45 protein-coding genes (2 of these 45 cut by a window edge) are annotated in these 57,671 nt (G+C 33.9%); 27 read left to right on the plus strand and 18 right to left on the minus strand.

The features are described from left to right. The 3 genes from DFQ02_RS06030 to DFQ02_RS06040 form a co-directional block, all read right to left on the minus strand. Positions 1-2,423, minus strand: partial view of a PD-(D/E)XK nuclease family protein gene (locus DFQ02_RS06030; protein ID WP_116040105.1) — the 5' portion only. 328 nt of this gene lie to the left of the window's left edge; the window shows 2,423 of its 2,751 coding nt (coding positions 1-2,423); the start codon lies at positions 2,421-2,423; its stop codon lies beyond the left edge, outside the window. Between the two features lie 80 nt (positions 2,424-2,503). Further along, entirely contained in the window at positions 2,504-3,880 is a 1,377-nt protein-coding gene (locus DFQ02_RS06035; RefSeq protein ID WP_116040106.1) for an OmpA family protein, read from the minus strand. A 192-nt stretch (positions 3,881-4,072) separates the two neighbouring features. After that, positions 4,073-7,207, minus strand: coding sequence for a UvrD-helicase domain-containing protein (locus tag DFQ02_RS06040; RefSeq protein WP_116040107.1), 3,135 nt, complete (start codon positions 7,205-7,207; stop codon positions 4,073-4,075). Positions 7,208-7,329: 122 nt separating this feature from the next. Between DFQ02_RS06040 and DFQ02_RS06045 the strand changes: the two genes are divergently transcribed. Continuing rightward, complete coding sequence (locus tag DFQ02_RS06045; RefSeq protein ID WP_116040108.1) at positions 7,330-7,938, plus strand: superoxide dismutase; 609 nt, start codon at positions 7,330-7,332, stop codon at positions 7,936-7,938. Positions 7,939-8,674: 736 nt separating this feature from the next. On the opposite strand, the gene DFQ02_RS06050 is transcribed toward DFQ02_RS06045, so the two are convergent. The 4 genes from DFQ02_RS06050 to purN form a co-directional block, all read right to left on the minus strand. After that, entirely contained in the window at positions 8,675-10,573 is a 1,899-nt protein-coding gene (locus tag DFQ02_RS06050; RefSeq protein ID WP_116040109.1) for an amidophosphoribosyltransferase, read from the minus strand. Positions 10,574-10,788: 215 nt separating this feature from the next. Continuing rightward, positions 10,789-11,715 carry a PfkB family carbohydrate kinase gene (locus tag DFQ02_RS06055; RefSeq protein WP_116040110.1) on the minus strand — a complete coding sequence of 309 codons (927 nt, stop codon included), beginning with the start codon at positions 11,713-11,715 and terminating at the stop codon, positions 10,789-10,791. A gap of 202 nt (positions 11,716-11,917) precedes the next feature. Then, entirely contained in the window at positions 11,918-12,559 is a 642-nt protein-coding gene (locus DFQ02_RS06060) for a ribonuclease H1 domain-containing protein (RefSeq protein ID WP_116523812.1), read from the minus strand. A 63-nt stretch (positions 12,560-12,622) separates the two neighbouring features. After that, positions 12,623-13,189 carry a phosphoribosylglycinamide formyltransferase gene (gene purN, locus DFQ02_RS06065; protein WP_116040111.1) on the minus strand — a complete coding sequence of 189 codons (567 nt, stop codon included), beginning with the start codon at positions 13,187-13,189 and terminating at the stop codon, positions 12,623-12,625. A 275-nt stretch (positions 13,190-13,464) separates the two neighbouring features. Between purN and DFQ02_RS06070 the strand changes: the two genes are divergently transcribed. The 5 genes from DFQ02_RS06070 (at position 13,465) to pyk (ending at position 17,850) form a co-directional block, all read left to right on the plus strand. Continuing rightward, entirely contained in the window at positions 13,465-13,698 is a 234-nt protein-coding gene (locus tag DFQ02_RS06070) for an acyl carrier protein (RefSeq protein WP_076698750.1), read from the plus strand. Between the two features lie 12 nt (positions 13,699-13,710). Beyond that, the gene (gene fabF / locus DFQ02_RS06075; RefSeq protein WP_116040112.1) at positions 13,711-14,958 is read left to right on the plus strand and encodes a beta-ketoacyl-ACP synthase II; all 1,248 of its coding nucleotides are present in this window, start codon (positions 13,711-13,713) and stop codon (positions 14,956-14,958) included. 108 nt (positions 14,959-15,066) lie between these two features. Beyond that, positions 15,067-15,807: a ribonuclease III gene (gene rnc / locus DFQ02_RS06080; protein ID WP_116040113.1), complete on the plus strand. Its 741-nt coding sequence runs from the start codon at positions 15,067-15,069 to the stop codon at positions 15,805-15,807. 118 nt (positions 15,808-15,925) lie between these two features. After that, complete coding sequence (locus tag DFQ02_RS06085; protein WP_116040114.1) at positions 15,926-16,408, plus strand: IPExxxVDY family protein; 483 nt, start codon at positions 15,926-15,928, stop codon at positions 16,406-16,408. Further along, positions 16,408-17,850, plus strand: a complete 1,443-nt coding sequence (pyk, locus tag DFQ02_RS06090) for a pyruvate kinase (protein WP_116040115.1) — start codon at positions 16,408-16,410, stop codon at positions 17,848-17,850. Before DFQ02_RS06085 ends, pyk begins: the two co-directional genes overlap by 1 nt. Positions 17,851-18,019: 169 nt before the next feature. Here the strand turns inward: pyk and DFQ02_RS06095 are convergent, their stop codons facing one another. The 3 genes from DFQ02_RS06095 to dinB all read right to left on the minus strand — a co-directional run bounded on the left by DFQ02_RS06095 (position 18,020) and on the right by dinB (position 21,468). Next, positions 18,020-19,312 (minus strand): alginate lyase family protein, encoded by a 1,293-nt coding sequence (locus DFQ02_RS06095; protein ID WP_116040116.1) that lies wholly within the window; start codon positions 19,310-19,312, stop codon positions 18,020-18,022. Then, on the minus strand, positions 19,309-20,196 hold the full coding sequence (locus DFQ02_RS06100; protein ID WP_116040117.1) for a VOC family protein: 888 nt from the start codon (positions 20,194-20,196) through the stop codon (positions 19,309-19,311). The genes DFQ02_RS06095 and DFQ02_RS06100 overlap by 4 nt, the downstream gene beginning before the upstream one ends. Positions 20,197-20,358: 162 nt before the next feature. Continuing rightward, positions 20,359-21,468 carry a DNA polymerase IV gene (dinB, locus tag DFQ02_RS06105; protein WP_116040118.1) on the minus strand — a complete coding sequence of 370 codons (1,110 nt, stop codon included), beginning with the start codon at positions 21,466-21,468 and terminating at the stop codon, positions 20,359-20,361. 112 nt (positions 21,469-21,580) lie between these two features. On the opposite strand from dinB, the gene DFQ02_RS06110 reads away from it, so the two are divergent. Both DFQ02_RS06110 and DFQ02_RS06115 read left to right on the plus strand, forming a co-directional pair. Beyond that, positions 21,581-22,060, plus strand: a complete 480-nt coding sequence (locus DFQ02_RS06110; RefSeq protein ID WP_116040119.1) for a CYTH domain-containing protein — start codon at positions 21,581-21,583, stop codon at positions 22,058-22,060. 1 nt (position 22,061) lies between these two features. Further along, positions 22,062-22,598 carry a YciI family protein gene (locus DFQ02_RS06115; RefSeq protein WP_116040120.1) on the plus strand — a complete coding sequence of 179 codons (537 nt, stop codon included), beginning with the start codon at positions 22,062-22,064 and terminating at the stop codon, positions 22,596-22,598. 9 nt (positions 22,599-22,607) lie between these two features. Here the strand turns inward: DFQ02_RS06115 and DFQ02_RS06120 are convergent, their stop codons facing one another. The 4 genes from DFQ02_RS06120 to pbpC all read right to left on the minus strand — a co-directional run bounded on the left by DFQ02_RS06120 (position 22,608) and on the right by pbpC (position 26,756). Beyond that, positions 22,608-23,126, minus strand: a complete 519-nt coding sequence (locus tag DFQ02_RS06120) for a hypothetical protein (RefSeq protein WP_116040121.1) — start codon at positions 23,124-23,126, stop codon at positions 22,608-22,610. Positions 23,127-23,130: 4 nt separating this feature from the next. Beyond that, a complete protein-coding gene (locus DFQ02_RS06125; protein WP_116040122.1) occupies positions 23,131-23,721 on the minus strand; it encodes an RNA polymerase sigma factor in 591 nt (196 codons plus the stop codon). A 16-nt stretch (positions 23,722-23,737) separates the two neighbouring features. Beyond that, positions 23,738-24,334, minus strand: a complete 597-nt coding sequence (locus DFQ02_RS06130) for a hypothetical protein (RefSeq protein WP_147297737.1) — start codon at positions 24,332-24,334, stop codon at positions 23,738-23,740. A 70-nt stretch (positions 24,335-24,404) separates the two neighbouring features. Continuing rightward, positions 24,405-26,756, minus strand: coding sequence for a penicillin-binding protein 1C (gene pbpC, locus DFQ02_RS06135; protein WP_116040124.1), 2,352 nt, complete (start codon positions 26,754-26,756; stop codon positions 24,405-24,407). A 117-nt stretch (positions 26,757-26,873) separates the two neighbouring features. Here pbpC and DFQ02_RS06140 point away from each other — a divergent pair, with 117 nt between their 5' ends. Together DFQ02_RS06140 and DFQ02_RS06145 are read left to right on the plus strand one after the other, a co-directional pair. Further along, on the plus strand, positions 26,874-28,265 hold the full coding sequence (locus DFQ02_RS06140; protein ID WP_147297738.1) for a hypothetical protein: 1,392 nt from the start codon (positions 26,874-26,876) through the stop codon (positions 28,263-28,265). A gap of 317 nt (positions 28,266-28,582) precedes the next feature. Next, positions 28,583-29,899, plus strand: coding sequence for a hypothetical protein (locus DFQ02_RS06145; RefSeq protein WP_116040126.1), 1,317 nt, complete (start codon positions 28,583-28,585; stop codon positions 29,897-29,899). A gap of 60 nt (positions 29,900-29,959) precedes the next feature. Here the strand turns inward: DFQ02_RS06145 and DFQ02_RS06150 are convergent, their stop codons facing one another. Next, positions 29,960-30,829 carry an SH3 domain-containing protein gene (locus tag DFQ02_RS06150; protein WP_116040127.1) on the minus strand — a complete coding sequence of 290 codons (870 nt, stop codon included), beginning with the start codon at positions 30,827-30,829 and terminating at the stop codon, positions 29,960-29,962. A gap of 141 nt (positions 30,830-30,970) precedes the next feature. Continuing rightward, on the minus strand, positions 30,971-36,547 hold the full coding sequence (locus tag DFQ02_RS06155) for an alpha-2-macroglobulin family protein (RefSeq protein WP_116040128.1): 5,577 nt from the start codon (positions 36,545-36,547) through the stop codon (positions 30,971-30,973). A gap of 278 nt (positions 36,548-36,825) precedes the next feature. On the opposite strand from DFQ02_RS06155, the gene amaB reads away from it, so the two are divergent. From amaB to DFQ02_RS06170, 3 genes are all read left to right on the plus strand, one after another. After that, positions 36,826-38,394 carry an L-piperidine-6-carboxylate dehydrogenase gene (gene amaB / locus DFQ02_RS06160; protein WP_116040129.1) on the plus strand — a complete coding sequence of 523 codons (1,569 nt, stop codon included), beginning with the start codon at positions 36,826-36,828 and terminating at the stop codon, positions 38,392-38,394. 101 nt (positions 38,395-38,495) lie between these two features. After that, positions 38,496-39,875, plus strand: a complete 1,380-nt coding sequence (locus DFQ02_RS06165) for a DUF1800 domain-containing protein (RefSeq protein ID WP_116040130.1) — start codon at positions 38,496-38,498, stop codon at positions 39,873-39,875. Positions 39,876-39,877: 2 nt separating this feature from the next. Further along, positions 39,878-41,068, plus strand: coding sequence for a DUF1501 domain-containing protein (locus tag DFQ02_RS06170; RefSeq protein ID WP_116040131.1), 1,191 nt, complete (start codon positions 39,878-39,880; stop codon positions 41,066-41,068). 124 nt (positions 41,069-41,192) lie between these two features. Here DFQ02_RS06170 and DFQ02_RS06175 read toward each other — a convergent pair whose 3' ends face one another. Together DFQ02_RS06175 and DFQ02_RS06180 are read right to left on the minus strand one after the other, a co-directional pair. Continuing rightward, positions 41,193-42,326: an ATP-binding protein gene (locus tag DFQ02_RS06175; RefSeq protein WP_116040132.1), complete on the minus strand. Its 1,134-nt coding sequence runs from the start codon at positions 42,324-42,326 to the stop codon at positions 41,193-41,195. A gap of 21 nt (positions 42,327-42,347) precedes the next feature. Beyond that, complete coding sequence (locus tag DFQ02_RS06180) at positions 42,348-43,103, minus strand: SDR family NAD(P)-dependent oxidoreductase (RefSeq protein WP_116040133.1); 756 nt, start codon at positions 43,101-43,103, stop codon at positions 42,348-42,350. Positions 43,104-43,345: 242 nt separating this feature from the next. Between DFQ02_RS06180 and DFQ02_RS06185 the strand changes: the two genes are divergently transcribed. The 14 genes from DFQ02_RS06185 to DFQ02_RS06250 all read left to right on the plus strand — a co-directional run. Further along, positions 43,346-44,503: a DUF4382 domain-containing protein gene (locus DFQ02_RS06185; protein ID WP_116040134.1), complete on the plus strand. Its 1,158-nt coding sequence runs from the start codon at positions 43,346-43,348 to the stop codon at positions 44,501-44,503. 187 nt (positions 44,504-44,690) lie between these two features. Further along, on the plus strand, positions 44,691-45,692 hold the full coding sequence (locus tag DFQ02_RS06190; RefSeq protein WP_116040135.1) for an AAA family ATPase: 1,002 nt from the start codon (positions 44,691-44,693) through the stop codon (positions 45,690-45,692). Between the two features lie 77 nt (positions 45,693-45,769). Further along, the gene (locus DFQ02_RS06195) at positions 45,770-46,636 is read left to right on the plus strand and encodes a DUF58 domain-containing protein (RefSeq protein ID WP_116040136.1); all 867 of its coding nucleotides are present in this window, start codon (positions 45,770-45,772) and stop codon (positions 46,634-46,636) included. Between the two features lie 19 nt (positions 46,637-46,655). Next, positions 46,656-48,308, plus strand: a complete 1,653-nt coding sequence (locus DFQ02_RS06200) for a BatD family protein (protein WP_245940213.1) — start codon at positions 46,656-46,658, stop codon at positions 48,306-48,308. Next, positions 48,308-49,312 carry a vWA domain-containing protein gene (locus DFQ02_RS06205; protein ID WP_116040137.1) on the plus strand — a complete coding sequence of 335 codons (1,005 nt, stop codon included), beginning with the start codon at positions 48,308-48,310 and terminating at the stop codon, positions 49,310-49,312. Before DFQ02_RS06200 ends, DFQ02_RS06205 begins: the two co-directional genes overlap by 1 nt. Positions 49,313-49,350: 38 nt before the next feature. Continuing rightward, positions 49,351-50,388, plus strand: a complete 1,038-nt coding sequence (locus tag DFQ02_RS06210) for a vWA domain-containing protein (RefSeq protein WP_116040138.1) — start codon at positions 49,351-49,353, stop codon at positions 50,386-50,388. 55 nt (positions 50,389-50,443) lie between these two features. Beyond that, positions 50,444-51,307, plus strand: a complete 864-nt coding sequence (locus tag DFQ02_RS06215; protein ID WP_116040139.1) for a tetratricopeptide repeat protein — start codon at positions 50,444-50,446, stop codon at positions 51,305-51,307. A gap of 28 nt (positions 51,308-51,335) precedes the next feature. Continuing rightward, positions 51,336-53,108: a BatD family protein gene (locus tag DFQ02_RS06220; protein WP_116040140.1), complete on the plus strand. Its 1,773-nt coding sequence runs from the start codon at positions 51,336-51,338 to the stop codon at positions 53,106-53,108. A 1-nt stretch (position 53,109) separates the two neighbouring features. Further along, the gene (locus DFQ02_RS06225; protein WP_116040141.1) at positions 53,110-53,868 is read left to right on the plus strand and encodes a tetratricopeptide repeat protein; all 759 of its coding nucleotides are present in this window, start codon (positions 53,110-53,112) and stop codon (positions 53,866-53,868) included. 110 nt (positions 53,869-53,978) lie between these two features. Beyond that, the gene (locus DFQ02_RS06230; protein ID WP_245940214.1) at positions 53,979-54,224 is read left to right on the plus strand and encodes a hypothetical protein; all 246 of its coding nucleotides are present in this window, start codon (positions 53,979-53,981) and stop codon (positions 54,222-54,224) included. 90 nt (positions 54,225-54,314) lie between these two features. Then, entirely contained in the window at positions 54,315-55,907 is a 1,593-nt protein-coding gene (locus tag DFQ02_RS06235) for a SulP family inorganic anion transporter (protein ID WP_116040143.1), read from the plus strand. Positions 55,908-55,913: 6 nt separating this feature from the next. Continuing rightward, entirely contained in the window at positions 55,914-56,705 is a 792-nt protein-coding gene (locus tag DFQ02_RS06240; protein ID WP_116040144.1) for a universal stress protein, read from the plus strand. Positions 56,706-56,747: 42 nt separating this feature from the next. After that, the gene (locus DFQ02_RS06245; protein ID WP_116040145.1) at positions 56,748-57,467 is read left to right on the plus strand and encodes a DUF2490 domain-containing protein; all 720 of its coding nucleotides are present in this window, start codon (positions 56,748-56,750) and stop codon (positions 57,465-57,467) included. Between the two features lie 70 nt (positions 57,468-57,537). Beyond that, positions 57,538-57,671, plus strand: the 5' portion of a protein-coding gene (locus DFQ02_RS06250) for a SulP family inorganic anion transporter (RefSeq protein ID WP_116040146.1). 1,729 nt of this gene lie beyond the right edge of the window; 134 of the gene's 1,863 nt are visible here — the first part of the coding sequence; it begins with the start codon at positions 57,538-57,540; the stop codon falls past the right edge of the window.

Below are 57,671 nucleotides of genomic sequence, written 5' to 3' on the forward strand. Positions count from 1 at the left end.
TTTCCTGTTTTGTAATCAATGATTCTTATTAGGCCGTTGCGTTCATCAATCCTATCAACCATTCCTGTGAGTCTAACCGGAAAGTCAAGTTGGTCAATATCAACTTGCACTGTACTTTTCTTTTCAATAGCCATTATTTTAATTTGGTTACCAGCCCTTAAATCTTGAATTTCTAAATCTAAAAAATTAGACACATATCGTTTGGCAATTTCAAAAATAATGAGATTTTTCCCTGTTTTAATGTCTCCTTCTTTGTAAACATCTGCAAAATGGAGCATCACTGTTTCAGAAATTAACTTTTTTAAATTTTGAATACTATTTATAGTTAAAAAAGAGCCCACCAATGGTTTGTAAAAATCTTCAAGTGTATTGTGTACAACCGTCCCCAAAGTATTGGCGGCCACGGTTTCTTCAACTTCATCAAACTCTCTTATTTTTAAAACCTTCTGATAATAAAAATCAATAGGGTTTCTTATATAATTTGTTAATGATGAGGGTGAAAAACCTTTCTCCGCAACGTCTTTTAATATTTCAAGAACGCTATCGTTTTTCTCTACTATATTTAGTTTTGCTTCAATGACTGGTACTTGTGGAGCCACAATAGCGTGCTTTATTTGATGTGTTGGATCTAATTCCAATTGAGTGATAAAACGACTTTTTTCACCACCATTTAATACATCGGCTTCAGTATTATAAATTATATAAATATTTTTGGCTCGTTGTAAAAGGCGATAAAAATGGTAGGTATAAACCGCATCTTTTTCTTTGTATGTAGGGAGGGTATTCTCTATTTTAACATCAAAAGGAATAAAGGAATTATTATTTTTTCCTGACGGAAGAATACCTTCATTCACGCCAGAAATAATAACTGTTTCAAAATCTAAAACACGCGACTCTAACATCCCCATAACTTGTAGACCTTGTAGGGGTTCTCCTTGAAAATCTAGTGTCTCTGAAGTTAATAGTTCCTTGTATATACTATGCAAAGTAGTAATGTCTTTAATGTGATTATACTTTGAATTTAGTCTAACCAGCTCATTAAACAACTCATTGAAACGGAATAAATATTCTAGAGATAGAAGGTTAGATGTTTTATCTCTATCTAAATAAGTTTTTATGTAAAGAATCAATTGCAAACAATTCTCTAGAACCCTATCAACACCATTCCAATTTAAAAACAATAAGTTTATAATCTCTGAAGCCTCTGGAGCCATATCCCTTAAGCGATTAGGAGATAAATAAATAAGGTTATTATTATCAATAGTTTCTATAATTTTTGAAGCATTATCCTGGAATAGAACACTTATAAATTGGTGTGATACTATATTGATAACATCTCTGTAGTATAACAATGTTGAATACGTTTTGTGAACATGAAATAACGATTCAAATAAAGAAGCAAGTGGGATGGATTTTAATGGGAATCCCATGGTAATATTTAAAGCTTCAATATCATTAGGCAAAGAATTTAATGTAGGAATTAAAAGGTTTTCATCACCTAAAATAACTGCTGTATTTTGTAAAGATGGATTTTTATCTTTTAAGCTATTTAAAAGAGAGCCAATGTATTTTGCTTGTCCTATGTTTTTTGGAATACCAAATACAGAAATATTTTTATGATTTGAATAGTTATTGGTAATCCAATTAAAAGGGTGCTTTTTAAAGTATAACCAATTGGCTTTGTGCTGTCTGGCAAATAAGCCTGCATCATGCTTAGGATTGTCAAAAAATACCTGGTCTATATCCCAGTATATTTTGGCCATATCGTTTTGAAGTAACTCTTGAATAATAGTTTCTTCTGCAGTATTAAGAGCGTTAAAGCCCAAGAAAATATGTTGTTTATCTGTATTGCTTTGAATATAGGATTCTATATTTTCAACAGCTTCTCTGTAAATTAACCCTTGATAACCTATTTTTTTGCTTAAGAGAATGTCTGTAAAACGAGAATAATAACTACCTAATTTATTCCAAAATGCTAAGTATTTTTTTATTAAACCAGATTGTTCTTCCTCTACAGACCAGTGCTTATATTCAATTTCTTTAATAGCACTTAAATAATTGAAAATATTGTCCTGATGAATAAGATATCGGTCTATTTCATTAAAGTCTTGAATAAGAACTTGTGCCCATTTTGAAAAAACTTCAAAAGTATCTTTTTCACTTTCTTTTGTTAGTTGAATATAGGTATTATAAAATTCAAAAAGAAGTTCTGTATTACTGATTTTTCTAAGCTCTGAAAGATCTTCAACAAAGGCTTCAATACTAATAATAGAGGGCGAAAAAATCGTTTCATTAGCAACTTGAGATAATTGATGCTTTAAGAATAAACCAGCACGCTTACTGGGCATAACAAAAGTAAGATTTGAAAAATTACAGTTGCTTTTTTGTAAATCTTTTAAAACATCAAAAATAAAAGTTGTCATTGTATAAAAATAAAAAACGCTTCGGGAATCCCGAAGCGTTTTTTTAAAAGTTATTTTGAGGAATTAACTTTACTTAATTATTATTTAGCTAAGTTAATTTCAACACGTCTGTTATTAGCTCTACCAGCTCTAGTCTTGTTAGTGTCAATTGGTTTAGACTCTCCATATCCAAGTGCAGATAATCTAAATTCATCTATACCATTATCTACTAAATATTCTTTAACAGAAAGTGCTCTTTTTTCTGAAAGCCCTTGGTTTAATTTTTCGCTACCAGTGCTATCGGTGTGCCCTTCAACTGTAAATTTAGCAGTTGGGTACTCATTAAGGATACCAATAATATCTTTTAACACTTCTTCAGATTGAGATTTGATTGTGGACTTACCAAGATCAAATAAGATGGTTTTAGCATACTCATTTAAAGTTTTTTGAACTTCCTCAGTAACTTCAGGACATCCGTTGTTAGCTACAGTTCCTTTTACGTCTGGACATTTATCATCTTTATCTAATACACCGTCACCATCAGTATCTGGCCAAGGACATCCGTTGTTAGCAGCAGGACCAGCTTCATTAGGGCATTTATCTTCACCATCAGTAACGCCATCGCCATCAGCATCTGGACAACCGCCTAAAGCTTTTAATCCAGCTACAGTTGGACATTTATCGTCTTTGTCAGCAATACCATCACCATCAGTATCAGGACATCCATTTAACTCAGCTAAACCAGCTTCGTTAGGACAATCGTCTTTACTATCTTGAATACCATCACCATCAGTATCAGGACAGCCTTGGAAAGCTTCTAAACCAGCAACGTCTGGACAAGCATCGTCTTTGTCATAAATACCGTCACCATCTGTATCTGTTCCTCCAAATTTGATAGAAATACCTGCAGAGTGTTGAAAATGAGTTTGCAAATAATCTTCAAACGCATGTTTATATGATGTTTGAAGTGTAAAACCGATATTTTCGCTGAACCAAATGTTTAAACCAGCAGTACCATTTAAAGTACCAGCACCAATTTCATCAATCCAAGTGTAACCACCACCTACACCTAAGTAAGGATCAATAGTTGTTCCTTGTAAAAAGTTGTATTTGATAGTACCATCAATTCCGTAGTATGATAAATCATCTACTTCGTTTGTGGTATCAGGGTTTCTACTAATGTCACCCCATTTATCAATTTTGTTTAATGATCCTGCAGCGCCAAACGAGAACCCGTCTCCAAGGTATTTAGATACCGAGATTGTAGACAATGAAGGTAAAATGTTGTAATGGTCTGTTACGTTTACAAATTCATCAAAGATAGTTTCGCTAAATAAACCACCATCTCCAGATGGGTAAGCATCAACGGCATTAGCTCCAATGGTAATTTGCCATGGATTGTTTTTGTCTTGAGCATCAGCGTAATTATAACCAAGTACAAGAACGAATGCCAACAATAATCTGCTAAGATTTTTCATATTCAAAAAGTTTAATTTTTAAGTGTTAATTGTAAACAAAAGTAAGTTGTTAAATGTTATTAACAAAAACAAATATATAAAAAAATCGTACAAATGAGCGCTTCATCTATAGTTCAGAACCATTTTAGATAATATATATGTTCTCTTCATTAAATACAGACACAGTTAACCTTATAAAGTCACATTAAAAAGCTACTTTACTAATTTTACAAATATGTTATCGTTAGTGTAAACAAGTAATTTCTTTTTAACGGTATATTGCATCTTTTCTAATATGTTCTGATAGACTTCTAACTGTTGTATGTGCTTTTTATCTTCTTTACCAGTTTTGTAATCAATAATAACAGCTTCATTATTAGAATTGATATTTATCCTGTCAGGCCTATGTATCTCACCATCTACGGTTATAATATCTCGTTCATTAAATACGGTTTGATTTGAGTTATAATATTCTTTTAAAAGTGGATGGTTTACAATTTGTAAAACAGTGTCTTTTAAATTATCCAACTGACTTTGGTTTATCAAAGATTCATCAAAAAACTTATTAATAACAAAATCTATATCGTCTTTACTTTTTACTAGTGCCATAATATTATGCACAAGATTACCTTTTTCAATAGCTTTTTGTTGTTTAGTATCCCATAGAAAAGCAGATTTTGTAACAACTTTTATGTTGTGACTTTCTTTTGGGGTTGATATAAAATCGTTATTTATATGCATTTGATCTTCCATCATTTCTTCTTCTGATGTTTTTTCAAGACTACCAAAACTATATAAGTTTTTAGAAGCCTCCCATTTACCAATGTGCTTTAAGTAATTAATAAATAATCCTGAATACTTTTTGCTATTGACTTCTCCTTTGGATGAAACATCAATTTTTGAAATGACAAACAATTGCTCTATGGCTCTGGTAAGTACAACATAAAGCAAATTAATATTGTCTAGTTCGAGTTCAGATTGATGCTTTTTAAAAATATCACTACCTATTTCACCGTAATATTCAAAGTCTTTATTATAGTTTAATAAAGTGTGTGAAAAGCCTTGATATTGTTCTTCATTTAATTGGTACCACGCTTTGGGCTCCTGTTCTTTATAAATATCTAAATCGGCATAAGGGAAAATAACAACAGGAAATTCTAAGCCTTTTGATTTGTGAATGGTCATGATTTGAACAGCATTCAGGCTTTTAGGACTTACAATACTTAGATTATCTTTTTTCTTTTCGAAATGTTTCAGAAATGCTGAAATATCAGAACCTTTTTTTTGTGAAAATTCCAGAACAAAATCTAAGAAAAATTGAATGTAAGCATTAGATGTTTCAATCAAATTAAAACTTCTTACAATAGTTTCAACTAAATCATAAAGGGGAATTTGAACAATGTTTTCACTTATGTATATATTGTATATCTGAAAACTTTTAAAAAGTTGAGCTAATGACAAATTTAGATGTTCTATAAAAAAATTGTGTTTGTCGTTAACCTTAAATAAGGAGGCTAAAAAGTTTAAAACGGAAACCTTTATTTCATTATTTTCAGGTTGAATAAGCAGCTTTAAAAAATCAGTTAAAAAATTAACTTCTGAAGAACTGCTTATTAGTAACGTTTCAGAGGAAACAATAGGTATTTGGTGTTCACTTAAATAATGAGCTACAGCAACTCCTTCTTTCTTCTTTCTTACCAGAACACAAAGGTCTTTTAAACTAAAACCAGCTTCTAGACAGGTGTTAATTTTATTTAATACAGCTTTACAATACTGTTCGTTAATGTCATTGGTTTTTTCAATATCTAAAAAAGATATTTCAACATAGCCAGAATCTTCTAAAAATGAATTTTGCCCCCCTTTTTCATAAAGTTCCTCATAAGCTTTGTTACTAAACACTTGGTGTGATAAATACTTAAAAAAACTATTATTAAAGTTTATAATTTCTTTAAAACTACGGTAGTTCGTAGGAAGGTTTTCAAGAGTTTTCTCAATATTAAACGGATTGTCTTTATTGAACAAACCTATAAATTGTTCTGCTTTTCCACCACGCCAACGGTAAATAGCCTGTTTAGCGTCACCCACTATCATAGCGCTTCCATGTTCTGAAGACAAAGAGTTGTCTATAAGCGGAATTAAATTTTCCCATTGCTTTTCAGAGGTGTCTTGAAATTCATCAATGAAATAATGCCTAAACTTTTCACCAATGCGTTCATAAATAAACGGAGTTGGTTGGTCTTTAATTTCATTACTAATAATAATATTAAACTCCGAAATGAGCATTTTGTTCTGTTCTTGTTTAATAAGTGACAACTCTTTATTGATGGCACTTAACACAGAAAGAGGTGTGATATTTTTGTGAAAATTTTTTAAAAATTTATAATGATAAACCAATGATTTTACCTGTTTGTAAGTGACCTCTATTTCTGGTAAAATTTCTTCAATAGTATTAGCTAAGGCAGTATCTAGCTTTTTAGGATAAATCTTTTTTCTTTCTGTAATATTTTCTTCGAGATTATTTTCATAAAGTTTGTCTAAATCTAATTTAGCTATTTTTTTAAAATGATTTGGCAACGTACCATATGAGAAATCTTTATGTTCCAATCCAGCTTCTTCAATTAGAGTCAATACACTTTTACCATGTTTTTTTATAGCATTTTCTGTACCAATAATGTCTTTCTTTAATTGTGCTTTAAGTGCTTTAAAGTCGTCAAGTGTTTTGTCTGCTAAAGCTTGAATATAAGGAACGTCATTTTCGCTTACCAGCAGTTTTGCAATCTTATTAAAATCTAAAGCAATGTCCCAACTTTTATCATCATCAGCTTTTTCAATAGCAAAATCAACTAGAGTGTTTGTGAGTGAATCATCAGTTCCCGCTCTAGCAATAAGGCTATCTACAGCTTCATTTAAGAGTGTTTCTTGCTCCAATTCAACTTCAAAATTCATAGGTAACTTTAAGTCATGGGCAAAGGTTCGTATTATTTTGTGAGTAAACCCATCAATAGTAGAAACATCAAAGGCAGCATAGTTAAAAACAATAGTGTCCAGAATATTTTTAGATTTACCATGAATTTCGCTTGGCGCCATTTGTAATTCATCGCAAATAACGTTGAACATACTATTTGGATGCGTTAATATTTGCTTATTAGAAAATTGTTTTAGCGTTTCAATGATGCGCGCTTTCATTTCGGCCACCGCCTTATTTGTGAAAGTTATAGCAAGAATATGTTTAAATTTTAAAGGGTTGTCAGATTTTAATAAAATCTTTAAATACTCTTTTACTAGTGTAAATGTTTTTCCGCTTCCAGCAGAGGCATTGTAAATGGTAAAAGCATTGTTTTTAAGCATGTATGATAATTTGTTACAAGATAAAAACTATCAATGGTTTCATAACAATTTATTATTTTTAATTGATGTCTTTTATGCGTAAATTTGAAGTGAATTAATTAACAATAACAAAATAAGAAATTATGGCTTTTGAATTACCAGAATTAGGGTATGCTTATGATGCTCTAGAACCACATATTGACGCACGCACTATGGAGATACACCATACTAAACACCATGCGGGCTATACAAACAACTTAAATAATGCTATTGCTGGAACAGATTTAGAAGGACAATCTATAGAGGATATCCTTTCTAATTTAGACATGAATAACGGTGCTGTTAGAAACAACGGCGGTGGATTTTACAACCACTCTTTATTCTGGACCGTTATGAATCCAGAGGATAGAGGTTACTTATCTGGAGAACTAAAAGATGCTATTGAAACTGCTTACGGTTCAAAAGATGCTTTCATAGAAGCATTCAGTAAAGCTGCAGCAACGCGCTTTGGATCTGGTTGGGCTTGGTTGTGTGTACATAAAGGAGGTAAAGTAGAAATCTGCTCTACTCCAAATCAAGACAACCCGTTAATGCCAGGAGTTAGTTGCGGTGGCACACCAATTTTAGGACTCGATGTATGGGAACATGCTTATTACTTAAACTACCAAAACAGACGTCCAGATTATATCAACGCTTTCTTTAAAGTAATTAACTGGAATGAAGTTGAAAGACGTTACGCAGAAGCTAAATAGCTCTATATTAAGATAAATATTACAAAAATTAAGAATCGCCTAGAAATGCTCTAGGCGATTTTTTATGTTATGATATTCCTATCGTATTGAGCTTTCAGAAACATAACTCCATGCAACTCTAAATACACACACCTTTTCAAAATGAAAAAGGTGAACAAGAATGTTCACCTTTTTGCCCCAAATCTACCATGAACTTAACCTACTTATGTTATGGTACTTCAAAAATATTGAAGAGTAGAAACCTTAAAAAAAATATTGGTTCAATTGCTTATAAATTAGCTCAAACGGAATTTCAACACTAATAATTTAACACCAATTAAAAAAGCAGAAACATAAAAAAAGGTGAACGAGAATGTTCACCTTTTTGCCCCAAATCTACCATGAACTTAACCTACTTATGTTATGGTGGTATAAATATATTGAAGAATAAATTCTCTGAAAGAAAAATTTAGCTCAACTACCCATTTTTTAGCTTAAACGAATGCTTAAAAAAAATAGATGATACACTTTTTTAGAAAAAAAAGAGATACCCAGGCAATTGAAACGCATAAAAAAAGGCGAACAAGCGTTCACCTTTTTTTGCCCCAAATCTACCATGAACTTAACCTACTTATGTTATGGTGGTACCAATTTATGTGTATTTTAGATAACAGGATTATTTATTAGATGAAAGACATATATATTGGATGAAATACATTATTTACGGATTAACCGTAAGTTATTGAGAAATTATCAATTAATAGGCCCGTTCTTTATTGCCTTCGTAAAAATTAATGAATGCTTTATTAACTACTCTATTACCTCCAACCGTTGGATAATTTCCGGTAAAATACCAATCACCTAAATTCTTAGGGCATGCTTTATGCAAGTTCTCAACAGGTTGGAAAATTATTCGCACTTCAGCCTTGATTGTCTCGTCACTCAGTAATTCAGCAATCTTATCAGAAATTTGCTCATCAGTAAACGGATCATAAATCTCTTTTACAAAATTCTTTACCTCTTTGTCATCTAAATCTTCTTGATCTTTACACTTACTGTATACCTCCTCAATGATACTGTAGGTATTATAATCTTTATGGAGTGCTAACGCGGCCTGAAAAGCGACTAAACTTTCAAGGTTTGCCATGTCAATTCCATAGCAATCAGGATAGCGAATTTGTGGAGCAGATGATACCACAATAATTTTTTTAGGACTTAGTCTGTCCAGCATTTTCAAGATACTCTTTTTTAGTGTGGTACCTCTAACAATACTATCATCTATAATCACCAAGTTGTCGTTTGGTTTTACCACACCATAAGTAATATCGTATACATGAGCCACCAAGTCATCTCTACTGCTATCCTCAGTGATAAATGTTCTAAGTTTCACATCCTTTATAGCAATTTTTTCAACTCTTATTCTTTCTGATAATATCTCGGTGACTTTGTCTGCAGAAATGTTACGTTTTCCTGTTAAAATGGTTTTAGTTTTAGCCTTATTAAGTTCATTTTCGGCAGTTTCAACCATGCCATAAAACGAGGTTTCTGCGGTATTTGGAATATAGCTAAAAACAGTATTTTTAGTATCATTATTAATAGCCTCCATAACCTTTGGCATTAACAATCTACCTAACATTTTTCGCTCTTGATAAATTTCGGCATCACTTCCTCTAGAAAAATAAATACGTTCAAAAGAACAGGCTTTACGCTCTAAAGGCTCTAAGATTTTCTTTATACTTACATCACCAGACTTTTTAGTAATGATGGCATGTCCAGGGTCAAGCTCTTTAACTTTGTCAAAAGTAACATTAAATACCGTTTGAATCACAGGACGTTCTGAGGCAATAACTACTACCTCATCATCTTTATAGTAGTAAGCAGGACGAATACCTGCTGGATCTCTTAAAACAAATGAGTCTCCATGTCCAATAAGACCAGCCATAGCATAACCACCATCCCAATTTTTGGCAGCTCGTTTTAAAATTTTAGATACTTTAAGTCTTTCTGCAATTAATGGTGAGGCTTCTCGTTTATTATAACCTTCTCGCTTTAGATCTTTATATATTTTACTAACGGCATCATCTAGAAAATGACCTATTTTTTCCATTACTGTAATGGTATCGGTGTATTCTTTAGGGTGCTGCCCCAACTCAATTAAATTGCGGAAAAGCTCTTTAACATTAGTCATGTTAAAGTTTCCAGCCATTATTAGATTACGGTGCATCCAATTGTTTTGTCTTAAAAACGGATGAACACTTTCTACACTATTTTTTCCAAAAGTACCATAACGCACATGGCCTAATAATAATTCTCCTATGTAAGGAATATTCTTTTTTTGTAAAGCTACATCTTCAAGATATTCTGGGTGCGCTTTAAATTCATTATTAATGCGATCATTTATCTGACCAAAAATATCTTGTATGGGTTGTTGAGCGATAGAGCGAATACGGCTAATGTATCTTTGACCTGGTTTTGTATCTAATTTAATGCTTGCAAAACCAGCACCATCTTGACCACGATTGTGCTGTTTCTCCATCATAAGGTACATTTTATTTACGCCATAAAATGCACTGCCGTATTTTTCTTTGTAATACTCTAAGGGTTTTAATAATCTAATAACCGCTATGCCACATTCGTGTTTTAAGATATCACTCATATTTAACTTTTTTTCGCCTCTAACAGTCTTTAGTTAGACGTACGGAAATAATAAAATAATTTATCCAGAAATGACTTCTAGTATTTGGTTTAGATTCCTGACTTACCACACAAATTGCAGGCTAGCCTAGAAATGATATTTAGTTTATTCCAAAATGACGTCTTTTTGGAATGCACTTTTTAATTAAAAACGCGCTCTATTTTGAGCGCGCTGGTTTATCCTAATTCTATTTCAAACTGAGTTAATTGCTTAAACTCCAGTAATCGTTTATGTACTTCATCACCTGATAAATTCACCATGCGCTCTGTTCCAAATTTTTCAACACAGAATGATGCTAATGTTGAACCATAAATGATGGCGTTCTTCATATTTTCAAATGAGGAGTCATTAGTCCCTGCTATGTAACCAGCAAATCCACCAGCAAACGTATCGCCAGCACCTGTGGGGTCAAACACTTCCTCTAAAGGTAAAGCTGGTGCATAAAACACATTGTCATCATTGAATAGCAATGCGCCATGTTCTCCTTTTTTAATTACCACATATTTTGGTCCCATTTCTTGAATTTTTCTGGCGGCAACTACCAAAGAATATTCTCCAGTAAGTTGTCTTGCTTCTTCATCATTGATGGTAATTACATCAACACGTTTTATAACCTTATGCAAATCTTCTAAAGCGGTATCCATCCAAAAATTCATAGTATCTAAAATAACCAAATCTGGTTTCTTAGTCATTTGGTCTAATACACTTGATTGGACGATTGGGTGAAGATTTCCTAACATAACAACACTAGCATCACGATAATCTTCTGACACAACTGGATTAAAATCTGCTAAGGTATTAAGTTCTGTTACCAAAGTATCTCTGGAGTTCATGTCATTGTGATAGCGTCCACTCCAAAAAAATGTTTTACCATCCTTTACTATTTTAACACCATCAAGATTGATATTTCTTTTAGATAAAAGGTCTAAATATTCCTGAGGAAAATCGCCACCAACAACAGATACTGCGGCTGTATCAACTTTAAAATGTGAGGCGGCTAACCCTATATAAGTAGCTGCACCACCAAGTATTTTATCGGTTTTACCGAAAGGCGTTTCAATAGCATCAAACGCCATGGTGCCAACTATAACTAATTTACCCATAAAAAGGACTGACAATTTTGTGCAAAAATACATTAATTTTTTCATTTAAAAACTCATTAAGACTAAATGAAAAAAATTGTTGTATTAACATGGTAATTCCTTAATTCATACTAAATTTTGTGGCTTTTTAAAGAAGATATATAAACCTTTTACTAGGGTATCAATATTATTTTTTGAAGTAGACACCATGAAAAAGAGTGATTTATTTTCTCCCAAAATCGGCTGGAATTTCACCCCAAGCTTTGGTCTCCCATTTAACAATAACCGTGCTGTAGGTGTTTGCCTTTAGCCAGTTTTCTGCTCTGTCTACCAATTCAAATAACGGTTTGTTTTTATCGGTACGTTTTAGCTTTGTATTACAAGTTTTCTTTTTAACCCAGCTAATGGCGGTTTTAGAGTCGGTGTAAATAATACGGTTGCTTTCATGCTTTTTCAAAAAAGCCAATCCGTGTACAATAGCTAAAAACTCTCCTATATTATTAGTACCCTCTTCAAATGGTCCTTGAATAAATAATTGCTTTTTTGTTTTGGTATCAACGCCACGATATTCCATTTTACCTGGATTTCCAGAGGAAGCGGCATCTACTGAAATGGAATGGTAATTAGGTTGCCCAATTTTTTTAAGTTGCGCTTCAGAAAGTTCACTATTAAATTTTGAGGTTTTACCAACATAGTCTTTGTAGTTGCCTTTTAGAGCGGTTTTTGCAGCATCAAAGGTTGAAAACGATTTATAAATAGCGCCTTCAAAATTGGTTATTTGAGCTTTGCAGTCATCCCAAGACTCAAAAACGCCTGTTTTATGTCCTTTCCAAACCGTGTAATATTTCTTTTTTTTAGATGCCATTTTTATCATCCTCGTGAAGGTTGAATCGCATTATAGATGCTTCGACTACGCTCAACATGACAGTTAATCTTTTAATAATTCCTCAACCACCTTCGGGAAATACTCAATTTCCAATTCATGAATTTTAGCAGCTACATCTTCAGCGGTATCGGTTGGTAATACATTACATTTAGCTTGGAAAATGGTGGCGCCTTCATCGTAATTTTCGTTTACGTAATGAATGGTGATACCTGTTTCTATTTCTTTGTTTTCTACCACAGCCTTGTGCACATGCATACCGTACATACCTTTGCCCCCAAATTTAGGTAATAAGGCTGGGTGTACATTAATCACTTTATTAGGAAATGCATCTAAAATGGTCTCCGGGAATTTCCATAAAAAGCCTGCTAATATGATAAGGTCTGGCTTTAGGGCTTTTAAATTATTGAGTACGTGGTCTGTTTGCGTAAATGCAACTCTATTAAAAGATAAAGCACTTACTTTAAGCCTTTTGGCACGGTCTAAAACTTTAGCATGAGGATTGTTTGTAATCACTTGAATAACAGATACATTGTCGCTGTTTTGAAAAAACTTTATTAAATTTTCAGCATTAGATCCACTACCGGATGCAAAAATGACCACACGTTTCATCTGTTGATTTATATTTTAAATTGTTGTTAGATGTAATTCACTATCAAAAAACAAAGCATCCTTTTAAAATTCTTCAAGCTCATTTCATACTACAGACTATAATGTTTAAGATTGTTCGAACAAAAAAAAGAATAATTATTAACAATTAGTAGGTAAAATTAAAATACTTAAAAGTTATTTTAGTAAATTACAAACACATTTTTATTGTAAATAGGTGTTTTAAAATAAAGTTTTTTATTTTTGCCAACTGAATTAAAACTTAAAATTAAAAGATTATGTCAGACATTGCATCAAGAGTAAAAGCGATTATCGTAGACAAATTAGGAGTTGATGAAAACGAAGTTGTCGCTGAAGCTAGCTTCACTAACGATTTAGGAGCAGACTCATTAGATACTGTAGAACTAATTATGGAATTTGAAAAAGAATTTGATATCCAAATTCCAGACGACCAAGCTGAAAACATTGCAACAGTAGGTCAAGCTATTTCTTACATAGAAGCTGCAAAATAAGCACATTACTTTATGGAAATAAAGCGAGTTGTAGTCACAGGTTTAGGGGCTTTAACACCTATAGGCAATACCAAAGATGAATATTGGGAGGGTCTCATTAGTGGTAAAAGCGGTGCTGCGCCTATAACATATTTTGACACCGAAAAGTTTAAAACCACATTTGCATGTGAAGTTAAAAACTTTGACGCTACACAATTTATAGATAGAAGGGAAGCCCGTAGAATGGATAAGTTTGCACAATATGCTATGGTAGCTGCAGATGAAGCTATCGCAGACGCCAAACTTAATCTAGACCAGGTTGACAAGTTGCGTGTTGGTGTTATTTGGGGTGCCGGTATTGGTGGTTTAGAAACCTTTCAGCAAGAAGTTTTAAACTTTGCTGGAGGTGATGGCACACCAAGATTTAATCCTTTCTTTATTCCAAAAATGATTGCCGACATTGCGCCAGCAAACATCTCCATAAAACATGGTTTTATGGGGCCCAATTACACAACGGTTTCGGCATGTGCTTCTTCGGCCAACGCTATATTTGATGCCTTAAACTCGATACGTTTAGGGTATACAGATGTGGTTGTTACAGGAGGTAGTGAAGCCGCAGTAACCATAGCAGGTATGGGTGGTTTTAATGCTATGCATGCCTTATCTACCAGAAATGAAAGCCCAGAATCAGCTTCAAGGCCCTTTGATGGAACCAGAGATGGTTTTGTTTTAGGTGAAGGAGCCGGTGCTTTAATTCTAGAAGAGTATGAGCATGCTAAGGCTAGAGGTGCTAAAATTTATGCTGAAGTAGCTGGAGGCGGTTTGTCTTCTGATGCTTATCATATGACAGCCCCTCACCCAGAAGGACTTGGTGTAGTTGAGGTAATGAAAAATTGTTTAGAAAATGCAGGACTCAATCCAGAAGATGTAGACCATATTAATACTCATGGAACATCTACACCATTAGGTGATGTGGCAGAACTTAAAGCCATTTCTAAGGTGTTTGGAGATCATGCTAAAAACATAAATATTAATTCTACAAAATCAATGACAGGGCATCTGTTAGGTGCAGCTGGAGCTATTGAAGCCATTGCCAGTATTTTATCTATTGAGCATGGTATAGTGCCTCCTACAATTAATCATACTACGGTTGATGAAAATATTGATCCAGAATTAAATTTAACTTTAAACAAGGCTCAAAAGCGCGACGTAAAAGTAGCAATGAGTAATACATTTGGATTTGGCGGACACAACGCTTGTGTATTATTTAAGAAAATATAGATAGACAGAATCCCGAATGAAATAAACCATAACGATAAATTAATTTTTACATATTATATGAACCATGGTTTATTACATCTGACATTAAAATAGCATATTTATTATCAGATGAAAAACATTCGTAACATATTAAATTCCCGTTCTAAAGGCAACGGGAATTTTTTTATGGAAGTTACTAAAATTCTAGGATTTAAGCCTAAGCATATTGAGTTCTTCAAAACGGCATTCACCCATCGGTCTATGAACTTAAAAGACCATGAAGGTAATGCCATAAACTATGAACGTTTAGAGTTTTTGGGTGATGCTATGTTGAGCGCTGTTATTGCTTCACACCTGTATCAAGAAGTTCCTAGTGGAGATGAAGGTTACCTTACCAAAATGCGTTCTAAGGTAGTAAGTAGAGAGCATTTAAATGAATTAGGAAAAGAGCTCAAACTTATCACGTTAGTTGAAAGTAAAATTCCTCCAGGTCAGTTTGGAGATAATATTCACGGAAATTTATTTGAAGCCTTGGTAGGTGCCATCTTTTTAGACAAAGGTTATAAATATTGTGAAAAATTCATCTTCAAGCGCGTTATCATTCCGTATGTAGATATCGAAAAGTTAGAAGGCAAAGTTATAAGCTATAAAAGTTTACTTATAGAATGGTGCCAAAAAGAAAAGAAAACCTTTGGTTACAACGTTTATGAAGATACTGGAAATGATGATGTAAGACATTTTTCGGTAAAACTATCAATTAATGATAAAGTGGTAGCCAAGGCCAGAGCCACTTCAAAGAAAAAAGCCGAAGAAAAAGCCTCAAAGCGTGCCTTTTTTGCTTTTCAGAGTAAGATGTCTAAAATGATATAAAATTACAGTTAAAAATGTAGTCTACTATAACGTTTTAGTTTGCTTAACATTATAAGAATAGTTAAACCTGTAACAATTCAATATTTTAAATGCTATATTTACGCCTTAAAATTAGGGTATGGCAGTTCATAAGCTTGTTTTAGATGCTATTGATGAAGACCTATTTACTTTAATTGCAATTCATTGCACCCTTGAAGATTATAGGTTAGCGTATCTATTAAACAAATTTTTAGGCATTACCCTTACCAGAAGCGCATCAGATATAGACTTTCAAAATGGCACATTAACCTATGCTATATATGAATGGGAAGATTGCAAACAACAAACCATTTGGAGTTTAGTATCTAATGTTTGTAAAACGGAACATTATAGAGAAGGTAGTACAGATTCGTTGTTTAGTGTACAAGAAAAAACAACTAAAATCAATCATTTAATACCAGAATATAAAACCGTTAATTATTTTTTAAAGATAGATAACGAGTTCAATTTAAGTAAAGAAAAGTATATTTTAAACAGGATATTAAAAATACCACAAGTGGCCACAGCCTATACTATTGAATCTACTCAATTGAAATCTAAAGACCATTTAATTTTTAGCTAATGTCATTAAGAAAAAAAACCAAAATAGTAGCAACATTAGGACCAGCAACCAGTAGTAAGGAAGTGCTAAAAGGCATGCTTGAAGCTGGCGCTAATGTTTTTAGAATAAATTTCTCTCATGCCGATTATGACGATGTTGCAGAGCGTATTAAAATGATACGTGAGCTTAACGAGGAATACGGATTTACAGCCGCCATTTTAGCAGATTTACAAGGCCCCAAACTGCGTGTGGGTGTTATGAAAGAAGAAGTGGTGGTAAACCCAGGCGATGAAATCATCTTTGCCACTGGAGAGCGTTTTGAAGGCACTAAAGAACGTGTTTACATGACTTACGATAGATTTCCTCAAGATGCTAAACCTGGTGAGCGTATCCTTTTAGATGATGGTAAATTAATTTTTGAAGTGGTTTCAACCGATCAAACATCAGAAGTAAAAGCCAAGGTTATTCAAGGCGGACCACTTAAATCTAAAAAGGGTGTTAACCTACCAAATACCAATATATCGCAACCCGCGTTAACGGAAAAGGATATCAGTGATGCCATTTTTGCTATCAAGCAAGATGTAGACTGGATTGCCCTATCTTTTGTGCGCCACTCCGAAGATTTAATGCAACTACGCGATTTAATTAAAGAACACAGTGACCATAAAATTCCTATTGTAGCCAAAATTGAAAAACCCGAGGCTATTGAGAATATCGATAAAATTGTAACCCATTGTGATGGTATCATGGTGGCGCGTGGCGACCTTGGTGTAGAAATTCCAGCCGCCGATGTACCGTTAATTCAAAAGCAATTGGTATTACGTGCTAAAAAGGCTAGAATACCAGTCATTATTGCTACCCAAATGATGGAAACCATGATTTCTAGCCTAACACCCACCAGAGCAGAGGTGAACGATGTTGCCAACTCGGTTATGGATGGGGCTGATGCGGTAATGCTATCAGGAGAGACCTCTGTAGGTAGTTATCCGGTGCAGGTTATTAAGCAAATGGCTAGTATTTTACAAAGTGTAGAGAATTCGCCATTAATTAAAGTACCACAGTTACCACCACACATACGTACTAACCGTTATATCACAAAATCTATTTGTTATCATGCGGCTAATATGGCCAATGAAATTGATGCTAAAGCCATTTCAACCTTAACCAATAGTGGTTATACTGCCTTCCAAATTTCGGCTTGGAGACCCTCTTGTCACATCTTAGTTTTTACCTCTAACAAACGTATATTAACACGCCTTAGTTTGCTTTGGGGTGTACGTGCTTTTTACTACGATAGGTTTGTAAGTACCGATGAAACCATAGAAGACGTAAACAAAATTGCGTGCCAAATGGGATATTTAGAAGCGGGTGATATGCTGGTAAGTTTAGCGGCAATGCCCATACAAGAAAAAGGGATGGTGAACACACTACGTGTTACGGAAATTAAGAGTTGTAATTTCTAAAACTGTTAGTGGTTCAGGTACATCATGGCAGTGTAATTAATAACCATTAGTAAAAAGTTTCCTAATTAAAAGGAGGATTCCTTTGAAGTCTAGACTTCAAATAATACTAGTGCCTCTATTTAGTTTTTAGGAAGGTTTAGTATTGTCTTTTGCATATCTATTATTACTGTCAATTAGAGCGTTTCGGATGCGTTAACTGAAAGCTTGATTTTCTAAAACTAGGAAATTGTGAAACAATGGCTTCATATTCTTCATCTTGATACCCAATGCTCGCCATACGAAATGCGGGAGCAAGAATTTCTGGTTTAAAGGGTACAACCTGTTTGTAGGGCCAGAACCTGGGGGGCCAACCTTCAGGTACGTTCTCAACATAAGGTCTAAGAAACTCCAAGGCTTGCCTTATACTGCGTCCATCAGTTGTCTGATAGTTCCATAAGTCTATCCCAACCCATTCACCAAGAATTGCTAACTCAGTAAGTCCAGTTAAATTCATTTCTGAGTAGTTAAACGACTTGGTACGGCGTAGCTCCATGGGCTGAGCACCGTCTGGTTCTATTTGGCGTGCGATACGATTTTCTTTAACTGACTCTAGTGTTTTACGGGCTAGATCTTTCTGTCCTAAGACGAGAGCTAATCGTACAACTCTTACGTCGAACATAGTGCCATGATTCTGTCGCATCTGCGCTTCTTCTTGACCATAATCGCTATTCATAAACCAATCTAGGAACTCCGTTATCCATATTTCTAATGCTGCCCTATCATTTCTATTCCAATGAACCGAACCATCCAATAAACCCGCCGCGTCGACCGCTTGAACTAGCCCACCTGCTTCAATCATTCCAATATACCGCCCTTGGTTTCTACCGGGCACAGCCTGTGCATACTTTAGGTGAGGGTTCATGCGCGTAGCGGAGTCGATAAACCAAACCCGAAGGCATCGAGCTGCATGGGCTGCGTACAATTCTTCACCTGTGAGATAATAAGCGAGGGCAAGTGTTTCTATCAAGTGACCTATTTCCTGACCACGCGAATAGTCTGTGACATCAGGATTTCGAGATTCCGGATTGATTATACCATCCTTAGGGAGGTATGGAAGACCGTCTGACTTCGAAGGGTCGGGCCAAAGGTAGGGAGCTTGAGTATAGTAGTCATTCAGATTCCCGGTGACCGGATGTTGTTTTTTGTCAGTTACCGTCGGAGGATCTATCTCTAAGGCTTCATCAGCAAGATTTAACAGAGTCTTGTATGCTGGCATAAGCGAAGTATCGCCTTGAGTAATACCTTCTTTCACGAGAGGCAAGGCTCCCTGTTTTGCTCCAAAGAAATGTGGACTTTCTTTCCAAGCTGAATTGTTGGCTGACTCGTCTTTACCTAAACACGCTAGCAGAAGTATAAATGGACTCAATATTAAAAACAGGTTTCTCAGAATAGAGAATCGAGATGATATTATCAAATTAATCATTTTGTTATGGCTTTTTTTGATTCCATTAATTCACAACGCGTTCCATCAAGATCGTGTACATTACACACCCAGCGATTGTTACGAGCAATTAAAGGTTCGTAGCGTTCAAGATCAGGCAAGGCATTATATAGCATATCTTGATGTGCCTTTCGAATATCATCAGTTAAAAGGCACATATGATGCATTGTACCCAATTGTTTTCTACTTAGTTTCATATCGTTAATGAGAATATACTCTATGTAGTCACCTCTATCTCCAGGCATTTGCATATTTACCCAGGCATCTGGACCCCCATCCTCGCGTGATCCACGCCAAATCTCATTAAATCCTAAAGCGTCTCGATATAGTGTGTTAGCCGCCTCTTCATCTACAATGGTTAGACCTACATGAAGCAAACGATCGGAAACACGCCTAGAGCCTAGATGCTTACCTTGTGCTAATCTCTGCTTAGAACTGGAAGTATATTCAACGAAAAGCAGTTTATGTCCGTTCGGATCTAACAGACCACTCGCCAAGGTGCCATCCGACTTCATTTCAACGGGCTCTGGATCAAGTCCTCTTTCTTGGAGCATTGCAACAGTAGTTTCGATGTTGGAAACCTGAAACGCAACTTCCACCAACCTATTATTATCAGTCCCTTCAGGTTTTGAGATCAACTTCAAGAACTGATCGTCGTTGATTTTCAAATACCATGCCTCCTGATCTTCATATGCCGTAAAGGCGAATTCGAAACCATAGAAAGCCGTATAATAGGCGCGTGATTGCTCTAAGCTTGATACCTGAAAAGCCACATGGGCTATTCCCAAGATAGGAAGCTCTCTTTCAGTTTTCTTTACCATGGATGGGAAAGACAGTAATAGGGTTAAAACGATTATTTTCTTCATATTTTTCCTATTAGGTTGAAATCAAAAATTTTCAAAAATCAGAAGTAATTTACGAAGTAATAATTAAATCTCTACTAGAGATTTAGTTATATTGATTAGTTACTCTATTTAATTATAAAATTTGATATCCGAAAATTTGTTTTTCCTAACGAAACCAAGAGGTTAAAACTCAAACTTTAGCTGTACACTTACCGTTTTATTTGGTTTTGGTGCTACCGTAGTTTTTTTGGTTTCAGTGTTTAAATTGGATAACGAAATCCCTAATAAGCGTACCGAGTTACTCAAGGTTTCTTGGTATAATAAATCTTTAGCGGTGTCTAAAATCACGTCTTTATCATTAATGAAATAGGGCAAGGTTTTACTGCGGGTTTGCAGAGTAAAATCACTGTATTTAATTTTTAAAGTCACCGTTTTACCAGCCACATTACTTTTATTAAGCCTTTTGGATACTTCTTGGGCAATATGCTCTAGTTTTTCTAGCATAAATACTTCACTAGAGAGGTTTTCGCTAAAAGTACGTTCTGCAGCTAAACTTTTTCTGGTACGGTGTGGTTTTACCTCGCTATTATGAATTCCTCTTACCACATGGTAATAGTAACGCCCCGATTTACCAAAATGTGTCTCTAAATAGTCTAACGATTTTTGTTTTAAATCCAGTCCCGTAAAAATACCTTTTTGGTACATTTTTTCGGCGGTTACTTTACCCACACCGTAAAATTTTCTAATATCTAATTGCTCCAAAAATTCAAGGACTTCTTCGGGATTCACGGTTTTTTGTCCGTTAGGTTTATTGTAGTCACTAGCCACTTTGGCAATAAACTTATTGATAGAAATACCTGCAGAGGCGGTGAGTCCTATTTCTTTTAAAATACGTTCTCTTATTTCTTGGGCAATTAATGTAGCACTGGGGTTGCCTTTTTTATTTTGGGTAACATCTAAATACGCTTCATCTAAAGAGAGTGGTTCTACCAAATTGGTATAGTCATAAAAAATATGTCGTATTTGTTTTGAAATTGCCGAATAACGTTCAAAGTTAGGGCGTACAAAAATAAGTTCCGGACATAGTTTAGCCGCCAAGGCTCCTGCCATAGCGCTTTTTACGCCAAATTTTCGTGCTTCGTAACTGGCTGCACTTACCACACCACGCTTACCGCCACCGCCAACAGCAATGGGTTTTCCTTTTAATTGGGGGCTATCCATTTGCTCTACTGATGCGTAAAAGGCATCCATATCTACATGAATAATTTTTCGTATTGGTAAATCAACAGACATGGTGTAAATTTATGAATTCCTGCGAAGGCAGGAATCTCAAAAAAGTTAAAACAAAAACAATTCTCTTATATGGAGAATTTTTAAGGAAATACCCGTTTTCGCGTGCATAGTTATGATAGAAATAGAACGTAAATTTTTAGTAAAGTCTGATGCTTATAAAGCCGAAGCCAATAAAAAAGCAAGAATAACCCAAGGGTTTTTAAATACCCATAAACAACGCACGGTTAGAGTAAGGCTCAAAGACAATGAAGGATTTTTAACGGTAAAAGGACCATCAAACCATGATGGTTTAAAACGTTTTGAATGGGAAACCCCAATATCTGACAAGGATGCTAAAAGTTTGTTAAATCTATGTGAATCTGGGGTTATTGATAAAATACGTTATGAAGTGCCTGTAAAAAACCATATTTTTGAGATAGACGAATTTCTAGGAGATAATGCTGGATTGGTAATTGCTGAGGTGGAATTACAATCTGAAAACGAAACTTTTGAAAAACCAGATTGGTTGGGAGAAGAAGTTACGGGTATTATTAAATATTACAACTCACAAATAAGTAAAAACCCATACTGCCATTGGGATAAATCACAATAAAATGAAAAAATTAGTATTTGCACTTATAATGTTAACCATTATAGTGTCTTGTAAAAAGGCAACCACCACCCTACCCGAAGTTGAAGAAGAGGTTTCTGAAGCGGTTACAGATTCTCTAACTTTAGAAGTTGATGAAGCTCCTGCCGAAAAAAGCACCAAACAATTAAAAGAAGAGCTAACCACAAAAGGTTTTAAAATATTTGATTATATAAATGAGAAGACGCGAGATACTATTTTAATGCAACAATACTTTATGGCTTTTTTAAAACGAGGTCCTATAAGAACTCAAAATGAAGAGGAAGCGGCGCTTATACAAAAAGAACACTTAGCCCATTTAACTAGAATGTACGAGTTGGGATATGCCGATATATCAGGGCCTTTTGGTGATGATGGAGAGCTTAGAGGCCTTACCATTTACAATGTGCCTACATTAAAAATGGCCGATAGTTTAGCAAAATTAGATCCTGCCGTAAAAGCTGGTTGGTTAGAGATTGAAGTCCGACCTTGGTGGGCAGCAAAAGGGTTTCCTTTGAGGTAATTTTACTTTTTAATTTGCATATAAACCATCAGTATTTATACGTAAATAATTATTCATTTCTAAAATAGAATCTTTATTATACTTGTTACTATCTATTAAGTCGGAAGAATGGTCTAGGTTAACTTTTAAAAGTTCCTTTTTTTCGTTTAAGTAAAGTGAAACAGTATCGACTTTAAATTCTTCTTTTTGTTTATTCTTTAAAATAAATATTGCTAAAACTATAGTTGCCGCTATTGAAAAAACTGGTTTTAAAATCTTTTTGTGATTGTTCCATAGAGAAGCATAACCCTTTTGCTTGTTATGTTGTTTATGTTTTTGCTTAAAAGCAATTAAGAGCTTACCCTCTATTTCCTTGTTTACCTGTAATAACTCTAAGTCTTTTTTATGGGCTTGCTTAGATTTTGTTAAAAGCGACCTAATATCATTGTATTCGGTTTCTGTTATTTGTGATAACACGAGTTGTTTTTCTTTTAACGATAGCTTTGAAAAATCTTTCAGTAATACTAATTTTTCGATAGTAGAATCCATAATATTAAATCTTAATAGCTTTAAAGTTTTTCAGTTTTTTAGATAGTTTTTTTGTAGTGTAAAATAATCTCGATTTTACGGTGCCTTCAGAACAATCCATGACTTCACTTATTTCTTTGATAGATAAATTATCTAAGTATCTTAATGTGAATGTTAGGTTATGTTTCTCATCTAATTTATTAAGTTCAATGCCAAGTTTCTTTTTGAACAGAGTTAAATCGGTTTCATTACTCAAATTACTGGGAAAAGTAAGGTTATGTTTTAATTCTTCAATGTCTAAACTTATTTCTTTAACGTCCACCTTTTTTCTATATTCATTTTTACACATATTGTAAGCAATGGTATAGATCCAAGATGAAAAGCTCTTCCCGGTATCGAAAAGATGAGCCTTTTCAATAATTTTTAAGAATAGGTTTTGTAAAAAATCTTCGGCATAGTCTTTATCCTGATATAGCTTTTGGTAGAAAAAAAGAAAAAGCTTTGCTGAATAACGTTTATAAATTTCGTTAAAAGCCTTTTCTTTACCTCTAGCGAATAGAACCATTAGTTCTTCATCTGACTTGTGTTTACAAGAGGTCCTAAATTTAAAATCCAATTAGTTTTTATTAAATTTAAAAAGATTCCTCAAAGTCGGTATTTGTAGGTTCAGTCAATTTCACGCTACCTTGGTGTCCAGTGTTTTTAACGCTTTCATCAACTATCTCAAACTTAAAACTATCAATATAAATTTCACCTGTCTTCGAAGTTAGGACTCCGTAAGCTAAATTAACGGCCTCTTTAGGTACTTTAAGTACGATCTCGTATTTAGTCCAAGATGTAGTTCCTTTAATGGGCCTATTTTGCATATTGTCAAAGCCAAGTGATTTTTTGCTAGGGCCGTCTATTCGCATCCACATACCTGCCCAATCTTCTATGTCTTTAGATTTTATATATGCCGTTAACTTAACTTTTTTTCCTAAAAATTTTTTTGGTTCAAAGCTCTGCATAATAGTACCGAAACCCTTTATATTAGAATCTTTTGATTTTAAAAAGGCTATTTTACTATTCCTTTCAGAATCGTGAACGACTCCTATTTCATAGGATTCTGGACTACTACCAGCTAAGAACCAACCTTTAATGGTTTGTTTTTCCTTGCTTATAAATGACACAAGAGAAAATACTAATACGATAACTAGAACGTTTAATGATTTTGATGATAATGTTTTCATATGCTTTGTTATTGATTATACCTATATATACACTTCATTTTTTGATAGGTTCAAAAAAACTGTAAAATAATTAATTACTGACCTCAAAAAATCGTTTGGCTTCATTACCAAATTCATCAACAACAGTAAGGGTATGTTGCCCTTGTTTGGGTAAAACCGCCATTTCATGAATATCTTTGGTAGTGCCAATAAAGACTTCATCTAAATACCAAAACAAGGTGCTTTCGGGTTTGGAATGGGCTATTTTCAAAATCATGTCATTACTTATACCATTAAAATCCTTTGGTAAAAAAACACTATGGTTTTCTTGGGGATAGATAAATTCCATTGTGAGAGCCTGCTCCCCTAAACAGTCACTTCTAAATTTTGGTAACGGTTTGTAAAACGGATTCTTAGTTTTGTAGTAATAAGCCATAAGCGGCGGTAATACAAACCACGATTTGTGATTCATGTTACTCAAGGCCTCACAAGAAGCGTTGACTTGATAGCTTTCATTGGTATCTAAATGAATTAACACGTGGTACGGACAAGCTTTTGTTTTTAAACCACTCTGTTGCACAAAAACATGTTCTGTATCAAGGCAGTTTGGTGAAGCTCTATGCCCGCTTTGTTTACAAACAGTAATTTCTTGCATATCATCAAAAGGCTTTCTAAACCATGCGCTTTCGGGTAGTAAATCAAAAACTTCAAAAAGTATGGGAGCCGCGGTTTGCACTCCTACCAATCCAGACCTCCCTTCACCATCGGCATTGCCAACCCAAACTCCAACCACATAATCTTTAGTAGTGCCTATAGCCCAAGCGTCTCTATATCCAAAACTGGTTCCTGTTTTCCAAGCTATTTGTTTGGAGCCATCAAAAAACTCCCAATTTTCATCGCCTTCAGGTCGGTTTACCTTTTTTAAACTTTCAAAAGTGAGATAAATGGATGCTGCACCAAATAAAGCCTTTTCAGATTGGATATCTCCAAAGTCAACCATTTCCGAAGCCATTAAAGTGGGTTCACAAAATTCGTTAGCATAGTATTCACTAGATGTTTCTGTAAAATGATTTAAGGTTGAAGCAAGAGCTGCATAACTTTTGCATAAGTCCCACAAATTGCTTTCTGCTCCTCCCAGAATTAAGGACAGCCCATAGTGGTTGGTGTTATATTTTAAATCTTTGAGTTGTAATGCTTTTAGATAGTGATGAAACCTATCTAACCCAAATTCCTGTAACATTCTAACCGAAGGTACATTTAAGGAACGTGATAAGGCTTTACTAGCAGGAATAGCGCCGTCATAGGCTTTATTAAAATTCTCGGGATTATAACTCCCAAATTGAGAGGGGACATCTGCCACCAAAGTATTTGGTAGCAAGTCGCCTTCATCTAACATTGCTGCATATAAAAACGGTTTTAAAATACTCCCAGTGCTTCGTGGTTTATCTATAATATCTACATCTTTTTGGTGCTTTTTACTGGTTGATGTGTTGCCAGTATAGGCTAAAACGTGTCTGGTTTTCACATCTAATACTAAAACGGCTGCATTGTGAATTTGATTTTGACTTAAAACTGAATGATGATGCTTAACAATTTGGTTTACCTGTTTTTGTAGTGTGACATCAATGGTGGTTTTTATAAATTCTCCCTCATTAGATTTTGATAATTTTTGCAATAGATGTGGTGCTATTTTAGGCAGTGGGTAGGGCTTTTGTGGTAAACCTTCAGCAATAGAAAGATTATACGTAAGTGAATCTATTATATCTTTTTCAAGTAGTTTTTTAAGTAATCTGTTGCGCTTGTTTAATAACTTGTTCTCATTTTTTCCGGGATAAATTAAGCTTGGGGCATTGGGTAAAACGGCTAAAGTGGCGCTTTCTGCCCAAGATAGATTATTGGCACTTCTATTAAAATAACGCCATGAAGCGGCATCTAAACCCACCACATTACCACCAAAAGGCGCATGACTAGAGTAGTAAGCAAGTATATCTTCTTTAGAATCTCGCAACTCCAATCTGGTAGCTAGAATAAGTTCTTTGAATTTTTCAAAATAAGTTCTTGGTTTCCCTTTTCTAGATAAACGAATGACTTGTTGTGTAAGGGTGCTTCCGCCACGTTTTACAGTTCCAGAAGAAAAATTGCCTTTTAAAGCTTTAAAAATGGAGATAGGATTGAACCCTGGATGTTTATAAAAATACTCGTCTTCAAACTGAAGGATACAGGTTTTAAACTTATGTGGAATACTATTGTTATGCGGAAACCGCCACTGTCCATCCATAGCAATTTTAGCACCAATAAGTTCGTTGTTGGAACTTATTATGACGGTTGAAGTAGGGTCTTTGAAAAGTTGTTTAGGCAAACAAAAGTAATAGACTACAATTAATACAGCTAAGATTGAAAATCTAATTTTACGCTTTTTTATATAACCAATTGTTTTATTCATTTAAAGTATGTACTCGCTAAAATAGGCGTTTGGATGTAGTTTAAGACAAGTTTATGATTTTATATTATAAAAAGATTAGAAGATTATTTACATTCGATTTATCATCTTAAAATTCACATGATAAAATCATTCATTCATTACCTTATACTTTTAGGCTTCATGGGTGTTTCTCAGTTACAGGCTCAATTAGGTTTTTGTAAAGGCAACTCGGGTTCTCCAATATTTAAAGAAGATTTTGGAACTGGTAAAGGTGACAGCTCACTTAACCAAGGAAGTACAACTTATCGTTTTACTCAAGGGTCTCCAATTGACGGTTCTTATAAAGTATCCAGTAATACGAATTGGTATGGCTGGTTTATTACTAAAGATCATACTCCAAATGATAACAATGGCAGATGTTTAATAGTAAATGCAAGCTATAACTCTGGGGAATTTTTCACTATACCAATTTCTGGTTTGTGTGAAAACACAACTTACGAATTTTCTTCATGGTTAATTAATTTGTTTCCAGCGTATAATAGAGTTTGTGGCCCTTCTGGAAACGAAAGTGCCAACCCCATAAATATTACTTTTGAAATTTGGGACAGTACAGAAACATTACTTTTAAAGAAAGGAAATACGGGTGACATACATGGTTCATATGATCCAAATTGGCAACAATATGGTTTAGTTTTTAAGACAAATCCGGGTCAAGAATCAGTTATTTTAAAGATGCGAAACAATGGCCTTGGAGGTTGTGGAAATGATTTGGCAATAGATGATATTGTTTTTAAAACATGTGGTGATAGTATTGTGATAGAAGATGAGTTGAAAAACAGACAACAAACCACAGTATCAGAAAATAATTATCCTTATTCCATAACACTTACAGCATTGCCCGACTTTACTGTATTCTCATCACACCATTATCAATGGCAAAAAAGTTTAAATAGTAAAGATTGGTATAATATAGAAGGAGAAGACAGAAATAATATCTCAATTAAAAACTTAAAAGAAACAACTTATTATAGAGTATTGGTAGCTGAGGATGCCATTAATGTTTTGAATACATCTTGCCATTTAATTACAGATTACTTTAAAATAAGTGTAGTAGACATAATTAAAGCACAAAAAAAAGAACCCAAAAAAACTAAAACAAAAATCACAAAAACCATCACTAATCCTAAACCCTATGCAGTTGTTGAAGAAAAAGAGATAGTAGAATCCACTATAATTGATACACAACCGCAAATTATTGAAAAAGACAGCTTACCAAATAGTGATGTTGACACCAACTTATTACCTAAAACTTATAAAGAAATTATTACTGTATTAGATGGTAATAAAGTTATTAAACATAAAGTTTGGATTGATGGCGCTATAGGTCAATACGTTCAAACTAATGAAAAAATAATAAAAAAAGGAGATGATAGAAGTGACATAGTTATAAATGAAACCATATATTATAGAGCAGTTTATGGTTTTAACTCGGTAAAAAGAACTTATGTTATTAAGTTAAAATCTAAATAACTATCTCTCAACATCATTTTTTAATTATTAAAAAACACTTGTTTGTACATGGATTACACTAACAGTGGTTTTTTTAAATAGTTATTTGACTAGCTGAAGTAATAGACTACTAATAATATAGCTAAGATTAAAAATCTAACTTTATGCTCTTTCATTTAGTCTACTATTTCTTTCTTTTAAGATATATACTACTTAAGTAGGTCTCTGCATGTAATTTTTAGTTTTAGCAGCTTCTTCAAAATTAACCGATTAAAACTTGTAACAAAACATTGATAAAACTTACATACAAATAACTTTCATCAATCAATATAAAATTCATGCAATTAGTTTTATCAAAAACTACAACTGTTCTGTTGTTTTTTTTATGCCTTTTTAACGCAGAAGCTCAATTGGGCTTTTGTAATGGAAACACAGGCGACCCCATTTTTACAGAGGATTTTGGAAGCGGTATTGGTAATGTAAAATTACCCTTTGGAACCACTACATATAAGTTCACAAAAAACAGACCAAAAGATGGCTGCTATGTAGTTTCAAACTCACACAAGCATTTTAATTGGTATAAACTTGATGATCATACTCCTGGTGATATAAATGGAAGGATGCTTATTGTGAATGCTGGTTTTGAGCCAGGTGAGTTTTTTAGGGTGCCCGTGTCTGGGCTTTGTGAAAATACATCCTATGAATTTTCATCATGGATGGTTAATTTAACCAAAGAGTATACAAAAGCATGTGGTCGAGGAATCCCTATTGATGTTACCTTTGAAATATGGAACAAATCGAATAAAACATTGCTTGCTAGTGGAAGTACAGGACCAATATATGGTGGCTCAAAGCCAACATGGAGGCAATTTGCCTTAGTCTTTCAAACTAGACCCAATGAAACTTCAGTTATTTTAAAAATTAGAAATAATGGAAAAGGTGGGTGTGGTAACGATTTAGCTCTAGACGATATTGCCTTTAAACCATGTGGTGATAACGTAGTGATTCAAGATAAAAATAATAATCACCATGTTTCTGTAAACCGAGGTTATTTGCCATTTTCAACAACTTTAAAGGTAAAGCCAGATTATGCTGTTTTTTCTAATCACTTCTATCAGTGGCAAAAGAGTGAAGATGGTGTAAATTGGGATGACATTCCTGGAGCCCAAAAGGAGACCTATAAAATTGCACCAACAAGTGTTAGAGTTTTTTACAGAACAAAAGTTGCCGAAAACCCTCAAAATTTGAAGAATGCTTTGTGTTATTCGTATTCAGATTTTTATGAGATAAGTATATCGAAAGACAAGCCCATAGTAGTAAAAAGGCCAGCAGTTAAAGGAATAATTAACATAGAAAAAAAAGAGTGTAATGGGGTAACCTTATCTTTTGAAAAACAAAGTATAACAATAGTTCCCGTATATATCGACAGGAAAAGACTTGCCAAAACATACAAACGCATAATTATTGTAAAGCAGGGCACTAAAATTTGTTTTGATAAAGTTTGGATTGATGGCGCTTTGGGTAAGTTTGTACAAACCAGTGAGGAAATTATAAAAAAGGGGCATCCTGAGGGCTACGTTGTGATAAGCGAAACGGTTTACACCAAAGCAAAATATGGCTATAATGCTGTAACGAGGCGTTATACAATTTATTAAAACTACTAAAAATGTGGTCTAATTTGTAAGTAAAAAGTCAGACCACATCTTTTATAAGTTCTAGCACCCCATTGGGATATCAAATGCAACTATTTTCTCTATGTTTTCATCATGCATGGTGGTAAAAATAACTTTAAAGTAAACTTTATTTATAGATACTCCCGATGATGCATTATTTATGCTTTTACTATCTTTTATAAGGTCAAACCACTCTTCTCCACAATGTATTTTTACAGCCTGTTTGTATTCATCCACATCAACCTTAATGAATTTATTCCAAGCTTTTGGACCATAGGTCATAGTGGTAAACACATTGTTTTTAGTGTTTGCTTTTAAGGGTTCCCAAGCCGAGTAATAATGTTTCCATTCGGTAAGATCGCAATGAGGTCCCTCATTCATAATGGTAATGCTGTTTTCATGACGCTGAAATACCTCAATCTTCTTAAATTTTGAATGATGCCTAATTCGCAATATTTTATTTTCAACAGTTTCACCTAATTCCACAATAGCATCTACTTTGTTTTCAGAATAGGTTGTTGTTTGTGGGTTATCAATCATTTCAGCATTAAGGTTTTCAAACTCTATAGTAAATTCTTCAAAACCAACCCTAAATCGTTTGTTTAGTTTTTCCTCAGAAAGAAAACCGTTAAAAACATACCCTGTGCGGTTATTATGTATATCATCTGTACATGATACCTTTACCCACTGCCCAGAAACAATGTGGTTATTGTCTTGAACATCCAGCTTTAAATGGGTACGTTCAGTAATTTCTAGTTGTGTGCCGTAAACCAGCTTATCAAGGCGTTTAGAATCTTGACTTGGTTTATCTCTTAAAAACAATCCGTTATCGGCGTTTACGTATCTTATTTCTTGTGCATTGGCCATATTGAATACCATCAATACAATAGCCAAATAAATATATTTTGTCATTTTTTTAAATTTTTTTTGATGTTACTATAAAACCTATATTTTGTCAACCTGAATTTATTTCAGGTTCTCATAGCCATTAAGAATAGTTAAGATAAGATTCTGAAACAAGTTCAGAATGACAGTCTCAGTTTTTAAGTAACGTTATTTAATTATATTAATCCATTGCCCTTTAGTTCTTACTAAAAAGTCGTTATCATACATAGCTTCCGCCTGAATTCCCGGTAGGTAATAGCGTCCTAGATAGGAAGCGTTTAACATCACCGAAAATGTTTTGGAGCTATTGGAATTTCCGTTTTTGCTTAAGTCAAAATAGAAATTCACACGGTCGTCTCTTATGTCTGTATAGCGCGCTTGACTAGAGATTGTATTTCCAAAATCGGTAAATCGGGTATTGACTATTTCCCAACCCGAAGGGAATATTTGTGTTAATGCTACATCTTTCACTTCAGAACTTTTAAGGTTACTTACCTTAACTGTAGCTATAAAATCTTGTCCTTGTTTTAGTTCTGCAATATTTATTCTATTGCCTTGTAAATCTTTATAAGAATAGCTTATGTTTAATCCGCGTTGTTCCATTATTTCCTGGCCTAAGGGTAGTTTTCCAGAATTTAAAATACGTAGATAAACCACATTGTTATTATCATTTTTAAAAGATAAATTATTGATGCCATCAATTACATTAATTTCTCTCTGTGCAACGGCGTTTTTGGTATCAATGGTATAAGGTTTTCCATTAACTTTATAACTAAGTTGCATAGCTTTTCCTCCATTGGCGGCTACCATTTTTGCCATTGCCAATAAGCTGTAGGCTGTGGTTTGTGTGCTCATCCATCGGCCGCTTGATAAATCTTTGGCAATACTTTCGGCCAATTCTCTGGTTTTTTCATTTTTGGTGAGTACCATAGTTTCTAGAGCCATAGCTCTATTTCTATCAACCGATCCATAGGTGTGATAATTATATTTGCTAGGTTCAAAATTGATATTGGCTGAATTTAAAATACTTTCACTAGCCTCCTTTTGTCCTGCCAAAGCATAGGCTGCTGCCAATCGCCATTTAGCGTTATTGGATAATTCTGGAAACTCACGCAATCTGTTCATGGATGCCAAATCTGGGCTGCCAGCCAACGCCAAGGTATATAATCTATAAGCTTGCGCTAAGTCTGAGTTATACTGTCTGTAAGTTGGCCTCCAATTTCTAGCAGTCTGTTGCTGGTATTTAACCCAGTTGCTTTTAAAGGTGAGTGGTAATACATAGCCCTTCTTTTCCGCCTCTATCATAAAATGACCAGCATAACTAGTACCCCAATCGTCAGCACTGGTTTCTCCAATCCAATAACTTAGGCCACCATCTGGTCTCTGGAAGTGACCAAGGCGTTTAATGCCGTTTTTAATATTATCCTGAATAGCTTGTTTTTTATCAGCAGTTAAATCAAAAATATCGGTTAAGAATAACTGTGGAAATATACTAGATGTGGTTTGCTCAACACATCCATGAGGGTATTGAATTAAGTATTGAAGTCTTCGGGTAAAATCCATTGGAGGTAAGGTTGAAAACTCTATGGTGGCCTTATTGGTTCCTGTTACGCCAAAGGTTTCAAAAGTTATGCTTTCAGTAGTGATAGTAGTTAATGCTTTGTCAATAGTTTTTGATGTTATAGGGTTAGGATTTACAACATCTAGTTCTACTTTATAACGTGCCGTTTCACCATTCCCAGATGCTAAAACTTCAATGGTGCTTGCACCTTTGGCAGCATTTGTGTCTAGGTTAAAATAAACCATTTGCTCATCGGGTTTTGCAAAGGTTAATTGTTTGGATGTTTCACCAATAATACGAATGTCATTACTTAATTTTAAACTGATATTCACGTTTTTCACTTTGGATTCCATGGCAAAAACAGATACGGGTAAAGTCACTTGTTCGCCAGGACTTAACTTCCGCGGAACCGTGGCTAACACCATCAATGGTTTTTTAACTTGCACCGATTTATCCGCGCTTCCATAAGCTTCTTTTGATGCGTTACCAGCTACTACCATTGTTCTAACAGCGCCAATATAGTTGGGTATTTTAATAGTATGGGTTTTTTGTTCATTGCTGTTTAAGGAAAAAGGTCCTAAATATTTTATAACGGGTTTAAATCTACTTGCTTTTTTCTTTTTACCGGCCGTAGTATTGCCATCACCACCAATGGCAAATACTTGGTCTATACTACCAGAATAAGCTCCAATAACGTCATTAAAAACATCCCATGTTTTTACTCCTAAAGCTTCACGAGCATAAAAACTATTCCAAGCATTTGGTGTTTTAAAGCGGGTTAAGTCTAACAGTCCTTCATCAACCACAGCAATGGTATAGGTCATTGCTTTTTTGTTTTTTTCTGAAACCGTAATATTAAATTCCTGTTCTGGTCTGAGAACTTCAGGCATTGTTATTTCTGGATGCAATTTGGTTTCTGGATTTTCAACCATTATGGGAATAACCCCATAGAGTCTTATGGGTAAGTCGTTTGTTGTTATGGCATGTGGCTGCAATAGAGATATATTCACAAACACATTTGGAGCCATTTCTGATGTTACTGGAATTTCAACTACGGTTTCTCCCTTTTGTGTTTTAACCCATTGGTTTTCTAAAACCTCGGTGCCATTTTCTATGCTTACCAATGCACGCCCTTCATTACCAGATTGAAACGTTATTTTAGCAGTCTCTCCTACGTTATATGTTTCTTTGTCACTTGAAAAAATGAGCATTTTAGCAGCGTCCTTATCTCCAGAACTAGCATTTTGCCACCAGTTTTTGTAAAAATAAGCAGTGCGACCTGTGGCGTGTTTACTAATAGGGTCTTCAACTCTTATTAAATAACGCCCTCTATCATGGTCTGGAACCTTTATGTTAAAACTGGCCTTTCCGTTAATATCTGTACTTATTTTGGAGGTTGAATAGGGTCTGTGGTAACTACTAGATACGTAACTAGACAAATTATCATAGCTAGAATTCCACCACCAGCGCCATTCTATTTTATAGATCTTTACTTCAAGATTGTTTCGTTGCATTGGGTTTCCGTTTGGGTCTACTACTACAACATCAAATACTTGGTTTTCATCTGTAAAATAGGAACCGTAGTTATTCCCTTTTGGAGAACGCAACCCTACAAATGATTTATAAGGGGCATAGGTTTTGGTAAAGGCATCCATAGAAAAGTCACCACCGTTTTCAAATGCTCTAACCAAAAACTGCGCATTTAATAATCCTGGAGTATTCTTTTTAACGTTTAGTTTCGAATTAATTTTTGCAAAACCATCAGCATTTACATTGCCTTCAAAAACATTAAATTCTTCAGAATGGAAGGTTCTTGTTGGGTCAACAAACTCATAATCTTTATAATTTTCAAAACCTTTATGAGAGGTACTGAATTTTGCTTTTACTTCGGCCTTTAAATGTTTTCCTGGAGCACCATGTAGCCATTTTACCTCCAAATTTCCAGTTAATGGTTTTGTAGCTGTTAACATGTCATCTTCAAAATCAATCTTAATTTTTAAACGATTGGGTTTGACTGTTTCAATTTTTAAGGTTTTATTAAATGAGGCACCCCCAACCGATACTTTGGCGTTGTAATTTCCCGTTTTATCTTCTGCAGATGTAGGAACCGTGAATTTGTAAAATCTATTAATGTGATCTCTAGTAATATGCTTGTATACCAACTTTCCGTTAGAGTTGGTGATTTCCATTTTTACAGGATGCTCATTTGGTAATGTATTAGCTTTATCATTGAGCATAAAGGTTAAATGCAAAGTATCTCCTGGTCGCCATACACCACGTTCTCCATAAATATAGCCTTTAAGCCCCCGTTGTAATCTGCTTCCTGAAATATCAAACTTGCTTAATGATAGGGAGTTGCCATCACTTAATTTAACATAGGTGTTATGTTTGCCTTTAGATACTATAGCAAAATTTGCATACTTATCGGCATCTATTATTGTAAGCCCATTCTCATCAGTAATAGCGCTCTCCATTTCTTGTTGCTGGAAATTGTAAAGTTTAATACTGGCATTGGGTTCTGGCTCTGTAGTTAAAATGTTGGTAACAGCAAAGTGGTATGAGTTGTTAGCACCGCGTTTTGCAATGACTCCTAAATTTGAAGCAACCAGGTTTTGAGCAACTATTTTACGGGCATTATAATACGCATCGTGACATGGGTTTTTCTCTTCGCGCCAGTTATATGTATAGTCTTTGTAACGGTACAATAAATCGTCCCAATATTGTTCCTCACGTAATTCTTGCGATTCTTCTGATAAGTCATCAAGGGTTTCTTCATAAAAATCGTCCTCGTAATAATCATCCTCCTTATTTTCTTCTTCGTAATTAGAGGTATTAGAATTTGGTTCACAGTTGTAAAGCGAATAATCTCTGTTGTAGCTCACTTCAACACGGTAAATTGAACCCACATCTGCATTGAAAAACTTGGATAAATCAATGCTATAAGCCTTCCATTTTCCTGTGTTTTCTGCCGCTGTTTGTAACTGTATGGTTTGTTTAGCTATTCTGCGTCCTACTTTTTTTATACTGTACTGGTCATTACTATTTAAGTTGTTGTCTTGTAAAAACTGAAGTACATTATCCTCAAAAATTTTAATAATTCTTATATCAACAGCACTTAAATTCACAGCTTCAAAATTAAATTTCAATTCTTGAGAATTTGGTAAAATAGAACCACTATTAATTAAACGTACCTGAGGTTTTAATGCTTCAAAAGTGATGGTTTGAGTAAATGGTTGTTTAAGCTTAAATCCATCGGTATTTTTGATACCTTGAAAAACATCTACCTGAATATTGCCTACTAATTTGCTATCAGAATAAACCTTTAATATGTTACCATCTACTATGTATTTGGGAGATTTAACGTTTTGAAGGCTCACTAAACCATCAAAGTTTTGTTGCTTTTTTAAGGGGTCTGAAAAATTTATGGATAGGTGTTGTTCTGGAAATTGAACGACTTCAGTTTTTGTTATGGTAAAATTATTTTTGCCAGGAATTACAATGGTATGCTTTCCTTTATTATTGGCTTTTATTGGTTTCCCATGCCATGATACTTCAATGTTGCTATCTTCGATTAATCGGTGAATACTATCAATTTTAAATTCAAAAGCATTACTGTGTTCACTGGCTTCATTAAAAACAATGTTTAGTTTTTTATCGTTTTGTTGGGCAGTAACCAATTGTTTGGCTTGCTCTAAAGAAATAAGGTCTGCAGATTTTATAATCCCATCAATATATTGCCAATTCTTACTGTAAGATTGAAGGTTGTTAGTTACAATTTTGAAATTAGGTGTGATGGTTTTAAACTGAAAAGTGTACGCTTTGTAATTAGAAGGAACACCTTTAAAAATCTCAGATAGTTTTACGGTTACCGTATATTCTGTTGATGGTTCCAAATGTTCATCAGGAATAAAAATCAAAGTGTGGTTGTTGCCTGCCTGTAGTTTTCCATCAACGTGGGGTTGGATAGTTACGATTTTAGAATCAATGTCTTGATTCATTTCCCAACCTTCAAAAGCCTTAGCTAAACTAATTTGAATAGGTTTTGCCACCGAAGTCATTCCAGAAGTAGTATAGCTCACATAGTCTCTGTATTTAAAAATATTATCTGGTTCAATATATATTTTTTTGCAGGATACAATCAATAAGATGGTGCAAACGAAGAAGAAATGATTTTTAAAAGGCATAATATGGTGTATTTGAATGAGCATGGAACACAAGGAACGTACGATGTTTAATCAGTAAGCTTCTATTAATTCTTATCGGTCAGATTGAACATCTAAATTAATAATACTTTTTTTGAAATAACATCAATGTAGTAAGATGTTTCTTGTTAATAAAATTACGCAATTCAATGACGCTACAGACTTTAAGCTTCTGTTAAATTGTTCTTAAAAATTGATTTGAGAATCTAAAAGAAAACAAACATTATAAGTATCTTGTAAAGATTAAAATTTTTAAGATTATGACTGCAGTTTCTACTGATTTTAGTATTAGGACCGTTTTGAATACGTTGGGTATTGAAAGTTTAAATGAAGGCACCTCCACGGGAACTAATAGCTTTTCTACAAATGGTTCTGATAATGTGCCTATTATTGAAAGTTATTCACCTGTAGATGGTCTATTGATAGCAAGTGTTGTAGCAACCTCAAAAAAAGATTATGAAACTGTTATAGACGCCGCTACTGCTGCCTTTAAATCCTGGCGGATGGTGCCTGCACCTCAACGTGGAGAGATTGTAAGACAGTTTGGGGATAAACTTAGAGATCATAAAGAAACGTTGGGTAAATTGGTGTCTTATGAGATGGGGAAAAGTTATCAAGAAGGACTTGGTGAAGTTCAAGAAATGATTGATATCTGTGATTTTGCAGTGGGTTTGTCTCGTCAGTTACACGGATTGACCATGCACTCCGAACGTCCAGGACATCGTATGTATGAGCAGTATCACCCTCTAGGGGTGGTTGGCATTATTTCGGCGTTTAACTTTCCAGTGGCTGTGTGGTCTTGGAATACGGCTTTGGCTTGGGTTTGTGGGGATGTCTGTATTTGGAAACCCAGTGAAAAAACACCACTATGCGGTATTGCATGTCAAAATATTATAGCTGAAGTACTTAAAGAAAATGGCCTCCCAGAGGGTGTTTCCTGTTTAATTAATGGAGATTACAAAGTTGGTGAGTTTATGACCAAGGATACTAGAATTCCATTAATTTCAGCCACAGGCTCCACCAGAATGGGGAAAATTGTAGCACAAGAAGTTGCAGCTCGTTTGGGAAAATCGCTTCTGGAATTAGGAGGAAATAACGCCATCATCGTAACCCCCGATGCCGATATAAAAATGACCGTAATAGGGGCTGTTTTTGGATCTGTTGGTACTGCGGGTCAACGTTGTACAAGTACCAGAAGACTCATTATTCATGAAAGTATTTATAATAAAGTAAAACAGGCTATAGTTGATGCTTATAAACAATTAAATATTGGAAATCCATTAGATGAAACCAATCACGTTGGACCATTGATAGATACTGAAGCTGTAGGTATGTATAATAACGCTTTAGAAAGAGTTGTTAAAGAAGGTGGTAATCTTATTGTTGAAGGTAAAGTCCTTACAGGTAAAGGATATGAAAGCGGATGCTATGTTAAGCCTGCCATTGCTGAAGCTGAAGCTCATTTTAACATTGTACAAGACGAAACCTTCGCACCTATTTTGTATCTACTAAAATATGCTGGGGATGTTGAAAATGCCATTGATATTCAAAATAACGTCGCTCAAGGCTTGAGTTCAGCCATTATGACAAACAACCTTCGAGAAGCCGAAAGATTTCTATCTCACGCAGGAAGTGATTGTGGGATTGCCAATGTGAACATTGGAACCTCTGGGGCAGAAATTGGCGGAGCTTTTGGAGGAGAAAAGGATACAGGTGGTGGACGAGAATCTGGATCAGACGCTTGGAAAATTTATATGCGTAGACAAACAAATACCATCAATTATACTGCAGAATTACCATTGGCACAAGGCATAAAATTTGATTTGTAACCATGCAATATCAACATATATCATTACTCTATTAAACCTTTTTAATTTATTTAAGTCTAAAAAGTTACACTTTGGTACTTCAATAGTAAACAAGGGTTATCATGAACCAAAAATATATTCAGCATTTATACAGGCGTTTAGGTTTTGGAATACAACCAAATGACCTCCATAAACTATTAAAACTAAAACGAAAAGAGGTTGTTAACAATCTTTTTAAAGCTTCAAAGAACATAACACCTCTTGAGTTGGATACATCAGAGTTAAAAAGTTTAATGGGTGACTCCTATATAACCGCAAAACCCAACATTCAAAAGATCCAAAAACTGAGTAGACTTTCTACCCTTAAGTTAAATCATGCTTGGATAGAAAGACTTACCAGTCCAAAAGAATTGATTAGAGAAAAAATGACACTATTTTGGGCGAATCACTTTGTTTGTGAAGACAATAATTTTATATACACTCAAAATTTCCAAAACACATTACGAAAGCATGCCTTAGGGAATTTTAGAGACTTTGTAGTGGCTGTTTCCAAACAGGCCGCCATGACTAAATACTTAAATACCAAACAGAACAAAAAACAAAAACCTAACGAAAATTTTGCAAGAGAATTAATGGAACTGTTCACCCTTGGTGTAGGCCATTATACAGAGCAAGATATTAAAGAAAGTGCCAAAGCATTTACAGGTTACAGTCATAACATGCAAGGTGGCTTTGTATTTAGAAGACGAGAGCACCACGAAGGGCAAAAAACTTTTTTTGGAAAAACAGGAAATTTTAATGGAGACGATATCATTGATATTATTCTAGAACAAAGGCGATGTGCAGAATATATCTGTGAAAAAGTCTACCGTTATTTTGTAAATGATACACTAAACAAAAGCCATGTTCAGGCAATGACTGACGTGTTTTATAAAGACTACAACATTGAAAAGCTAATGCATTTTGTGTGTACATCCAATTGGTTTTATAATGAAGAAAATATTGGCACAAAAATTAAGTCGCCCATAGAGTTTTTAGTTGGTATCAAAACCATAGTACCTGTAGTATTTAAAAACGAAAGACAATTATTGAATTTACAACGTTTAATGGGACAAATTTTGTTAGACCCTCCAAACGTTGCAGGTTGGAAAGGGGGTCAGAATTGGATAGATAGCAATACCATTACGCTCAGATTAAAACTACCATCTCTACTGCTAAATAACTCTTACATATCTAACTCAAGAACTGGGCAAGTAGATAACCAAATTAAAGAAAAGAAACATTTTTTTAAAAGAAATTATGGTGGACGTTTCAACGTAGAAAGTAATTGGAATTATTTTAATCAACAATTTATAAATGTAAACATCAATGAATTAGATAGTTATATTTTAGCCTGTAATTTATCTCCAGTTGCCCAGGGGTATCTAAATACTTTAGAAAAAGTTTCAAAACAAGAGTACTGTGTACAACTAATGTCATTACCAGAATATCAAATGTGTTAATCATGGATAGGAGAAAATTTTTAAAACAGTCAAGTTTAGCTAGTAGCTTATTTTTTATTCCAAGCTTTGTAAAAGCTTTTGAGAATGTAGCTAGTAGTAGTTTAGGTTATAAACGTTTGGTAATAATACAATTATCTGGAGGAAACGATGGATTGAACACCGTGATACCATTCCAAAACGACATCTATTACAAAGAACGAACCTCATTGAGTATAACGAAAAATGAAGTTTTAAGATTAACCGATGAAATTGGTTTACACCCAAGTTTGGCGCCTTTAAATAGGCTTTATGATCAAGGCCTTTTAACCATACTTAATAATGTAGGGTATCCAAACCCAAACAGGTCGCATTTTAGGTCTATGGATATTTGGCAAACAGCGGTAGACTCTAATAAATATTCTCAAAGCGGATGGATTGGAAGATATTTAGATCACTTCGGAGATGCGCCATATACCGCTATTCAAATTGACGAGAGTTTGTCTTTGGCTATGAAAGGTAACACCAAAAATGCCATTGCTACCCAAGATGCAAAAACGCTGTTCAATTTATCTAGAGACCCCTACTTTAAAAGTTTACAACAGCATCAAAATGATACGCATTTAAGCGAACACAATTTAGGGTATTTGTACAAGTCTATGATTGAAGCTCATACCTCAGCTAAGTATATCTATGAAACTAATAAAACGGTCTCATCTAAAACAGAATATCCTAATAATAAGTTTGGTAAACAATTAAAAACCACGGCACAGTTTATTAACTCTCATTTAAACACCAAAGTTTACTATGCCTCTTTGAATGGTTTTGACACCCATGTAAATCAATTACCAACTCAGAGAAGATTGTTAGGTCAGTATGCCGAAGGTATTGAAACCTTTGTACAAGATTTAATAGCTGGTGGTACGTTTAATGACACTTTAATATTGACGTTTTCAGAGTTTGGACGTCGTGTTAAACAGAACGCTAGTTCTGGTACAGATCACGGAACCGCCAATAATTTGTTCATTATAGGAAACCAGTTAAAAAAACCAGGGATTTACAACAAGTTAGCCCGTTTAGATAATTTAGATGATAATGGTGATTTAAAATTTGAAATTGATTTTAGAACCATCTACGCAACCGTTCTTAAAAAGTGGCTAGAAGTAAACGATAAAAAGATTTTAAATAAATCTTTTAAACAACTAAACTTTATATAAAATGAAAAACCCTGTCTCAATGCCGAATTACTCGGGAGAAACAAGGTTATATCATAAAGATTAATAGCAATGCAAATGTAAGAAAAATTAATTAACATTTGTTAACTTAAGGTTAATTATTTTACTAACTGTACTTCACTTTTCTTAATATGCGCATAGATTCTTTGTAAAGATGGTATATTTCATTGCTATGCGCCTTCAAATAAGGTCTAGCTTCTTTAAGTTTATCAATAGCCTCATGAAATAAATTAAGATAACAGATTAAATATGTTGCAGAAAGGTTTCTGAGATCTATTTCTTCGTGTTTTGTGAGTGTGATGCCTTTTTTAAGTTTATCTAAAATGGTATTGTTAGTATTGTAAATATGATGAAGTACTTTTTTATCAAACTGAGGCGGTTCAAATAAAAGTTTAGTATCAATATTATAACTAGCATTATCCTCAAACTTAATAACAGTTTCCTCTAATTTGTAATACTTTTTAATATTATGAAGCCCTAGGTTTACATATTCTACAATCACAAAACTATTGTTATCATAAACTATAGACACTTCATCTAGCGCCGAAAAAAATAGTCTTACTTGCTCGTTAATCAATTCAATATCAACCCTAGAATAAAACACTTCATCTTTTACCTGCTTTTTTTGTCCGGACCAGCAAAGCACAAAATATTCTTTAAACACTTTATATTGCGCGTTAAAGTCTTTGCGTTTATTCATAAAATCGAAAACACCATTTAGTGTGTGCTCAATATTGTTTTGTGCATTGTTTTCTATGGCCGCAACAATTTTAGAATTTACATCTTTTATTTCAATATCAAACACCTTAGGCATGCTCATGCTTCCATCTCTAAAAAACACAGAACCACCATAATATTTCCATATATTCTTTCTAAGTGATGTTAACTTTCCTGTCGGTCGAATAGTAACCAACCCCACTACTTTATCATCAGGTAAATGAGGAAAAGGAATATTCTCATACTGTACAATAGGCGGATTGGTTAAGTATGCGTTAATAAGGTTTTGAATTTTACTATCATCGAAGAAATCAACACCAATAATGTTGTTATCTTCATCTTCAATACCAATAACGATATAGGAGTTGTTGTTAGGATTGCTATTTGAAAGTGCACAAATGTGCTTTAAAAATTTAGCTTTTCCTTCTTTATAACTTATATCAATTTTACGCTTTTTGTCATAAAAACTATTCTCATCATTATGAGCTAAAAGGTGCTTTATAAGTAGGCGTTTATTAATCATGGTTAACCTCTTGAGACTATCTTAATTATTTTCCTTATTGACAATGGTACTACTAGCCTGTGCAGTACAAAACATTAAAACATCTGCAATGTTTACATGTGGAGGTCTAGATATTGCAAAATAAATCACATCGGCTACATCTTCAGCCTGAAGTGCTTTATAACCTTGATAAATTGTATCAGCAATTTTATCACCTTTAAATCGTACCTTAGAAAATTCAGTTTCTACCAAACCGGGATTCACAGATCCCACCTTAATGCCATAAGGATTTAAATCAATACGCATACCTTCGGTTATGGCTAAAACGGCATGTTTACTACCACAATACACATTGCCTTTAGGGTACACTTCTTTCCCTGCCGATGAACCAATGTTTATGATGTGTCCTGATTTCCGTTCTGTCATTCCAGGAATAACCGCTTTACTCACATAAAGTAACCCTTTTACATTGATATCCATCATGGCATCCCAATCATCAATACTGCCCTCGTTAATGGGGTCTAATCCATGGGCATTACCTGCATTATTAATTAGAATATCAATGTTTCTAAATTTTTCGGGTAAAGATTCTATGGCTTTAAAGGTTGCTTCTCTGTCTCTAACGTCAAAGTTTAAAATATGTACATTGGTTAATTTTCCTAAATCTTTTTGAATAGTTTCTAGACGTTCTAATCTGCGTCCGCATAAGATTAAGTTAATGCCGTGTATTGCAAATTCAGAGGCAGTGGCATACCCAATACCACTGGTTGCTCCTGTGATTAAGGCAGTTTTTGTCATTTTTAATCGATATTAATAACTGTTTATCTATTGAGCTAACAGCTTATATGTTTTTTTATGTTATTCATATATAAAATTACTTAAATCAACCTCGATGTCGTATTATTGTTTTACTTTATAGCTTAATGAAACTAGGACAATAAAGTTAGGTGTTAATAGTTAATATTAGAACTTTTTTCAGACTTTAAAAATCCAATTGATAACATTTAAACGTAAAATAAGTATACCTAAAAAAATTAATTATGAATATTTTGAACAAGTTAAGATTAATTCTTCCATTATTATTTTTATCCTTTTTGATTTCATGTAACGATTCTGAATCTTCAGAAATAAATAAAGAAGCACCTACTATTAGTATCAGATTGGTCGATAATCCGGGAGATTACGAAGCAGTTAATGTAGAGATTATTGATGTAATGATTAGAATGGAAGATGAATCAGGAGACGATAATAGCGAAGATACAGAAGATGAAAGTGGCTGGATGTCTTTAGAAGCAGAAAGTGGTATTGTAAACTTACTAGACTTTACAGGAGGTTTTAGCAAGGTTTTGGTTGAAAGATTTCCAATACCAGTTGGAACTTTAAGTCAAATAAGACTCGTTTTGGGCAATGGCAATACTATTGTTATTGAAGGAGAAAATAACCAAAGTGAAACATTTGATCTAAAAACACCCAGCGGGCAACAATCTGGCTTAAAAGTAAAGGTTAATGCTGTTATAGAAGAAGGTTTTACCTATGATTTTATTTTAGATTTTGATGTTGAAAAGTCTATAGTTCATGCTGGTAACTCAGGCAATATTATCTTAAAACCTGTTATCTATGCCAGTGCCGAAGCCAGTTCAGGTATAATTGAAGGTAGTGTATCTGCAGCTATCAAACCAGGTGAAGATTCGTCTCCTAATGTTCCTGCTATAGCCAAAGTTTTAGTGAGTGATCCAGATGGTGATTATGAAATTTCAGCCTTCACTGATGACAATGGAGCCTTTGCGCTTTGGGGTGTTCCTGGAGGAACTTATGACGTTATGATTTCTCCAGCAGATGAAGAAGGTGATTATAATGGAACTAGTGCTAGCGGAGTTGTAGTCATTAACGGTGAGATAACCTCCTTAACAGAGCCGATAGTTTTACCATTAAAACCAGGGGCAATTACAGGTAAAGTTCTCAATGAACTAGCCGAAGGTGTTACTGTAACTGGCTCTATTATGGTGAATGGATCTGCTGTAACCGATAATGTTGATGAAAACGGTATTTTCTTAATTGAAAATGTACCTCCCGGAGTCTATACAGTTACTATTACCCCATCTGAAGGTTCTGGATTAACTGAAGTTCTGCAAAATAATATTCAGATAAACCCAGACGAAACAACAGATTTAGGGGGTATAACATTGCCATCAAGCTAAAATCACATTAATTGATGAAAAATTTTAAGAGCTACATAATTTTATGTAGCTCTTTTTTTTAATCCCATGGTTATAACTCATTCGGAAATATTTTAACCAATTGTTAACAACAATTCACTAAAAAATTTAACAATTTGCAACACTCAATGAAGCTTGCTATATTCGGGCTTTTAAAAATTTAAAAATGATGGAAGAAACAGGTACAATTGATATTAAGACCATTAACGAGAAGATTGAAAAAGAAAGTGCTTTTGTTGATTTACTGATGCTGGAAATGAATAAAGTAATTGTTGGCCAAAAAGGTATGGTAGAAAGATTGCTTATTGGCTTATTGGGACAGGGGCACATTTTATTAGAAGGTGTTCCAGGACTTGCAAAAACACTAGCAATTAACACACTTTCTCAAGCCGTTGACGGAAGTTTTAGTAGAATACAGTTTACACCAGATTTATTGCCAGCCGATGTTGTTGGAACCCTTATATACAATATAAAAGAGAATGATTTCTCTATCAAAAAGGGACCCATTTTTGCAAACTTTGTGTTGGCAGATGAGATTAATAGAGCCCCTGCAAAAGTGCAATCTGCTTTGTTAGAGGCCATGCAGGAGAAGCAAGTGACTATTGGTGATGAAACGTTTATTTTAGACAAACCGTTCTTGGTAATGGCTACGCAAAACCCAGTAGAGCAAGAAGGTACCTATCCGTTGCCCGAAGCACAGGTAGACCGTTTTATGTTGAAAACGGTTATCGATTATCCTAAAATTGATGAGGAACAACTTATTATAAGAGCCAACTTAAAAGGTGCATTTGAAAAAGTAAACCCTGTGGTTTCTATCAAGCAAATTCTTACCGCTCAAAAAGTTGTTCGAGACGTTTATATGGATGAGAAAATTGAAAAATACATTTTGGATATCATTTTCGCTACCAGATATTCTGAAAAATATAAACTAGCCGATTTAAAACCATTGATTTCGTTTGGAGCATCTCCCCGTGGAAGTATCAATTTAGCCACTGCTGCTAAATGTTATGCCTTTATAAAGCGCCGCGGATACGTAATTCCAGAAGATGTAAGAGCAGTGGTTCATGATGTATTGCGTCATAGAATTGGCATTACCTATGAAGCTGAAGCAGAAAATGTCACTTCAGTAGATATCATCAATAAAATAGTAAACGAAATAGAAGTACCTTAAAATTGACAATTGAAAATTGACAATTGATTATTAGTCGGTTAATAGTCAATAATAAATATTCAATAGACAATTGAGAAATGGATACGAAGGAATTACTAAAAAAAGTACGAAAAATTGAGATTAAGACACGTAGGTTGTCTGATCACATATTTGGGGGTGAATATCATTCTACTTTCAAGGGTCGTGGTATGACTTTTAGTGAGGTTCGTCAGTATCAGTTTGGTGATGATGTTAGAAACATCGATTGGAATGTAACCGCACGTTACAATGAACCTTTTGTGAAAGTTTTTGAGGAAGAGCGTGAACTCACTATGATGCTTATGGTAGATGTTTCAGGGTCTGAGTTCTTTGGGACATCACAGCAATTTAAAAAAGATGTGGTTACCGAAATTGCTGCAACCTTAGCATTTTCTGCAACTCAAAACAATGACAAAATTGGATTGATTTTGTTTTCTGATAAAGTAGAACTTTACATACCACCTAAAAAAGGACGCTCACATGTACTAAGAATCATTCGTGAGTTTATAGAGTTTGAACCAGAAAGCAAACAAACTAACATTGCAGAAGCATTAAAGTTTTTAACTAATGTTATGAAGAAAAAAGCGATTGTGTTTGTAATGTCTGATTTTATTGCTGATGCTTATGAGCACACTATGAAAATTGTTTCTGGGAAGCACGATGTTACAGGCATTAGGGTATTTGATAAGCGTGAGGAGGAAATTCCTAATCTAGGAATGGTTCAAATGTTAGATGAAGAAACCGGTGAGTTGATGTTAGTGAATACCGCATCAAAAAAAGTGAGACTTAACTATGGTAAATTCTATAGTGAAAAAGTGAATTATTACAAAGAAAGTTTTACCAAATCAGGTGCAGGAACTATAGATTGTAGAGTAGATGAAAGCTATGTTAAAAAGCTATTGGGGTATTTTAAACGAAGAGGGTAATTTAAGTGACTAGTTAAAAGTGATAAGTAACAAGTTTAATAGTATTTTAAAAAAGAATAAAGCATTGATAGTGACTCTAACTATTGCCTTATGCCTATTTAATAACCTCTTGTTTGCTCAAGTCTCTTCGTCAATCGATTCTACCTCCATTAAAATTGGAGAGCAAATCACTTATAAAATACAAGTTGAAATAGATACAACAGATTTGGTAGTTTTTCCAGAAGGTCAAACATTTACACCACTTGAAATGATTGAATCTTATGATATTGATACTATAAAAAATAAGGACAAGTACAATCTCATAAAAAAATATGGTTTAACACAATTTGATTCTGGAGTGTATACCATCCCATCTCAAAAAATTGTAATTGGAGATAAAACTTTTGTGACAGATTCTTTAAAAGTTGAAGTTAATAATATTGTAGTAGATACTACTAAACAAGGGTTATATGATATAAAGCCAATTATTGAGGTTAAGAAAAAAGGGGGTAATTGGTGGAAATATGTTTTGATTTCACTTTTGATTTTAAGCGTTTTAGGAGCTGTTTTATGGTGGTTTATATGGCGTAAAAAACCATTGACTGAAGAAGAGCAAATAGCGCTTTTACCACCTTATGATAGGGCAAAATTGGCCTTACAGAAATTGGATGAAAGCCATTATTTGGAGCATGAAGAATTAAAAACCTACTATTCTGAGCTAACTTTAATCATAAGAAAGTATTTAGATGAAAAGGTTTACGATCATTCCTTAGAAAGTACAACCGATGAATTAATTTCCAGACTTAAATTGCTAAAAGAAGGCAACCAAATAGATTTGAGTAACGAAACCATAAAGAATATTGAAAGTATTTTAAAACGTGCCGATTTGGTAAAGTTTGCAAAATCGGCTCCCGATATTGCTTTAGCTGAATTAGACAGAAAAACAATTGATGCAGAAATAGACCACGTTAAAGAAGTATTGCCTGAACCAACTGAAGAAGAAAAACTACTGGATGAAACCTACCGAAAAGAATTAGAACGTAAAAAGCAACGTAAAAAAGTAATAATTACAGTTGTTATAAGTGTTTTCCTTTTAGTTGCAACTTTAGCAGGTTTCTCCGTAAAATATGGATTCAATTATGTGAAAGATACCATTATTGGTCATGATAGTAAAGAATTACTAGAAGGCGAATGGGTAACGAGTGATTACGGTTTTCCGCCAATAAACTTATCTACTCCCAAAGTTTTAAAACGCTTTGAATTACCAGTTCCAGATGACGTTAAGGATAAAACTGAAATGACCACTTTTATGTATGGAACCTTGCTGGATCCTTTTAGTATTATGGTAAATACAACAAAGTTCCCAAACACTGGTGAAAATAAAATTAATTTAGAAGCTATTGCAGAAAGCAGTATAAAAGGAATGGAAGCCCAAGGAGCCCAAAATATTACGGTACTTCGTGATAAATTTGCAACCCCTAATGGAGCAGAAGGTTTAAAAACTTACGGGAAACTTAATGTAGTTAATCCCATTACCAAAAAGCAACAAGAAGCAGAATATATATTACTTCATTTTACGGCCGAAAACGTGTTACAGCAAGTAGTCATTACCTACCCAGATAGTGATGATTACGCAGACCAAGTAATAGAGCGTATTTTAAATTCTATTGAACTTAAAAAAGAACAAAGCTAATGTTAGAAGGGATAGAATTTTTAAATAAACAATGGTTCTGGTTGCTTTTGGTTTTACCGCTAGTCATACTTTGGTATGTTTTGAAGCACAAAAAACAAACGGCTGAGTTAAGAATATCTAGTTTAAAAGGTTTTAAACTAACTAACTCTTGGTTGCCAAAACTTAGGCATTTGTTATTTGTTTTAAGACTTATGGCATTAACCTTATTGATTACAGCTTTAGCAAGACCCCAAACGGTTGATGTATCCACTAAAACCAAAACTACCAGAGGAATTGATATTGTTATGGCCATTGATGTTTCAGCAAGTATGTTGGCAAAAGATTTGTTGCCTAACAGGTTGGAGGCTTTGAAAGATGTTGCCGAAGAATTTATAAAAGGAAGACCTAATGATCGCATTGGTTTGGTGGAATATGCTGGAGAAAGTTATACTAAAACCCCCATTACAAGTGATAAAGCCATTGTTTTAAGATCTTTAAAAAGTATTCAATATAATAATATAATCGAAGGCGGCACAGCTATTGGCATGGGACTAGCAACAGCGGTTAATAGATTAAAAGACAGTAAAGCAAAAAGTAAAGTCATTATTTTGTTGACAGATGGTGAAAACAATGCTGGTTTTATAGACCCAATAACAGCAAGCGGATTAGCAGAGGAATATGGTATTAAAACCTACACTATTGGTTTAGGCACCAATGGCATGGCGCTTTCACCCATAGGCCAATTACCCAACGGAAGTTTTCAATATGGACGCATTCAGGTTAATATTGATGAAGAATTACTTAAAGAAATAGCTCAAGCAACTGGCGGTAAATATTTTAGAGCCACAGACAATAAAAAATTGGAAGAAATCTATCAAGAAATTAATAAACTAGAAAAAACTGAAGTAGAAGAATTTAAATTTTATAATTACGAAGAAAAGTATAGACCTCTAGCGTTGCTAGCAGGATTTTTATTATTGTTGGAATTATTGCTGAGATTCTCTGTTTTCAGAAGTTTTGTTTAATAACTAAACGTATACACAAAAAACGAATAGACTATCAAATGTATCAATTAGAAGAGAAAATATGGTTTTGGGCATTACTGATTATTCCAGTAATCACTCTATTCTTTTTGGTGCTTCAAATCTGGAAACATAAAGCGCAGCGTGACTTTGCGGACAAAGATTTGCTAAAAAAATTGAGTCCTAACAAATCACTTTTCAAATCAATATTAAAGACCATTGTCTTAAGTTTGGCTTTTGTGTGTTTAGTACTTGCCATGGTGAACCCTAAAGTAGGCACTAAATTGGAAACGGTAAAGCGTGAAGGGGTTGATATTGTTTTTGCAGTAGATGTTTCAAAAAGCATGTTGGCTGAGGATATTGCGCCAAACCGATTGGAAAAAGCAAAACAATTGGTCACACAAATAATCAATAATCTGGCCAGTGATCGTGTTGGTATAATAGCTTACGCAGGAAGAGCATTTCCACAGTTGCCAATTACAACAGATTATGCATCGGCTAAAATGTTTCTGCAAGGTATGAATACCGATATGTTATCATCTCAAGGAACTGCTATTAGTGAAGCAATAAAACTGGCAACTACCTACTTTGATGATGAAGAACAAACCAACAGAGTACTCATTATCATATCAGACGGTGAAGACCACAGCGAGGAGGCTGCAATGGTTGCAGAAGAAGCTAGTGAAGAAGGCATAAGAATTTTCACAATTGGAGTTGGCGATGTTAAAGGAGGACCAATTCCTATAAAACGAAACGGTGTGGTTCTCAACTATAAAAAAGACAATGAGGGTGAAACCGTTATTACCCGCTTAAATGAAGAAATGCTTCAAGAAATAGCCAAAGAAGCTAATGGAGCTTACATTAACGGAAAAATCACCAAAGACGTAGTTGAAGACATAAAGGAAATTTTAAGCAATATGGATAAAACTGAGTTTGAAGCCAAACAGTTTGCCGATTTCAAAGATCAGTTTCAATGGTTTTTAGGATTTGGTATTTTCTTTTTGTTGCTCGACGTATTCTTGTTAGAACGTAAAACAGCATGGTTAAAAAAGCTCAATCTGTTTAATGAGAATTTATAAATTCTTTAACGAATTAAACATACAAGGTTTTTTATCTTAGAATATAGAATAAAAAATGAAACGTTTAGTAATTATAGTATTAACCTTATTTATTTCTGTCTCTTTTGCTCAAAAAAAAGAAGATAAAGAACAGTTATTGGCTTTAAAAAAGGCTAATAATTATGTGTATGAAGGAAACAATTTAGTAAAAGAAGATGATTTTGTTGAAGGTGAGGCTACTTACAGAAAAGCCCTTTCTGAAAACCCAAACTCTGTTGAGGGGCACTATAACTTAGGAAACGCCTATTATATTAAAGGCAATTACGAAGAAGCGTTGTACCGTCATCAGCAGGTAGTAAACAAAAGTGCATCAAAAGCAGAAAGGCATAAAGCATTTCACAATATTGGTAATATTTTAATGCAGAATAAAAAATGTAGTGAAGCAGTTGAAGCGTTTAAAAGTGCTCTTAGAAATGATACAACTGATGATGAAACTCGTTATAACCTAGCATTGGCTAAAGAATGCGCCAAAGACGAAAAGCAGAATAAAGATCAAAACGAAGACGATAAGAATAACGAACAGAATAAAGAAGATCAAGAAAATCAAGAAGATAATAAAGACCAAAAAGACAAAGAGAAGAACGAAGACGGCGAAAATAAAGAACAAGAAAACGACAACGGCGAGCAAAAGGAAAAAGAAGGAGACAATAAAGAAGATGACCAAGGTAAGCCAAAAGATGAAAAAGAAGACAATGGAAAACAAGGTGATGAAAAAGATGATGAAAAGAAGCAACCTCCCAAGCCACAACAAGGAAAAATGTCTCCGCAACAAATAAAGAACTTACTAGAAGCTATGAACAATCAAGAGCAAAAAGTTCAAGAAAAAATGAATGCTGAAAAGCAAAAAGGAATAAAAGTAAAAACAGATAAAGACTGGTAATTAAAGTTAGAATGCTGAAGTTGGAAAGATGAAGTTAGTTAAAAACATAACAATATTAATACTGCTATTTATTTCAAGTATTGCTGTGGCTCAGGTGAAATTTGAAGCCAAAGTTAGTAAACAAAAACTTGGAGTTAATGAGCGCTTACGTATTGATTTTGAAATGAATCAAGACGGAGATAATTTTAACCCGCCTAGTTTTTCAAACTTCACGGTTGTGGGTGGACCAAACCAATCTGTTAGTAACTCTTGGGTTAACGGCGTGAGAACTTATAAAAAAACCTACAGTTATTTTTTAGCACCCAAAAAGCGCGGAACTTTTACCATCTCCCAAGCCTCAATTACTATTGACGGTGAAATTTATAAAACCACACCAGTAAAAATAGAAGTTACCGCAGCCGTTGAAGTTCCAAAAGATCCAAATGACCCTAATTATGTAGCTGCAGAGAATATACATTTGGTGGCTGAAGTTTCAAAAACAAATCCTTATTTAAACGAAGCTATCACGGTTGTTTATAAACTATATGTATCGCCCAAAATAGCAGTTGATAACTGGAATGAATTAGATAGCCCAAGATACAACGATTTTTGGAGTCAGAATTTAGATGTTCATAATGAGAAAGCTGTCAATACTACTTATAAAGGAGAGGATTACAGATATGTTATTTATAAAAAGGCTGTACTATACCCTCAAAAAAATGGTAAACTAAATCTTGAGCCTTTAACTTTAGACGTTTCTTTAAGAGTGCCAACTAACAGACGTGATATTTTTGGAAGCCGACTAATGACCCGTGTGAACAGAACTATTTCTGCTGGTAATCAAGTTATTAATGTAAAACCTTTACCAGAAACTGGAAAACCTCAAGATTTTACTGGTGCTGTAGGTGATTTTAGTTTAAATGTTAGTGCTTCAAAAACAGAACTAGATGCAACCGAGTCTCTACAAGTAAAAGTTTCAGTTACAGGTAAAGGAAACTTAAAGTTATTTAAACTTCCAAAAGTATCTTTACCAAGCTCATTGGAAGTGTATGAGCCTGAACATAGTGAACGTGTTAGTACTAATTTATCTGGAATGCAAGGGAATATTTCCGATAGTTATACCATAGTACCTCAGTACAAGGGCAAATATCCAATACCAAGTATTTCATTTTCGTATTTCGATTTAAAAACTGAAACTTACAAACGACTTTCATCTAATGAAATTGTGATTAATGTTCAAAATGGTCCATTGTCAAGTAATACAGGTTCTAATAATGCATCTGTTGTTACCAACAAACAAGCTATTATACTCAACAGCGACCAGTTTTCATTTATTAAAACGCAAACCAATTTTAGTAGTATCACTACATCACATTTCTTTAAAACGAACGCTTTTTGGACTATGCTATTAGCACCATTTTTTGTAATTCCATTGGCTATTGTGGTAAGAAAAAGGAAAGCCACTAGAGATGCCGATGTTTATGGTAACAAAATAAGAAAGGCCGATAGATTGGCTAGAAAATATTTAAAAGGGGCAAAAAAATCACTGGGTCATAAAGAAGTGTTTTATATAGCTCTTGAAAAGGCATTACACAACTACTTAAAAGCAAAGTTACATATTGAAACTAGTGAGTTTAGTAAAGACCGTATTACCCAGCTTTTAAATGATAAGCAAGTTAATAATGCTGTGATAGGCGATTTTATAAATATTATTGAAAGTTGTGAGTTGGCAAGGTATACACCTATAGACAATGTTACAATGCAAGAAGACTATGAAAAAGCAGCAAGAACCATTTCATTAATTGATAAACAAGCACGCTAAAATGAAAGCCATTTTTTTAATAATATCGTTTTTGTTTAGTTCTTTGCTCATAGCTCAAAACCAATCGTTATTTGAAGAAGGAAATGCTCTGTATAACGAAGGTAAATATGCTGAGGCTATTGATAAATATATGGCCATTCTAGAAAGTGAAAAACATTCAGCAGACTTATATTTCAATTTAGGAAATGCCCACTATAAATTAAATAACATAGCACCAAGTATTTACTATTATGAAAAGGCATTACAGTTAGAACCTAATGACAAGGATATAAATAATAATATTGCCTTTGCAAGAAACATGACTATTGATGCTATTGATGTTATTCCAGATACTGGATTTTCAAGGTTATTAAAAGGGATTACAAACACCTTTAGTTTTGATAATTGGGCAAGAGTGTCAATAGCACTAGTCTTTTGTTTTGTACTACTTTTTTTGGTTTATTATTTTGCATTTTCAACACTAATAAAACGTCTTACATTTATAAGTAGTTTAGTATCATTGTTTTTGGTATGTGTAACTTTAGCTTTTGCATTTTATAAGTTTAATCTAGACAAAAAAGATAATCCGGCTATTATCTTCACACAAGAGGCCAAAGTTAAAAGTGACCCAAATGTGAGAAGCGATGAAGTATTTAGACTACACGAAGGCACCAAAGTTCAGGTGGTAAATAGTTATAATAATTGGAAAAAAATTGAACTATCTGATGGTAAAACAGGATGGATAGTTTCAGAAGATATTAGGCTGCTAAACGAGTTTTAAAGTAAATATGCAATAAAAAGCATATATTTGTTATTTACCGAAACTCTAAACTTGTGTCAAGACAAAGCATTTCAATTTTTCTATCACTAATATTTTTGGCTTTTTTAACAATGCCAACAATCATCACATTGGTAGATGATTCTGTTGACATTTCAATTTTTTACACCTATTCTGAGGAAGAAGAAAAAGGTAGTGAAAAGAGTAAAGATGCCGAAAAACTATTGTTTGAGAGTCCTTGTCCTGAAACTGTTTTTTCTAGCTTCAAACCCGACAGTGAATTAGAGTATATCTTTAACGCATATTCTAAACCTCATCTAAATATTATATCTCCCCCTCCCGAAGAAACCATATTATAAAACAGGTTTTAAAGGGCTTGTTGTTTAGCCTTAATTCAAAAAAAATTAATCACTCGTAGCTGTTTGTTATGGGTAAAAGTTATTTATAATATGTTTAAAACAATTAAAAATGATTTACCGGCAAGTATTGTCGTTTTTTTCGTTGCACTACCTTTATGTTTAGGTATTGCATTAGCAAGTGGTGCCCCACTATTTTCTGGATTAATAGCAGGAATTATTGGTGGTATCGTAGTGGGATCGTTAAGTGGCTCTAAAATAGGTGTAAGTGGACCTGCTGCAGGGTTAGCAGCTATAGTATTAACAGCTATAGGAACGCTTGGAGGTTACCAAAATTTTTTGGTGGCTGTAGTTTTAGGAGGTATTATTCAATTACTATTTGGTGTTTTAAGAGCAGGGGTTATAGGTTATTATTTTCCTTCTTCTGTTATTAAAGGTATGTTAACAGGTATTGGTATTATCATCATACTAAAACAAATTCCCCATTTTTTTGGTTATGATGCGAACCCCGAAGGTGATTTTGCATTTTTTCAAGTAGATGGAGAAAATACATTCTCAGATCTTTTTAAAACTCTTAAATACATAACTCCTGGTTCTGCATTAATAGGAATCATGGGCTTAGGTATTTTAATATTATGGGAGAAGGTACTAACCAAGAAGGCAAAAATATTTAAATTAATTCAAGGACCTTTAGTGGCAGTTGTTGTGGGTATTATTTTTTACGCAATAACAAAATCAAATGACACCTTAGCTATTGCTCAATCTCATTTAGTAACAGTTCCAATACCAGAAGATACAAGTTCATTTTTTGCACAGTTTAGTTTTCCTAACTTTAGTGTAATTACAAAACCAGAGATTTGGATAGTAGCTTTTACAATTGCCTTAGTTGCAAGTCTAGAAACTCTCCTTTGTGTTGAAGCTACAGATAAATTAGACCCGCACAAAAACGTTACACCTACAAACAGAGAGTTATTGGCTCAAGGCACTGGTAACATTCTTTCTGGATTAATAGGAGGTTTACCAATTACTCAGGTAATTGTAAGGAGTTCTGCCAATATACAATCTGGAGGTGTTTCGAAAATGTCTGCTATAATTCATGGTTTTTTCTTGTTAATATCGGTCATAGTAATACCAAAACTATTGAATATGATTCCTTTGTCTGTACTAGCAGCCATTCTTTTGGTTGTTGGTTACAAATTAGCTAAACCAAAACTTTTCAAACAGATGTATGACCTAGGTTGGAAACAGTCTGTTCCGTTTACCGTAACAGTTCTAGGAATTGTTTTTATAGACCTCTTATACGGTATTGGCCTTGGGCTTGGAGTTGGTATAATTGTAATACTGTTAAAAAGTTACCAAAATTCACACTTTCTTCACATTGAAGATAAGAGTAATGGGAAACACAAAATAAAGATGTCTTTTGCTGAAGAAGTAACCTTTTTTAACAAAGGAGCCATCTTAAAAGAACTTGATAGTTTACCAAGAGATACCTATTTAGAACTTAATCTTATGAATACGCGATATCTGGATAATGATGTCATTGAAATTCTAGAAGATTTTGCAGTAAAAGCGAAAGAACGCCATATAGATATAAAATTAGTGTCTAAAAGAGGTGTGGTGGAAAATCCGGAGAGTTTTATAGAGTTCTTCAGAACTAGACCAAAATCCAATTTAAGCTTAAGTTAAAAAGATATGAAAAATAAAGCATATAAAATATTGGTACTTTCAGATTTAAAAAATAGCTCTGATACCATTATGAAAACCACTGCCAACTTAGCTAAAATGATTGGTGGTGATATTGATTTATTGCACGTCAAAAAACCTGTAGATGTTGTTAAAAACGAGAATCAACTTTCTTCAATGCGCAATATCAACAGAGATTACATAAAGAGTAGAAATCATATTGAAGATGTTATAAAATCTGTTGATAAAGATTTAAACATAAGTTATTCTTTAACCTATGGTAACATAAAGCAGATAATAGAAGAACATATAGATAAAACTAATCCGGATATAATTGTTTTGGGTAAAAGACGTTTTAATTCGTTAAAGTTAGTTGGTGATAAACTTACAAGATTTATCCTAAAAAAACATAATGGTTTGGTTCTTGTAGCTTCAAATAAATATGTTTTAAAATATGATGAAAACATATCTCTAGGTGTACTAAACAACACAGAACAACCTTTTGAAAACTTAGCAAAAGAGTTAATGGAGATATCTCAAAAGCCTATAAAATCTTTTAAAATTACCAAAGCTAATGAGTCTGAATTTGAAAGTAAAGAATCTGAATTTAAGAAGTTGATAGAATATGTTTTCGAGCCAAATGACAATGTTTTAAGTAACCTCTCTAAATACATGACTAAAAGTAACATTGATCTTTTGTGTGTAAATAGGCATACAACAGCTTCAAATAAATTAGGGAATTTAGATTTAGATGGCGTGTTAAACAAAATGAATACTTCTATAATGTTTGCTGGAAAATAACTAAATAATTAAAGTAATTTTGTTATCAGCTAGTTGTGCTTAATGATTAATAATATCTTTAAATTTAAAATCATACAAGAAGTTAATAAAGAAAAATCAGTTAGGGTAAAGATAGTAGTATTAGGAACATGCCTTTTGCTATCACTGTTTGCTCAAGCTCAGGACAGTAATTTTGGTAATTGGTTAATTTACATTGGAAATAAAAAACTAAACCAAAACTGGAATATTCATAACGAAGTTCAATACAGAAACTACAATACTATTGGTGATTTAGAACAACTACTTCTTAGAACGGGATTAGGTTATACTTTTAATCAAGGCAATAGTGATGTATTATTAGGATATGGTTATATACTTTCTGAGAATTATATTGGAGATTCAGATGATAAAGTGTCAATTAGTGAGCATAGATTTTTTGAGCAGTTTATATCAAAACAGAAAATAGGTAACGTTGGATTGACCCATAGATATAGGTTTGAGCAACGATTTGTTGAAAGTGATTTTAAAATGAGATTTCGCTATTTTTTAGCTTTTAAAATCCCTTTTAAAAACAAAGAAAAAGCCAATAGTAAACTTTATATTTCTGCCTACAATGAAATATTTTTAAATACCAAAAGTTCAGTTTTTGATAGAAATAGAGCTTATGCTGGTCTGGGGTATGATATATCCCAAAACCTTAGAGTAGAAGCTGGCTACATGAACCAATTTTTTGAAAGAGGAGGCAGAGATCAGTTTAATTTAATAACCTTTTTAAATTTTTAGTTTTGTAAGAAAATTTGAAAAGTATTACCTTTTAAGTTCACTATTTAATTCAACTAAATAATCAACTATAATGAAAAATTTGTTCTCCAACATTAAGGGAGATGCTTTTGGTGGTATTACTGCTGGTATTGTAGCTTTACCTTTAGCATTAGCCTTTGGGGTGTCTTCTGGTTTAGGGCCAAGTGCGGGACTTTACGGAGCTAT

Source organism: Seonamhaeicola aphaedonensis (assembly GCF_003386195.1).
Taxonomy (GTDB): domain Bacteria; phylum Bacteroidota; class Bacteroidia; order Flavobacteriales; family Flavobacteriaceae; genus Seonamhaeicola; species Seonamhaeicola aphaedonensis.

Bases quoted from the DNA above. Each gene is read 5' to 3' on its own strand.
- DFQ02_RS06230 (WP_245940214.1), top strand. From the start codon at position 53,979: ATGCCAACAATCATCACATTGGTAGATGATTCTGTTGACATTTCAATT.
- DFQ02_RS06195 (WP_116040136.1), top strand. From the start codon at position 45,770: ATGGATACGAAGGAATTACTAAAAAAAGTACGAAAAATTGAGATTAAG.
- pbpC (WP_116040124.1), bottom strand. From the start codon at position 26,756: ATGAATAAAACAATTGGTTATATAAAAAAGCGTAAAATTAGATTTTCA.
- DFQ02_RS06150 (WP_116040127.1), bottom strand. From the start codon at position 30,829: ATGACAAAATATATTTATTTGGCTATTGTATTGATGGTATTCAATATG.
- DFQ02_RS06115 (WP_116040120.1), top strand. From the start codon at position 22,062: ATGAAAAAATTAGTATTTGCACTTATAATGTTAACCATTATAGTGTCT.
- DFQ02_RS06190 (WP_116040135.1), top strand. From the start codon at position 44,691: ATGGAAGAAACAGGTACAATTGATATTAAGACCATTAACGAGAAGATT.
- DFQ02_RS06215 (WP_116040139.1), top strand. From the start codon at position 50,444: ATGAAACGTTTAGTAATTATAGTATTAACCTTATTTATTTCTGTCTCT.
- DFQ02_RS06035 (WP_116040106.1), bottom strand. From the start codon at position 3,880: ATGAAAAATCTTAGCAGATTATTGTTGGCATTCGTTCTTGTACTTGGT.
- DFQ02_RS06100 (WP_116040117.1), bottom strand. From the start codon at position 20,196: ATGAAGAAAATAATCGTTTTAACCCTATTACTGTCTTTCCCATCCATG.
- DFQ02_RS06175 (WP_116040132.1), bottom strand. From the start codon at position 42,326: ATGATTAATAAACGCCTACTTATAAAGCACCTTTTAGCTCATAATGAT.
- DFQ02_RS06130 (WP_147297737.1), bottom strand. From the start codon at position 24,334: ATGAAAACATTATCATCAAAATCATTAAACGTTCTAGTTATCGTATTA.
- DFQ02_RS06165 (WP_116040130.1), top strand. From the start codon at position 38,496: ATGAACCAAAAATATATTCAGCATTTATACAGGCGTTTAGGTTTTGGA.
- DFQ02_RS06110 (WP_116040119.1), top strand. From the start codon at position 21,581: ATGATAGAAATAGAACGTAAATTTTTAGTAAAGTCTGATGCTTATAAA.
- DFQ02_RS06205 (WP_116040137.1), top strand. From the start codon at position 48,308: ATGTTAGAAGGGATAGAATTTTTAAATAAACAATGGTTCTGGTTGCTT.
- DFQ02_RS06095 (WP_116040116.1), bottom strand. From the start codon at position 19,312: ATGATTAATTTGATAATATCATCTCGATTCTCTATTCTGAGAAACCTG.
- DFQ02_RS06145 (WP_116040126.1), top strand. From the start codon at position 28,583: ATGCAATTAGTTTTATCAAAAACTACAACTGTTCTGTTGTTTTTTTTA.
- pyk (WP_116040115.1), top strand. From the start codon at position 16,408: ATGTCATTAAGAAAAAAAACCAAAATAGTAGCAACATTAGGACCAGCA.
- DFQ02_RS06210 (WP_116040138.1), top strand. From the start codon at position 49,351: ATGTATCAATTAGAAGAGAAAATATGGTTTTGGGCATTACTGATTATT.
- DFQ02_RS06170 (WP_116040131.1), top strand. From the start codon at position 39,878: ATGGATAGGAGAAAATTTTTAAAACAGTCAAGTTTAGCTAGTAGCTTA.
- DFQ02_RS06050 (WP_116040109.1), bottom strand. From the start codon at position 10,573: ATGAGTGATATCTTAAAACACGAATGTGGCATAGCGGTTATTAGATTA.
- DFQ02_RS06180 (WP_116040133.1), bottom strand. From the start codon at position 43,103: ATGACAAAAACTGCCTTAATCACAGGAGCAACCAGTGGTATTGGGTAT.
- DFQ02_RS06225 (WP_116040141.1), top strand. From the start codon at position 53,110: ATGAAAGCCATTTTTTTAATAATATCGTTTTTGTTTAGTTCTTTGCTC.
- DFQ02_RS06045 (WP_116040108.1), top strand. From the start codon at position 7,330: ATGGCTTTTGAATTACCAGAATTAGGGTATGCTTATGATGCTCTAGAA.
- DFQ02_RS06060 (WP_116523812.1), bottom strand. From the start codon at position 12,559: ATGGCATCTAAAAAAAAGAAATATTACACGGTTTGGAAAGGACATAAA.
- DFQ02_RS06220 (WP_116040140.1), top strand. From the start codon at position 51,336: ATGAAGTTAGTTAAAAACATAACAATATTAATACTGCTATTTATTTCA.
- DFQ02_RS06245 (WP_116040145.1), top strand. From the start codon at position 56,748: ATGATTAATAATATCTTTAAATTTAAAATCATACAAGAAGTTAATAAA.
- DFQ02_RS06085 (WP_116040114.1), top strand. From the start codon at position 15,926: ATGGCAGTTCATAAGCTTGTTTTAGATGCTATTGATGAAGACCTATTT.
- dinB (WP_116040118.1), bottom strand. From the start codon at position 21,468: ATGTCTGTTGATTTACCAATACGAAAAATTATTCATGTAGATATGGAT.
- fabF (WP_116040112.1), top strand. From the start codon at position 13,711: ATGGAAATAAAGCGAGTTGTAGTCACAGGTTTAGGGGCTTTAACACCT.
- DFQ02_RS06235 (WP_116040143.1), top strand. From the start codon at position 54,315: ATGTTTAAAACAATTAAAAATGATTTACCGGCAAGTATTGTCGTTTTT.
- rnc (WP_116040113.1), top strand. From the start codon at position 15,067: ATGAAAAACATTCGTAACATATTAAATTCCCGTTCTAAAGGCAACGGG.
- DFQ02_RS06070 (WP_076698750.1), top strand. From the start codon at position 13,465: ATGTCAGACATTGCATCAAGAGTAAAAGCGATTATCGTAGACAAATTA.
- DFQ02_RS06155 (WP_116040128.1), bottom strand. From the start codon at position 36,547: ATGCCTTTTAAAAATCATTTCTTCTTCGTTTGCACCATCTTATTGATT.
- DFQ02_RS06120 (WP_116040121.1), bottom strand. From the start codon at position 23,126: ATGGATTCTACTATCGAAAAATTAGTATTACTGAAAGATTTTTCAAAG.
- DFQ02_RS06240 (WP_116040144.1), top strand. From the start codon at position 55,914: ATGAAAAATAAAGCATATAAAATATTGGTACTTTCAGATTTAAAAAAT.
- DFQ02_RS06040 (WP_116040107.1), bottom strand. From the start codon at position 7,207: ATGCTTAAAAACAATGCTTTTACCATTTACAATGCCTCTGCTGGAAGC.
- DFQ02_RS06185 (WP_116040134.1), top strand. From the start codon at position 43,346: ATGAATATTTTGAACAAGTTAAGATTAATTCTTCCATTATTATTTTTA.
- DFQ02_RS06140 (WP_147297738.1), top strand. From the start codon at position 26,874: ATGATAAAATCATTCATTCATTACCTTATACTTTTAGGCTTCATGGGT.
- purN (WP_116040111.1), bottom strand. From the start codon at position 13,189: ATGAAACGTGTGGTCATTTTTGCATCCGGTAGTGGATCTAATGCTGAA.
- DFQ02_RS06055 (WP_116040110.1), bottom strand. From the start codon at position 11,715: ATGGGTAAATTAGTTATAGTTGGCACCATGGCGTTTGATGCTATTGAA.
- amaB (WP_116040129.1), top strand. From the start codon at position 36,826: ATGACTGCAGTTTCTACTGATTTTAGTATTAGGACCGTTTTGAATACG.